This window comes from Paenibacillus plantarum (assembly GCF_013141695.1).
In the GTDB taxonomy this organism is placed as follows: Bacteria; Bacillota; Bacilli; order Paenibacillales; family NBRC-103111; genus Paenibacillus_E; species Paenibacillus_E plantarum.
On sequence record NZ_WHNY01000074.1, the window covers coordinates 115,343 to 173,013 of the forward strand.

Consider the following 57,671-nt stretch of genomic DNA (forward strand, 5'->3'; position numbering starts at 1 on the left):
AAAATTCTGACCACACCTGCAAGGATGTTAGACGGTTTACCGTTTGCAGGTCGTAGACCACTGTTCCATAAGCTTCTCCAGTTTGACTAGCCGAACTGACAACGCTTACAGAACCGTCCATCATTTTATTCGCAGCCAAAGGATCTGAAGCGACAAGATTGGAATCCGTTGCATAAAGCCCATCTTGCTGCCAGGTATATGAGGCTCCTGTATTCATGACAATTGTATTCGCAGGGAACAATTCACCCAGCCTATTACCGCTCAGCAACTTCGGTGAAACGGATTCAGCTGCTAGTGCGGGCATAGGACTCATTGAAGCAATACCCAAACCATGTATGAAAACGAGTATAGCAAAAAGGATGGAACTTATTTTTTTTAGACGTTTCATCACAGAACTCCCTTTCTCGAACGATTGGCCTGACCGACATGTCATTTGATCGAACCGTTATATCAACCCACGTTTTCACACGTCCTCTCTGGTCAATGATCACAACTGGATACTGAAATTAACTTAGTCAAATACGGACAAAATCACAATAGACACTTTTTATATGACGTGGCATTTCTTTCGATCCTGTTGAATCGACTATCATTTAGCAGATTGCTTATGATCACCTTAAAAGATGTAACCTGAAGCATGTTGAGGTCACTCCATTCAACATAAAAAAAAGCATTTCGAACAGAGAGAAACCCCTGCTACAAAATGCTTAATTACCTTAGTTCGGATGCTTATCGTTCGGCTTCAATGAAATCGACAGCTGTTGTGTCGCACGATCGGCAATATCGTCAACATATCTCGCCGTCACTTGGTCGGCTTCTTCCAATAATGTTATTTGAGGATGTAACCCATCCAAATCGCCAATGGATAAGGAGAAAAGAAATGCTGCTTTGTTCAAAGCCATAAAGTCTATCGTGCGTTTCTCGCCATGATGAATGATCAAGTCAAGCCCGTATATGTCTCCTTCTTTGCTTATTTCCCAATCCCAACCTGCCAATGAGCTGGACAACTCTTCCTCACATGGTGATCGCGTTTCTTCCGACTCCTCAAAGACGGCATACACACTTTCGAAACGCAATACCATTTCATCAATGATCACCAGCGCTTTGGCACCTTGCTTCTCTAGCCTTACGCGTTCCAAGCAACCGCCAAATTCCATGCGAATCCGGAAATCAGTCGCTGCTATGTTCCCTTGGATACGATCCAAATTGGGATGTGTATCCCCGCCATTCGTTAGGAAATTCACTCCGAGCAGTACTTGAGTGCTGCTTGCTGCCGTTTGGAGTACTGCTGAGCAATAATCATATCCGTCATGCAAACAACGCATTTGTAGATAGGTGCTATGTTCGCCATTATCGAAATACGCCACCATCCCTCTTGTTTGATTCCACATGATTTCATGACGAAACACGCCGATTGTATACGCTGGAGTAAGAAAAGTGTCTGCCCACTTCACAAAGCCAGTCTCCTCATTTCGATAATAAATCTGACTGAGATCACTTTTCATTTTCCGAGTAAATAGCTGCACATAAGGTTCCGGGCATTGAATTCCGTTGCCAAACCATTCTGAATCATATTCTAAATCCCATTGGTTTAAGAAAACAATTTGGTTGCTTGTAGCTATCTGCAAGAATGAAAGCGCTCTATTATTTAGCAAAGTACTATAGCTGCGACTGTGTGGACCTGCCCATTGCCTAGAGCTCGGATGATAGTGCTCCGCAACCATTCGCCATACCAAATCCAATAATTCAGTTGCGATGGACTTTGCGCGAGAATGGGTTGCATATGTATGAATTTTTGACAGCTCTACAATGGCAATAATGGAATACGCTGGACTGTTGAATTCTTGAAATGTCCCTAACTTAACTGTATAGCGCTGAAGCTTCTCCAATCGATCCAGCCCATAATCGGCAAGATCCTTCCGTTCATACAACTCACCCGCGATTAAAGTTACAAATGCTCCCATGATCGCAATATTCGTATAATGAGGACCCACGTCCCTTTTGATAATGGCGTCACAGGCACAACAAACCGCTTCATGGATTTGTCTCTTCAACGATTCAGGCAGTTTATGACCATGACGCAGCATCGCTAACAGCAGTTCTTTTCCGCAAAAGTCAGCCCAATTCCAATCAGGCGGAGCCATCTGTGCCAGTGGTTCTTCGTAAAACCAAGGCCAGATTCCGTACGTATCATGACTCCTCTCACGATCTTGTAAGGTTAACACACGACCTATAATATCGCAGGCTCTCTCCTCATATTCCGCTATTTCCGTATTTAACAAGCCAACCGCATAGAGCAGTGAATGATAAGTCGGATGAATTGTCGGGTGATCCTGAGCTGTTAATGAGGTATGATACCCTGGACTATGAAAGGGGCGGCGAAGCATACAGATCTGTGGATCATAATCACTTTCTTTCGCGCTAATGGCCTTTATTAATAACTCTTTATAATCAGAATTCTGCACATGTACGTTCATGTTGGGAAGTTCCTCCTTTAAAAGAATAACAATGGGAAGGTCAGCCTGCATGAGCAAGCAGCCTTCCCAAAGATTCATTTTTTCACTCGTATTATTTCAAAAACTCTTTGTTCTTCTCATACCATTCTTGGGCCAGCTTCTCCACATTTTCCCCGCCAAGTCGCTTCCATTCTTTGCGAACTTCTTCCATCGCAGTTTCTGGGGTTGAAGCATTGCCGCCTGTTACGGCTTTCACCTCAATTTGTGTTGCAATTGGATGGAATGTTGCGATTAATTGACTGACTTCTGGAAGATCCGGATTAAAGGCAATGTCTCTGCGATATTTATTTTTGAGGGCCACATTCAAAGATTGTGTCTTTATTTTCGCATATTCTTGGGATACAGCATCTTGCGCAGCCATGACCGGGAACCACTCAGGTACTAAGCTAAAATCAGATACGATTGCGTACTCATTCGCGTAAGATACTTCCTTACGGGATTTATCAGCATTAAGAACTTGAGGAATCTTCCCATCCAACAGTTTGTAATGAACGTTTTCCTCGCCGTACTTCAGTGACATATCCCCTTTTTCCATCATCCAATCTAGGAATTTAACAGCTGTTTCAATTTTATCTTCTTTCATCTTGCTGTTAAAAGCGACAAGAATATTCGCCGGCAGCTCCTGATACAACCCATTTTTCCCATATTTACTAGCTACCGGCTCTAACGGAACCATCTTCGCATCCGGCACATTTTTCTTTAGATCTAAAAATTCATTTTGCATATTCCAAGAACTCATATAAATACCTGATTTGCCCGTCGTCCACAATTGACGCGCTCGCTGGAAGTTGCTATCCGTAATATATTCTTTATCCAACAAACCTTGGTCGAATAACGATTTCTGATAAGCGATGGAATCCTTGTAGCGATCCAACGTTCTACCAAATTTCATTTTGCCGTCTTCCAAATACCATTGATTCTCATTCACCGAAAAGAGGGCTCTGATAATTTGCACAGCATTACCATTGAACGCAATCGGTACGGTATCTGCTTTACCATTGCCGTCAGGGTCCTCATCTTTGAATTTTTTAGCCACTTCAATCAATTCTTCCGTTGTCGTTGGTGCCTTTAATCCAAGTTTATCCAACCAATCCTGACGGATCCACATGGCATGGTTGGCAATACCATCAATACTTCTGCTGCTGGTAATTGCATACATTTTACCATTAATGGTCATTGCAGATTTCAGCTCAGGATGTTCTTGCAGATACTTTTTCAATGTCGTACTGTACTTCTCAATGTAGCTGTCAATGGGCTGAATGGCACCTTGGTTAGCTAATTGGGCAATATAGTTGCGATCATACTCCCAGATGAGATCTGGCGCACTGCCAGAAGCAACCAGGGTGCTTAACTTCTGTTGAGCCTGCGCTCGGGGAACTGGAACCCAATTCACTTTCGCAGGTGAATTTTCATTGATCCATTTCGTCCAGCGGTTATCCTCATAGCTGCCTTCTTCTGCGGCTACTGTACCTCTATCAAACGTGGAAATGCTGATTTCTTTCTTCGGTCCTACCGGTGTTGCCGCAGCTGGTGCACTGCCTTGTGGCACAGTCGAGCTGCTTTCGGTCGTACCCGTATTCGAACTACAGGCAGCAAGTACCGCCAAAGACAAGCTTGCAGCAAGAACTGGTTTCCAAACATGTTTCGACTTGTTCAATGAATTCATCCCCTTATAGTTTGGTATCTATACCAAGGGCTATTTGCCCCATGATATCAGCCTTTAACTGATCCAATCAAGACTCCTTTAACGAAATGTTTCTGAAGGAACGGATAGACAATCAGAATTGGCGTAACTGCGATGACGATGGCAGCCGCTTTGATGCCTTCTGGCGTCAGGACCACATTAGCCACGCCTTCACTTCCAGAAGCATTGTCGAGCAAACTCTGATCCACCTGCAGAATCATTTGGTAGAGCTTGAGCGTCAGCGTCTGCATGGTCGTTTTGGTCACATAAAGCAATACGTTGAAATACGAGTTCCACCAGCCCACAGCATAAAACAGGGAAAGAGCAGCTAAAATCGGCTTGCATAAAGGTACGATGATCTGAGCCAAAATCCGCCAATCACCTGCGCCGTCGATAGCCGCAGACTCCTCAAGTTCCTCTGGTAAGCCCTCCATGAACGTTTTCATCACGAACATGTTATACGTACTTATTAAAGAAGGCAGCCATAATGCCCAGTACGTATCCATAAGACCTAAGGATTTTACGAGTATAAAATTCGGAATTACACCCGAAACGAACAACATCGTAAATGTGATGAACATGAGGATGGATGTGCGTCCCATCAGTCTTCGTCTTGAAAGCGGATACGCGGCCAATATAGTAAGTGCCATATTAAGCACTGTTCCCACAACGGTTACCAGTACAGTGTTGCGCATGGCTACGAAAAGCTGCCCATCCTGGAAAAGCCGCTGGTAAGCTTCCGTATTGAATTCAATTGGCCATAAGGACACCTCCCCCGCTGTAATGGCTCTACTGCTGCTGAAAGAAGCTGCGATCTCATACCAAAAAGGGTACAAAGCAATTAATGAACAGAAAGCGAGCACCGTGTAATTCGCTGCTGTTCCCAAACGAGTCAATAAGGGTTGATTTCTATTGTAGGTTTTCATCGATTACCAAAGCCCCCGTTCTCCGAAAACTCGGGTTAATCGATTCACGCCAACGACTAGAATCAAACCAACCGCGGATTGGAATAAGCCTAATGCTGTCGTATAGCTATAGTTCATATTTTGTAAGCCCACACGATACACGTAGGTGCTGATGACATCCGCTACATCCAATACAGACATATTCTGGAGGACCAGCGTCTGCTCGAGACCCACATCCATCATGTGCCCCATCCGAAGGACGAGCAAAATAGCAATTGTGCTGCGAATTCCAGGTAACGTAATGTGCCATATCTGGCGCAGTTTCGATGCTCCATCCATCTTCGCTGCTTCATACTGCTGAGGATCAATGGATGCCATAGCTGCTAAGTATAAAATAGTGCCCCAACCCGCTTCACGCCAAATACCGGATAATGTGTATGCGATTGGCCACCAGCCGGAACTGGCCATGAAGTAGATGGGCTCGATGCCAAACACTTTCGTCAGCACCAAATTCACAACCCCTGTGCTCGGGGAAAGCATAGCTATAAAGATACCCCCTAGAACAACCCATGAGATAAAATGAGGTAAGTATAGCAGATTCTGCACAGTCCTTTTATACCACTCTTTGCGCACTTCATTGAGGAGAAGCGCAAGAAGAATAGGTACTGGGAATCCTAAAACAAGACTGTAGACATTGAGCAGCAAGGTATTCCTGAGCACTCTCCAAAAATCAATACTTTGGAATAAGCTAGTGAAGTGTTTAAATCCCACCCAGTTACTCCCAAAAATACCATCTGCAAATCGATAATCCTTAAAGGCGATAATTTCACCAACCATCGGAGCGTATTTAAATAACAGATAAAATCCGATCACAGGCAGTAGCATCAGATACAGATGTCGATCCCGTATCATTCGGTTTCTGAATGTGGATTGCTTTGGTTTGATCCATATTGGCTTCCGTTGGTTTCTACCTGTATGGAAACCGGTCGCTCTTTCCTCCATGTTGTGTTCACCCTTTCGAAATTGAGCCTGCTGTTGTGCTGGCAATTCGATCGTATCCTGCGGTGAAGAGATTGGAAATAGACATGTTTTGCCCAGTTGACCTTTCTTACAAAACATCCTGTCACCTTTCTTACACACAGTTCATTTTGTTAAGGTGACCATAGACATTCCCTGTTGCTATGCGGGTTCTCACTTGGTAAACAAATAGCAGCCTCCCCAGAATGGAGAGACTGCTGATTATTCGATCTAGTTCACAGAGGCAACACTTTCTTATTTCGAAGCTTTCCAAGCATCAATTTGCTTCTGCATTTCAGCTAGGATATTGTCTAGTCCGGCTTTTTTCAGCTTCGCATTCATCGCTGGCAGTGTCGTGTCTGGATCAGCAATCCCCGTGATCAATCCCGCATAGAATTCATCTACGACGGATGCGGTTTGTGCCAATTCACTTTTCACGTTACTTGGGTCAAATGAGAAGCCGAGAATTTTGGAAGGAATCGCTGCGGCATTCTTATCCGGACCTGCTGGGAACCATTTCGGCTGCGTTGCACTAGTTCGGAACGAATTGAACATGTTGCCATACTCCCAACCGGAATCCACCCAGTAGCCGGCATTGTCCATCTTTTTGATCAGACCATCTGAAACCTTCGTATAATGCTTACCTTCAATCCCATAGCTCATCAAATTGAATAGCTCCGCATTGGAATACATCAAGTTGTAGAACATCATCGCTCTTGCAGGATCTTTGGATGTGCGAGAGATCGCCGTCATGGTCGCGATAATGGAGCCTGTGCTCATATAGGGTTTAGAGAATTCGATGGCTGCTACATTTGCAGCATCCCCACCACCAAAGCGTTGCGCTTGGTTGGCTGCCGAGTCCGGATTAATGACCGTGAACGTGGAGGATACATATTTGCCTGCCAATTCATCCGAGTTCGTATCTTTAATCGTTGCTGCATCTTTACGAATAATGCCTTTGGAGTACCATTCGCGCATTTGTTTCAAAAAGGCCGTGAATTCCTTCGTCTCATACAAATTCACAACTTTGGAGGATGCATCGTCGATGCGAACTACACCCGGGTTCTTTTGTGAGAAATACTCAAGACCGATGGCACTGCCGTAGTTCCCCATAACATCCGTATCACCCTTCAGGCTGAATGGATATTTGTCTGGCTCCGACGCTTTCACTTTTTCGAAAAATGGCGTCAAATCGGCCAAAGTTTTGAACTGCTCGGCTTTATAGCCATATTTGTCTAAGGTCGTTTTGTTCATCAGTAAGCCTGGTGTACGAGCCAGAACTTGGGTATTAATAATCCCGTAAAGCTTGCCTTTCACTTTCGCCGCATCCCAAGCAGCTGGAGGAACCTGTTTCAAAATATCTTGACCATATTTGGGCAACAAGTCGGTGATGTCGAGGAATGCTCCTTTATTTACGTTTTGCAAATAGTCATTCGTCCAGTTGGATGTGAAAATCAGATCCGCTTTCTCGCCAGAAGCTGCAATCGCTTGCATTTTCTGATCGTACGTACCCCAATCGACCAATTGAATGTTCAATGTTGCGTTGATCTTTTCTTTGGTAATTTTGCTCATCGCATCTTGAACCAATTTCGCATCAGGGAATACGCTTTGCGGTAAATACCAAGTGATTTCATATGGCTTAAGCTCCGTTGCGGCTGGTACAGATGACGCTGTTGCCGCTGGAGATGCAGGTGCTGCGCTGCTGGCTGCTGGGGATGGTGAAGAGCTATTCGTGCTGGAACCGCAAGCGCTGAGCAGCATAGAAAGGGACACGCAGCTTACAATAACGGGAGATAGCGCTTTGATTGTTCTATTTTTCATATGATCGAACCCTCCTGATTTCATGGTCAACATGGTACAAATGAAGTCATGTATTATCATCCGATCCGGATTCGGATTGACAAACGAAATGAGCCTTACACTCAGTTAGCCTTTAACGGCACCAACTGTCAATCCTTTGATCAAGTATTTCTGAAAGAACGGGAAAGCGAACAACATCGGGCCTGCTGCCAGAATGGCAATCCCCATACGGGAAGATTCAGCTGGAATCGCACTCATATCAATGCTGATGCCGGCTTGCATATTTTTCGTCAAAAACTCGATATTAGACATGATTCGCTGCAAGTAGTATTGAAGCGGAATCAGATTCTCATTTTGAATGTACAGCATGGCAAGCCACCAGTCATTCCAATATGCCAAAGCATAGAACAATCCTACGGTCGCTAGTGCCGGCTTCGAAAGTGGAAGAACAATTCGTACGAAGGTGCTCAGTTCGGAAGATCCATCGATTTTGGCCGACTCAATAATTTCAAAAGGCAACCCATCCATAAAGCCCTTCATGAGCATCGTGAACCACGCGCTGACCCCATAGGGAAGAATTAAGGCCCAAATCGTATCTTGCAGGTGTAACACACTTGTCATAACGATATACGAAGGAACCAATCCGGCATTGAAGAGCAACGTGAAGAAGACGAAGTAGCCTGTGATTTTACTATACCGATAATCCTTCCGAGTCATGATATAAGCCAAGGAAGAAGTGAGTATCAAGCTTAACACGGTTCCTACGACTGTCACAAAAATCGTCACCATATAGGATTGAAGCAGTGCCTTTGGTGTTTGAAAAATATACGAATACGCAACAAACGTAATGCGCTCCGGGATCAGCTGGTAGCCGAATTTGGCGATGTCCCCATCGAACGAGAGTGAGACCGAAATAACGTACAGCATCGGATAGATGAACAGGATGGATAAAACCACAAAGAATAGAATGATCAGCCAGTTATTTTCTGACTTTTTCTTGATAGATGAACGCACCGCCACCCTCCTCCTTAGAACAACGCATGATCTTTACTAAATTTCCTGACGAGTAAGTTCGTCGATACGACTAGAATTAAGCCAACCACTGCCTGATACAAGCTAGCGGCGGACGCCATGCCTAGATCACCTACGACTCGCAACGAGCGAAACACATACGTATCTACGACATCTGTCGTCGGGTATAACATCCCTGCATCTCGGGGCACGAAGTAAAATAATCCGAAATCCGAGTAGAATATGCGGCCCACATTGAGCATGAACAGCATCGTAATCAGCGGCAAAATGAGCGGGATTGAGATCTTGCGAATTTGCTGTAAACGCGAAGCTCCGTCTATAGAAGCAGCCTCATAATAACTGTTGTCGATGGACAGCAAGCCAGTGAAGAAGATGATGGCGGTGTAGCCGACATTTTTCCATAAATAGGTGAGTGTTAAAATGAGGGGCCAATAGCCTGGCTTACTGTACCAGTCGATTGGGGCGACATGGAACTGATCCAATACCTTATTGATCACACCGAAGGATGGATTCAGCAAAATGTAGCTGACGAAACCAACGACAACCCACGAAAGGAAATAAGGAAAGAACAAGATCGTCTGGAACAGCTTCACCCATCTCCGGCCCAACTCTGCCAGTAATAATCCAATGACTAAAGCGCAGGACATGCCCACCACAATAAACAATCCATTTAATAGCAGCGTGTTTCGTGTAATCCTTAGTGCATCTTGTGAGTTGAAGAAAAACTTGAAGTTATGCAGCCCAACCCAATCGCTTCCCCAAATGCCTTTGGCGTAGTTGATATCTTTGAATGCGATCACGATACCGTACATAGGTAAGTAGTAAAAGATGAACACCACAATGATGGCCGGCAATCCGATCAAAAACAAACTTTTTGCCTTCCAGAAATGCTTCGATTCTTTGCGTATAGCTGAGAAGATTCCCAAGTATGCTGCCTCCTTCTGTCTGGGTTACCATGTGTCCTCTTTGCGATTTCATCATACGAAATTCGGTAAGAAATTGGATACTGCTCATTTTTGCTGGGGTTAAAATGTACTGTACGATTTGAACATCGGAGGGATTTTCACTGTACTTTTTTGTGATGAAAGTGGATAAAACCCTTATATAATGCGGGTATTCGCGGGAAGTAGGTGGCGTATGGGGAAAGGAAATGAGACGCACGACGGAGTACAATATCGGTCTTGAGAACGATCATAAATAACTGAGTATGCAATACACTGTTTATATGATCCACAATTCAAAGAACGGGGAGATAACGAATGACAACGAATTCGATTGAAGTAAGCGGCTTGCGCAAAAGCTTTGGCAAACAAACCGTATTGGATGGCATTGATTTACAGGTAACAAAGGGGTCCATATTTGCGTTGCTCGGGCCAAATGGAGCAGGAAAAACGACGCTGATAAACATTCTATCAACGTTATCTGAAGCGGATGCGGGTTATGCGCGAATCGAAGGGTATGATGTCATCGCTGACCGCAAGATCGTGCGGGGATCAATCTCGCTCACGGGGCAATTCGCAGCGGTGGATGAAATACTGACGGGACACGAGAATATCATCATGATGTGCCGGCTAGCTGGCTTATCTGCTGGCGAGTCCCGCATTCGTGCAGCGGAGCTACTGAAGCAATTCGAGCTGGAAGCCGCGGCTAGTAAGCGTGTGAAATCCTACTCTGGCGGCATGCGCCGCAGGCTGGATCTGGCGGTCAGCCTTGTCGTTAGTCGTCCCGTGCTCTTCCTTGACGAACCGACGACGGGCTTAGACACGGTCAGCCGTCGATCCCTGTGGGAGACGATTCTGCGGTTGAAGCAGCAAGGCATGACGATTCTGTTGACGACGCAATATTTGGAAGAGGCCGATCAGCTTGCAGACGAAATCGCCGTGCTGAATCACGGACGCATCGTCGCATCCGGCTCCGCGGAGTCCTTGAAAGCTCGTGTTGGCGGCGAAGTCATCGAGCTCCGTAATGCCTTGGATGAGGTCATCCTATCCATACCGACAAGCGGCACTGTTCAGGATGTTCGCCAAACGTTGAACGAAATCGCGGGCTCGTGCCCGTCCGGCACGCGCATCTTCATTCGCAAGCCAAGCATGGACGATGTCTTTCTTGCGCTGACGACAACTGATAACAAGGAGGCTTTCCTCGTATGAGCGATTTCCATTCTCTGAAGAACTTACAGCCGTTGAACTCGAACAACTCTATGAAGATGAATAACGTGCAACCTATGCCAAAGCCAGCTTCATTCGCAGCCACCAACGCCGTCTTCGTCGGACGCAGCATCCGTCACAGCTTGCGTAACATCGAGTCGCTCATGATGGCTATCATGCTACCCATTATGCTCATGCTGCTGTTTACCTATATATTCGGCGGTGCCCTTGATCCGAGCGGCAACTACGTGAACTATGTCGTCCCAGGCATCATCCTATTGTGCGCAGGCTTCGGTTCATCGAGCACAGCTGTTGATGTGGCAAGCGATATGACCAATGGCATTATCAACCGTTTCCGGACCATGCCGATCAGCAGCATCAGTGTCATTACGGGTCATGTCGCCGCAAGCCTTGCTCGAAACTTGCTTGCTACTTGCATGGTCATCGGCGTTGCGCTGCTTGTCGGTTTTCGTCCAAACGCGACATTCATCGAATGGCTTGGAGCCATTGGCCTCATCATCTTGTTCATTCTGACCTTTACCTGGCTATTCGCCGCGATTGGCCTCGTCACGGGCAGCCCTTCCGCTGCTAGCGGCTACGGCTTCGCGCTGCTGTTCCTCCCTTATCTGTCCAGCGCATTCGTCCCAACGAATACCATGCCGTCTTGGATACAGGGATTTGCGAACCATCAGCCCATTACACCGGTTATCGAAACGATCCGCGGGCTGCTAATGGGTACGCCGGTGCTGCATAACGGATGGTGGGCTATCGGCTGGTGTTCGGCCCTGCTGGTGATGTCCATTGGTTGGTGTCTCCTTGCGTTCCGTCGGAAGAGCGGGAAGTGAGTATGGCTAACACAAACTAGAAATAACGATATGCCATCATTCTATTTCGTGAAAAATGCGGTTTAGCCCGATATAACGTTATGGCATAACGCTATTCTCCTTTTAATAGCTCCTATTCTACTTAAACGTAGAAATAGCGTTATGCCATCATTCTATTTCCCTCAGATGTAGGCTCGTAGCCTGAATAACGTTATGGCATAACGCTATTCACAGGGATAGCCTTCAATTTCTACACATTATTTTTCCTTACAAAGGGATATCCCATTTCGATGAAGAATGAGTATGTAAATCTTTTGAAAATAAGGAGTTTGATACCTTTACATGGTTATTCAGTCTAAGGTTTTAGTCAAAACTACATTAGCGTTAGGCTTAATGCTGAGCTTCTCCATTACGGCTTCTATTCCACACACCCACGCCGAGGAAAACAATGTGGGTTGGAAGGATATCGCTGTTGGAGGGCGAGTTAGCCTGGGAGTCAAAAACGATGGCAGCGTCTGGGCATGGGGAGAAACGAACCGTGGTGGTGTTTTTGGCAATGGCGAAAAGGGTCCAAGTGCTACGAACACGAAATTTCCTACACAGGTGAAAGAATTGAATGATGTCATCTCCATCGCTGCCGGTTCCGAGCACGCACTCGCCGTTAAAAAGGATGGTACAGTGTGGGTATGGGGTGATAATTTAGGCGGGCAAGTCGGTGACGGTATGCAGACGACTCTTGAGACAGGTTCAGGCAAAATGGTTACAGATAATAACCGTGCTGTTCCACATCAGGTCGAAGGATTAACACATGTCGTTTCCGTTTGGGGAGCTTGGGGGAAAAGCTATGCAATTAAAGATGATGGAACACTATGGGCCTGGGGAGGTATCTACTATAAGAAACCTGATGGATCTACCGGTACCTACACGTACCCTGTCCAATTAAGATTTCAAAATGTAAGCAGTATTTCTACGGGATTTGGCGACAACCTGTTAGTTCTGGATAAAGACGGAACCGTATGGATGCTTGACCGAGGAGCCATCGTGAAGATTGACGGACTCAGTGATATTACAGCTATCGCAGCAGGTGGAGTCAACTCCTATGCCCTACAAAAGGATGGCAGCGTTTGGGCATTTGGGTCAAATGGTCTAGGTGTTATCGATGGCCAGAACCTCGCTACTAATAAGTCCGCTCCTCAGAAAATACAAGGCATCCAGGACATTATCGATATCCGTGCTACCGCTGGCGGTCCCCTTTATTTGAAGAAGGACGGTACTGTTTGGGCTAGCGGTAATAACCACGGTGGTCAATTAGGCATTGGTTCCTATGATAATAGCGAAGTCCCTGTACAAGTAAAAGACTTGATGAAAATCACTATAATAGGAGCACATGGGACTGGTTATCGCTCATTAGCACTTAGAGAAGATGGCACACTATGGTCGTGGGGCGGCGGTTATTCCGGGGACGGTACGGAGTGGTATCGGACTGAGCCTGTTTGGATAAAAAGTAAGGATGATGAAGCTTCACCTCAAACTAAGTTAATCTCTGTACGTCTAGATGGAACATTGCTCTCGTTCGAGCAGCAACCCACGATCATCAATGGAAGTACACTGGTTCCCTTGCGTAAAATATTCGAAACATTTGGAACCCATGTAACATGGGATGCTGGTACCTCAACGATTACAGCAACAAAGGGGAGCAACATCCTGACATTGGTCGTTGGAAACACAACAGGTACCTTGAATGGAAAATCGATTTCGCTTGACGCTCCTCCTACCATTATCAATGGCAGCACCCTAGTGCCTGTTCGTTTTATTGCTGAGTCCCTTGGTACCAAGGTGGATTGGGTTCCTGAAACACATACAGTAAACATCCTCACGAAATGAAAAAAGGCCATTCCTTCTTATAGGAGGATGGCCTTTTTTGGTGTACTAGCTTTGTATTAGTCAAACGTGATGAAATCGAAATCGATGTACCTGTCCTGTTGCAGTTTCATTTTCTCTTCCGCCTTTAACGCTATCACCATAACCTCTTCATCATCATTCTCCACTGCAGCAAACTGATATCCACTTGCTTTAATCATGTTATTTATTTCCTTGAGTAAACCATAGGTATTCATATAACTACCCGCATGCTCAGGATGAATGACTCGCTCTTGACCATTCAACTTAAAGCTAACAGTGATTGGCCCTTCTTCTGCGTCCCAAGTTTCCTTTATATCAGTCGGCTGAAATGCCCCACGCGATATTTTGCTCCACTGTCCTAACGTAGTTACGTAAGCCTCTTTTCCCTTACCGACATCTAAATCCCAATCCTCTACCCAAACACGGTCTTCGTCTGCTATTAAAAGTGAGAGTTCTGCTAAATCATTGTAATACTCGCTAGAATCGAAAGGATTCCAATCTGTAAACTTCTTTTGTAATTCCAGCATTTTGTTATCAAATTCTTGACTTGTCAGTCCCTTAACATTTTCAAAAAAGCCTAGATTCCGATAATAATGCGCTGCATCTAATAATCGTTCGGTGGGCTTAAGTGCGCCAAACTTTTCTTTGCTTAGCTGATAGGGTGTTTTTATTTCTTCTAAAGATTGTAAGATATTTTGATAGTCTTTGTTAATTTCCGAGTAAACGAGTTCTCCTGAAACGAGAATAACATTGAAAAAACTATACATCCCGTCGACTATTGTATGAGTAACTGTAAGATCTTCACCCTTCGTTCCGCTCTTTGAATAGGCAAATTGCCGTGCATTTAACCCATTCGTTTTCAAAGATTTTTCCTCGTAAAATTTAGTGATCTTCTGATCTTCCAACACTTTTTTTATACCCGCTTCATAATCATCTAGTGTCAGAGTCTCTTCGAATAGTGACTTTGATTCTGAAGAAGATAACAAAGCGTTATTACCGCTTCCCGCGTATAGTTGGTATTTTACGTTAGCTGGAGGCGTTAGACTCAACCAATTCCCACCTAATGTTGCTTTTAACTTCTTATCAGGGGTAACAATAGTTCGCGTAGATTGAAGATAAATCGTTTTCAAACTGCTTTCCCAAGTCACTACAAATTTGGACGCTTCTCCTACAAACCGGATGGGCACAAAAATACTTCCTTCGATATTTCTCGGCGCAACGGTTAACGTATTGGAATCGCCGTTTAAAGTAGCCTTTGGATTATCAACCTGCAGAGTAATCTTCGTTCCCTGCTTCTCCGCTTGAATAGTTCGTGTTGTCCCATCCCATTGAATAACGAAACCTAGCTTTTCAAAAAGAGGCCGGAACTGTACCAAAGTCGTTCCCGCATCTACCAATGGAGCAAGATCAAACAGAACACGCTCATCGTTCACTAATACGGAGATGCCAGACACCTTGTCGGATGAAGCAGAAGCCCGATTTACCGCAACCCCTGATTGTTCCAATTGCTCCAACAGCGCGTTAGACTTTTCATTAAGAGAATCTTTGGTTACATAGATTTGGCGTAGTTTATTCATTACACCGATCGATGAGATATCTGCAACTGGGTTATTGGAGACATCCAGCCATCCAAGCTTAAGTTTGCTAAGTGGTTGAATGTTCTTAATTTTATTGTTACTTGCCAGTAAGTCGGTCAGACCAGTCAGACGAGAAAAACACCCAATTTCCTCAATTTGATTATTAGAAATGACTAATTTTTGTAAGTCAGACAGATTCGCGATCGGACAAGCATTTTGAATTTGATTATTATTAATAGCAAGAAACGTTAACTTATACAAACTACCTAGCGGAGTGACATCAGTAATCTCTTGATTAGGCAAGTATAATTGTTCCAGATTACGTGCCATATTCAAACCTTTTAAACTCTTAATTTTCTCTTTCCCTTTCGGATATAGGGATGTTAGTTTTTGTAAATTTGTATAATCCAGTGCCGTACCCTCTTCTAATTTCAGCTCTGCCCGAATTTCTTTTTCGAGAACTGCATCCTCGATTTTAACCTCTGGCGAAGCAGCATATGTCTGAGTTGGGACCAAGCTGCCCCATGATAATATCCCAATTAATGCAATGGCAATAATTTTATATTTCACTGTTCATACCTCCATTTCAATTTACTTGAACAATCCATTTAAAGCGCTGATATCGGTTAATTCGTTATGATTAAAATCAATAGATACGAGATGTGTTAAGTTAGCAATCGGCGTTAAATCAGAAATTTCACGTCACTACAGTCGTCGATTCTGCATGGACTGTATTAGAACCTCCTTATGAATTGCTCAAGATCTTATCCTCCTATTTAAAATTTGCCTTAAAACCTCTCCCCATTATAGTAGAGCGAAACCCCATTAGTATACTAAATATTACAAATTATCCAATCTATTAAATGTAGACATATCAATAAGCCGTTCAGGCAGATAACGTTACGCCATCGCCTTATCTCGTAGAAAATGGCTGAATATACCCATTTAACGTTATGGCATAACGCTATTGTCCCTTTACTGGCTCATTTACTACTTCAAAGTAGAAATAGCGTTATGCCATCATTCTATCTTCCTTGAAAATGTGCTATTAATCGAAATAACGTTATCGCACAACGCTATTCGCAGGAACAGCCTTTACCCAAAAAAAACAGCGCTTCGGCTATGCCGAGGCGCTATTTTTTGTATTAGGTGCGTACTACACCAGAGGCCAAGTGGGTGATGGGGGCTATGGTGTTGGTGTTGGTGGTGGTTGTGTTGGTGATGCTGGTGGTGCTGGTTGTGGTGGTGATGCTGGTGATGCTGGTGCTGGTGATGCTGGTGCTGGTGATGCTGGTGTTGGTGGTGCTGGTGTTTAACTGGAAATTGTACAGCTATTTCAGAGCAATTCACCTGAAAAATCGTATTAGATGGAAAACATGTAGCTAATTATCCCCCGACTTCGCATATTGGCGAAATTTCCTGAAATTAGCTGTACAAAATCCACCTATTCTCCATTTGTATCAATTTTACGAAGAATTAACTACAGGAATGGAACTAGAATAAAAAGTAGACACCTCATTAAGAGATGAAGATAATAATCTTATCAGGAGGTGTTCATTTTGGGTGAACAGCGGCAAAGGTATAATGATGAATTTAAACAACAGACGGTAAAATTCATTCAAGAACAAACAAAGTCGGTCACACAGATCGCCGAGGAATTGAACATTCCAGCAGGAACCCTGCACCAATGGGTAGCGAAATATCGTCAGTTTGAAAGTGAATCCATTGCAACACCAGAAAGACTCCGCCAGTTAGAACAGCTTTTGATAGAGAAAGACCGTGAACTCGCAGCCAAAGATCGCCTCATTGCAGATGCCCAAGAAGAACTCGCGATCGTAAAAAAGGCCGTACACATCTTCAGCAAACCAAAGAACTAAGGTTCCAGTTCATTGAAAAGCATCGTTCCGAATTTTCAATGGAGAAGATGTGTCAGACGCTTGAGGTTTCCCGGAGCGGTTACTATAAATGGATACTTGGAAAAGAGGCAGTAAATAGCTACCAGAAGCGCAGAGATGCGCTCTTAGCGCGAATCACGTTCATTTTCCATGACCATTTTGGTAGGTATGGCAGCCCTAAAATCACAGAGACACTCGTGCGTGAAGGCTGGACGGTATCTGAACGATTAGTTGGTTCACTAATGAAAGCCAATGGGCTTCGTTCCTGCGTTTCCAAGAAGTTTCGAGTGAACACGACGGATTCAAATCACGATTCACCGATTGCGCCTAACTTGCTAAATCAAAATTTCCAAACAACCGCACCTAACAAAGTCTGGGGCACTGATATTACCTATATTCCGTGCCGTGAAGGCCGGTTGTATTTAGCTAGTGTTTTAGATCTTTACACGCGCAAAATTGTAGGTTGGCAGCTTGGAGACCGCATGACGAAAGAGTTAGTCCTGGCTGCACTAGACCAAGCTTATGTGACGCAGCAACCTCCAGAAGGGCTTGTGCACCACTCAGATCGTGGCTCACAATATGCCTCGGAAGATTACCGCGAAAGACTCGAAACCTACAAAATGAAAGCAAGTATGAGCCGAAAAGGTAACTGCTACGATAATGCCTGCATCGAATCCTTCCACAGTGTATTAAAGAAGGAGTTTGTTTACTGTACAAAATTTTGGACAAAGGCACAGGCTCAACAGGACATGTTCGAGTACATTGAACTCTTTTACAACCGTAAAAGAATCCATGGTTCTTTGGGTTATGTCTCGCCGGATCGATTTGAAGAACTGTACTACAAAAGCGTTAGTTAATTTCTCTTATTAGGTGTCTACTTTCTTGACAGAGGTCCAAAAATCCATCTATTCGCATAAATGAGTAACCTAACAGGCTTCCGGGTTGGGGTGGGGTGGCTCCAGGTTTGGAGGGTGGCTCCAGGGTCGGGGACTATTCCCCCTGCCCCACTCTTTTCTGCTGCAAATAACACTCAATCCCATCCAAGATCCGCTCAAGTCCGAAATCCAGATCATTGCCGATCGGATTCTCCGCCTCATCCGTGTAAGCTCCCGCCATCAAGATGGGATGCAGATGGGGGAAGCGATCCGGCTTAACCAGCTGTTTAAGCGCTGCCCCATAGTTCACACCACTAAACGTCTCCGGACTCGCGCCATCGCGGATCGCCTTATCCATATCCCGCGCGATCAGACCGCAGGCCCGCGAATAACTGCTTACAAGCAGCAGAAATGACATCTTCTCAAAATCATTCAGCGGAAAATCCCGCATGATTCGTAACATCCAGTCGATCACCTGAAGATTGTTTGGCGCGAGGGGAACGCTCGTAATAGGAATATCGCCGTACCACGCATGTTTGCGGAAGATATCTACGCATGCCCCGACGTATTCCCCCATTTCCTCGCGCCACGGCTTACCCGGCACCTCTGGTGGAATCGGAATGTCACACACCGCATCCTGCATCAGCACGAGCAAATCTTCCTTGCTGGTGATATAGCGATACAAAGACATCGTCGTGTACCCCAACGATTGGGCCACCCTGCTCATCGACACAGCCGCAAGTCCATCGCTGTCAGCAATGGCAATCGCCGCGTCAACGATTTTTTTGATGCTGAGCTCACCTTTGGGCCCTCTGCGGGACAGCTTAACGATGCCCCAGCTAAGAGTTACACCTGACGGTAAGCTCTGTATAATTTCATCATCGATCTCGTCACCGATCTCCATGTTGTTCCATCCTCCATTATCCTTGCACTCCGAAAATGTATACATCATATACAGTATATCACAATCGCATCTAGATTGATTAGTCGAGGCAAGCTAAGGCTACAATCTAAAAATTTACAATTCCGTAATATGCCATTTACATGCCCCTTACATAGTTTTGGTATAAGTAAGAAGTTAAGAGAAATGCGGATAATACCGAGGGGAGAATTACTACTAATGAAACGTAAATGGATCGTATTAACATCTTTACTGCTAGCTCTTCCTGTGGCTGTTTCTGGAACAGTAACTGCTCAGCAAGTGAACGGCGTAACCTCTGAAAATGTAACCTATTCGAGTAATGGACAAGTGATTCAACCATCAGCACCAGCTGTAAATTTGGACGGCAGTTTGTACATGCCAGTTCGCGCACTATCGGAAGCCATGGGTAAATATGTGGATTGGGACGAGTTCCGTAACAGTGTATCTTTAACGGACAAGCCTGTTTTGACTGGTAAATACGAGCTTAAGGCACCAAATCTTGCAGAAGGTATCAAAATGGGTGTTGGCTCATCCTTAACGCACATTCCAGGAGACCCTGATAATGTATTTTATACAACAGCTGATCGCGGGCCAAACGGTCAACCTACGATCAACGGTAAAACTGTGCGCACGTTCCCACTGCCAGACTATACACCAACGATTTATAAAATCGAAGTAAGTAAGGGCGAAATCAATATTTTAGATAAGTTCCCTTTGAAGCTGTCAGGTACTGACCCTGTGTCAGGTAAAGTTACGATTACGGGACTTCCCAATATTAAAGGTCGCGATGAAGAGCCTTATGATGCAAAAGGCGAAAAAGTGCTAGCTTACGACCCGTACGGCCTTGATATCGAAGGTTTAGCATACAATCCAAAGGATGATTCTTTCTGGATTTCTGATGAATATGGTCCATCCATTGTCCATGTGAAGCGTGACGGTACGATCATTGAGCGTATTGTGCCGAAAGGTTGGGCAAGCCAGGCGTCTGCTCCGCTGGTGCCTTCCCGTGAGACGTTGCCAGAAGTGTACAACAAACTTCGCCAGAATCGTGGAGCTGAAGCTGTTGGCATAACACCTGATGGCAAATATATGTTCATGGCTATGCAAAATGCACTTCGTAATCCTGATAAAGCCATGGACAATTCACGTCAGGTTCGGATTATTAAATTTGACCTCGCAACTCTTAACCCTGTAGGCGAGTTTGTATACATCCTTGAGGATGCGAAGCAATTTAAAGATCTTGTGCAAGGCGATATCGTTATTTCCGATATGGTTGTCGTGAACGAGAACACGCTTTTAATCGATGAGCGGGATAAATTCTCTGGCGATAAAGCACAGTTGAAGCGCATTTATGCCATTGACCTTTCAACAGCAACCAATGTTATTGGCAAGTACGACAGTGCGACAGCGGCAGGTAAAACACTTGAGCAAATGACGATTGCAGATCTGAAAGCCAATAACATTCTTCCTACGACGAAGCGTACCGTACTGGATGCAGTAGCATTCAAGTTCCCTTATGAGAAAATTGAGGGTGTTTCGCTCATCAATGGTGATACGCTTGCCATTACGAACGATAACGATTTCGGCATTGACAGTACAACACCAGAGAATGGTACACTTCTTTGGACATTTAAACTGCCATACACAATTAAATAAGGATTCGAAACGAACAGACCCGAAAGTCCAATTATGGACTTCCGGGTCTTCTTCTTTCATCGCATACGCTTTGCCATATACTCCCTTGGCGTCATCCCAAACTTTGCCTTGAATAGCTTATAGAAATAACTCTCATTCTCTACGCCTACGCGCTGCATGATCTCCTGAATGCTTAGCTTGGAGTTCTCCATCCATTCCACCGCTTTATGCAGCTTCACCTGATTAATATATTCCGGAATCGACATTCCGAGGTGAATCTTGGATATTTTGCTCAACTTGTAAGCAGGCAGTCTCATCATTTCAGAAATACTTGCAGCGGAGAGAGAAGAGTCGAAATAGTTGGAATCGATGATTTCCTTTATCGTGTCGGCGACAACTTGGTTGCCTTGGATGCCTTTTTCCTCACCTTCACTATGAATGGCGCGTACCGCTTCCAGCAGAAGTCCCTCGAATTGCTCAATCGTTTCCTCCTCATACAGCTCGCGACTCATCAGCCTAGGGGGAACAGCAATTGGCTCCTTACTCGTACGGTTCATCTCAAAAATCGTCTTCTTCAAATGGTGCACTACCTGCATACTGACCAGCATGATGCTGCCATAATCCAGTTTGCGAATATGAGCGAATACATCGCGCAGTCTTTCTTCTGTTTTGATCGCATGCCCCTTAGGCACTGCATCTGTAAATTTGCTCACCAATACCAACACTTGCTCTACATCCACACTCCCCGTATTCTCGTCAATACGTACCTGTGTAATCACAGATTTCGTTCCAAACACATATCGATAAGAACTGTTAGCCAAGGTCTCGTTATAGGCGGCGGCAATCGCTGTATATTCCGTAATGACGTTGCTGACCGTTGCCGAAAAAGAGATATGGTAGTGCTTCGCAATGTAGTTCTGCGCTTCCCGCAGCGCTTGTTCCACTTGTTCCACGGAATCCACTTGACCTTCAGCCGTGTTCAAAAGAATCGTGAATGAGTCGTCTTTCATATCCACAGTTTGGGCGACCATCCCCATTTGAGATATGGCATCCGTCGTGACATTGGCGATCGCGAAGCGCAGCAGCTCTCTTTCAGCCAAGCTTTTATGGCTTAGAAATTTCTTGTACTCATCGATCCGCAACACACAGATTAAAAACGGTTTATCTTTCGTTAGGGCATCATTCAACAACCTCAGTACATCTTCAAATTCAGCTGCATTCATACTGTAGCTATCTGACATCAGCTTTTTCAAAAAGTAAATCTTCATGATGCTCGTATTATTATTCTTCTCAAGGTTGTATTCATAGAGCTGTTCTCTCGACTTCCGATACACCTCGGTCAAATAGGAAAACTCGTCTTTCACTCCAGGCTTCAGGAAACCATCCCGTCCCGATCCACCGAGCGACGTCTGTTCCATCAGTCTTCTCACTGGTCGATATATGCCACGAGAGACAGATAACGTTAAGAGCAGCGCCCCGACAAAAACAGCTCCCGTAATGAACAAAATCGTATCCAACAGCTGCCTTAGATTCGCGTACACTTCTTTATACGGCTTCGCTTCCAACAGCGTCCATCCTGTATTTTCCAAATAGATATAAGAGACGATGAACTTCTCACCATTTACTTTGGATTCGTAAAATCCAGCCGGCTCTCCCGCATGCATCCGATCTTGGGAAACTGACGTTTCAAAGGCTTGCTTAATCGTAACGGCCGAGGCCTTGTCCGAGATCAAAGGGGTGGTATCGGTTTCAATAAATTGATTCTTGTTGTCTATAATGTATAAATCGCTTTGCGTTCGTGAGTCAAACTGGTTAATCGTTCGAATGTTATCGACGAGCCAGTCTAATTTTACGTTGAGAATGATGGCGCCGTCCATCACACCTTTTTCATCCACATTTTCAAACATGACATAACTCAGCACGGTATCGTAGGTAGGCTTAGCGTTGCTGCCACCGGTTTGCATTTTCCGCACAATCGCTTTCAATGGCGTAATATGAGGACTCTCTGCGAGAACCTTATCTAATTCAGCATCCTTATGGTACAGCTCACCAAATGTGGAGTAATACAGCTTCTTATGGTTGTTATAGACATAGACCGATTGAACGAATGGATAATTGGCAACGACGGTCGCATTCAGTTTATTAATCGTATTCATATGATCATACGTCTCTTCATCATTCAAATACATGAGTGCCTTCACATCATTATTGCCGTATGTAGAGAAGGTAAGCTTACTGATCATCGTGTCCAAATAATCGATATTGTACTTCATTTGTGACAAGAGCTTTTGGCTTCCTTCGTATTCGCTTTGAAACACATTTTTCTCCACATTCACGTAGATCAAGCTGGAAAATGAAAGTAAGATGAGCAAGATAATGCAGTTAATCCACAGAAAAATGCGCAGCAAATACTTCTTCTCCCGAACGACTCGCCAAAGTTTCATGCCAGTTCCCCCGTATCTATATCTATCTCTCTCTGCACGACTACATCTACCTTATTATAACGCTTTCAACAAAAACAGTCCCTACTGATTTGCATCATAGAGACTGTCTAATTTTATACGCCTAACTCATCCTATTTAAACACTTTCACCGACCACATATACTCCACCCACTCACCTAGCTTAAACACCACCATCTGCAGCTTTCCGTGCACTTTAACACGAATATATCACTACTGGGCATTAATACTCCCAGTATAATTGGCTCTTCGTCTTGCTCCGATAATACTCCCCCATTGTGCTCCGAGAGTCGAAATAAATGGAAAAACTACATCTAAATTTCAACAATTTCGCTCCAAATTTAGTTTAACTGGAAAACATACAGCTAATTTCTATCAATCTGACCAATATCCCACTAAAGAGTATATTTAACTACATAAAATCCATCTATTCTTCAAATTCCCACTAAATCGGCAAAATTAGCTACATGAAATACATTTATTACTGGGTGGAAGGTGTGAATGGGGACGGGGACGGGTTACGGGGGGATGAGAGAATTAGGGGGACCAAGGAAAGAGGACGTGCGCTGGCTACCACGGGTTGAAGGATGAAGACGAGGCGCGGGTTGCGGGTTGCGGGTTACGGGTTACGGGTTACGGGTTACGGGTTACGGGTTACGGGTTACGGGTTACGGGTTATGGGTTATGGGTTATGGGTTACGGGTTATGGGTTATGGGTTTCTGTTTTTTGTTTCCCGCTCCCCGCATCCCGTTGCCGGGCTTCCAACTCCCGGTTCCCAGTGAGTGGGTTCCCCACTCACCCCATCTTACTCTTGTACTGCGTAGGGGTAACCCCCGTATGACTCTTGAACAATTTACAAAAATAGCGATAGTCGGAGATGCCGACTGCGCCGGATACCTCGTATATTTTCATCGTGGTCCGCTCCAGCATCTCGCTTGCTTTCTCCATACGAACCCGGTTCACGTATTCCAAAAAGTTCTCGCCGATCTCCTGTTTGAACATCTGACCCGCGTAAGAGGGATGCATATGAACGAGCTTGGCAAGCTCTGCCAGCTGCAAATCCGCTTGGTAGTGCTCGCGAATGTAGCGGCACATCCATTGGATCTCTTTGCGTACAGTCACCGGAGGCTGGGCTTGCTGATTCCACCATTCGCAGATGGCATCAATGGTTGCCAACCACCACTCACAGTACGCGTTCCACGTCGTCAGACGATCGATGCCACTTAACCGGTTAACGACTGCGTCTGGCAGTCGCACAAGTTCAGGTTGCAGCATTTGTCTCGTCAGACGGAGCAGATCCCCCGGATGAACCGGTGGCACGCCGAGCGTGATCATCACGGATACTGCTTCCCGGAAGGCCTCCACATTCTCACGCTGCAGAGCCTTGACGACAGCCGCCGTCCACTCCCTCGTCTGCTGAGCATCGAGTCGTCGTAGTACGATCGATGGCTTCTCACCCTCAGAATAGAAATATGCAGCCAGTCCATCCCTGCCTTTGTGCATAAGGTCAGCTAGTTGTTTCCCTGTCCATTTTGGCTTCTCTAACTCTTCAACAGATCCGATGTGAACGAGGCTTTTCACAGGAGCAAAGCTACTTACCATCTCTTGCACTATTCTTGCTAGTTGGTTCAGATGAAAGGCAGGTACCTCACGCTTCGACCCGATAAGTAGAAGTAATTGGCTATGTTGCATAGGCAGGATAGCCAATCCGTTCCCATCGCCTAACACCTGTGCATCCAGTTTGGCTTCAAGTACTTCGGCTAGCTGGCATTGCAGCTGCACGAGCTCCTCAAGTGTTGCCTGGCCTTGCTCTAAACTCCCCGTCACACGCCAACCCATCATGATACCCGCCACATAACTCGCCGATTCCACACCTGCAATCCACTCACTTGGCACTGGAAGCTCATGCATACTTCCCTCGCCCTCCAGCAACCGCTCTGTCCATTGGCGTTTCCGCGCCCACTCTTTCTCCCGTTCGAGCTTAAGCTGCATCTCCAGCTTGTGATCAATATCCAGCTCTTGCTCCAAGTCCTCAGCCACCTTGCGGCATGCTTCAAGTATTTGCTCAGGGGTTTGCGCGAGCTTAATTAAGTAGTTATCCACACCTAACTCAATCGCCTGCCTCGCATACTCAAACTCACCGTAAGCCGTCAAAATAACAATTCGGACTCGCGGCCATCTTTTCCGCACATAGGCAGCTAACTCCAATCCATTCATATTCGGCATCGTAATATCCGTAAGCAGCAGATGGGGCACTTCCCGCTCGATCATGCTGATTGCTTCCTTGGCACTAGATGCTGCGCCCATGAACGTAAATCCCCCCTCTGACCAAGGAATACGCTGTGCAAAGCGCTCCCTCACCCATTTCTCGTCATCCACCATCAGTATTTTCAGCATGATCTTCTCGTCCCCTCTCCCCGACGCTATCCTTGCTCTTTCGGCTCTCCGGCCGGCAGATGAATCGTTACCGTTAACCCTTCATCCGGTTCATTCTCAAAATGCAGCCCATACTGATACCCGAATGTCATCCGCAATCGCTCTTGGACATTCCGCATGCCTAAATTGTTTAAACCTTTATTTGCATTGGCAGCACCTGTATCCTCTAGCAGCAGCTTCAGCTTATCCGGCGCAATCCCCGGACCAGTATCGGAGACCTCCAGCACTACACCAGCTCCCTCATGCTCTTTACCACAAACGATTATATGATTGACCCCTTCTTTACTGAGTCCATAAAAAATACTGTTCTCGACCAACGTAATTAGCGTTAGCTTAGGGATCGGTGTCATGTTGTATATCTCAGGTACGGCAATATCCACCTCAAAGACGTCTCCATACCTAAGATTCATAATCTGCACATAATTGTCCAATTGCGTTAATTCATCTGCGACCGTTACAACATCGCCAACTTTATCCGTCGAATATTGCAACAGGCCCATCAACGACCGGAGCATCTCGCACATTTCCTGTGTTTGTCCTGTCTCACCTAAGCAATAGATTGCATTGAGCGTATTATTCAGGAAATGAGGATGAATTTGCGACTGCAGTACCTTAAGTTCATGATGTCGTTTCTTCTCCTCAGAGACGCGTAATTCATTGAATAACGTTTGAATATTGTCCATCATGCCATTAAAGCTATTACCAATGTGCATAAACTCATCATTACGATTCAGTGTAATGCGAGCTTCCAGTTCACCACGCGCAGCAGCTTTTAATTGCCGTGTAATCGCCGTCACAGGTTTCCGAATATAGCTAGTTATCCATACAGATAGAATAAACGCAAGGATAATCGCGATGAATACCACAAATACAAACTGCTGCTTCAACGAATTAATTAACGGATAGGCTTGAGACTCCTCGATAACCGAGAATACGTACCAATCCCACTGATTCTGATTCGAGCTTAGTACCATATAGTTCCCAGTGGAAGTCTTCACGGTGTCGAAGGAATTCCTAGCAGATTGCGTGATCTTCTGTAAAGCATCCTTCATTTCCAAATGATTCACATACACTTTGGGATAGACCAGATTCGTATTGGTAGAGAGAAATTCCCCATCACTAGTAAATATATAAATGCGTCGTTCCGTGCCTTGCTCTGCTTGCAGCATTTTGGGTCCTATCAACGCACCTAGGTTAATATCCATCGCAACGAAACGACCACTATCAATGCGCTTAGACACGGTAATGACATAATGATCATTAATCAAATGCGGTGCACTCCACCAGAAACCTGTCGTACTCGTCTGATATTTAATTTCGGCAATACTTGGCCCATCGATATAGAACTGATAACCATAGGGAGCGCTTACTCGTACCTTATCCTCATCAATTACATAAATACTATGAAGCAGATCCATTTGGTACGATAAAATGGTTTCAATAAGCTTCGTGAAATCCGGCTCACCTACTTCATATAAAGCAGGAGTGGATAAGAAAATCAACTGACTCTGGATGTTATTCATTAACGTCTTAATATAGTTCTCCACTTGGACAACAGAGCTTTGCAGCGCTTTCTCATTATTCTGCTTAATGGGCTCAAACAATCGTTGGTAACCGAAAATCCCAATAATCAGGAATAGAACAATAACGGACATAAAGGTAAGAATGAAGAGCTTCGTACTGACGCTGGAAATCAAGTTTCTCCCTTTTAAGCCACGAATCATGCTAGTCTTCTCCTCCGCATAGTCCTCATCCTCTTACCACTCTCTAAGTATAAAAAATTCCCAGCTAATTAACTAGTAGCAGAGAACGAATTGGCCCATATCAAGATACTTAAAGCCCTCGATCAACGAGGGCTTTAAAAACTATGCCATTTCCCCTATATAAGTAACAACGACGCCAAGCACCTCGCGCGGTGAATGACTGTACAGATCATAGGCTTCCGCTATTCGCGCCAGTGGCAGACGATGCGTAATGAGTGGAGCAATATTAATCTTCCCTTGCGTCAACAATCGCATATATTCGGCCATATTGCGACCTTCTGTCCAACGTACATAACCAATGGGATAATCAATCCCTCTCTGCTCATAATCAACCATATATCGACCTGGCCCGCCTGCACGAGAGATGAGCAGTTGAGCTTCCTTCTGAAACATCTGTTCACGATTGAACGACATCGCTACATCGCCAACTATAATGATTTTGCCTCTGTCACGAATCCAACCAAGTGCTTTGTCGATCATCCCACTGAGACCACCACCGACACATAGAATGACAACATCCACACCAATGCCACCTGTCAGTTTCGTCATGTGACGAGTCATCTCATCCTCGTTGTTATACATATTGGGTGAACCGAATTCGATCAACTTTTCTGCACGTTCCCTCATTAGATCTAATCCGAACACTTGATATGCTGACGATTCAGCAACTTGGCAAATGATCTGCCCCAGTATACCTAATCCTACGACGAGAATAGATTCACCGAAGCGCAAATCCGCTTGTCGCAGCGCATGTATCGCAATCGCCCCAGGGCCAACATAAGCGGCTTCTTGATCGCTAACCTGATCCTGCAAAAGAATGACAAGATGCTTAGGTACTTTCAGGAGCTCGGCGTGACGGACAAAAGGGGAACCATAACAAGCAACGCGATCCCCCACTTGTACATGTGTCACACCTTCTCCGATTTCAACCACCTTGCCCATTGCACTATAGCCAAGTGTACTGGGTACGGTCGTCGTGTCTTTCAGCATGATTTCCGTGCCAGGACTAATCGCTGAGCAAATGGTTTTCACTATAACATAATTGTCCTCTATGGTTGGAGCCTCCTGATCTAGAAGTTCGATATGGCCCTTCACTGTATAGACAACTCTCATTGGATATTCCCTCTTTTTCTATCCCTTAATGGAGCCCAGCATCGTACCTTTTACAAAGTATTTTTGCAGGAATGGATAAATAATTAGCATTGGTAATGTAGCAACAACGACAACCGCCATCTTAATCGTTTCTGGCGGCAAAGCATCCAAGACTAAGGAATTCAGCGATAGCTCGGTACTAATATTCGGCGTTTGAATCATACTTCGAAGCACAACCTGCATCGGCATTAACGTTTTGTCTGAGATATAGAAAATCCCTTTGAAATACTCGTTCCAATGCGTAACCCCATAGAATAGTCCAATGGTCGCCATAATCGGAGCGGATAAGGGGAGAACGATTCGCCATAACGTTGCTAATTCGCCACAACCGTCTACTCTCGCCGCTTCTTCTACTTCAACGGGAAGATTCTCGAAGTACGTCTTCACGATCAGTAGATTGAAGGTTGATACCATGCCTGGCACGATGAGTGCCCAGACGGAATCATATAACCCTATACTGCGCACCACCATGTAAAGCGGAATAATACCACCGCTAAAGATCATCGTGAAGAAAATCGCCATGAGAATAAAATTGCGTCCTGGAACTGATTTCTTGGCTAGTGGATACGCAAGCAGCGTAGTCACAACAAGGTTCAGTGTCGTCCCCACAATCGTAATGAAAACTGTGATTTTCAAGGCTTGCGGGATACGAGCCGACTGGAACACTTCCTTATAGGCTTGCAAGGTCCAATGCTCTGGCCATATGACGAAGCCCCCATTTTTCAAAACCTCAATATAAGGAGTTAAGGATACAATGATGACATAGTACAAGGGGAATAACGTAACCAAAGCGGCTACGGTAAGTACCGTATAGATGCACGCGTCAATAACTTTATCTTTTTTCGTTTTATGAATGATGAATGACATCAGAGCTCCACTCCCCTTCAAGGATCACGCAAGACATTACCATATGCCTGATCCTCCCATTTTCTTAGCTACCTTATTCGCACTGAGTACCAATATCAATCCGACCAAGGATTTGAAAACACCCATCGCCGCCGCTACACCGAACTCCAACCGTTCAAAACCGTAGCGATAAACCCACGTATCGATGATGTCTCCTGTGTCATAGACACGTGCGTTCAAGAATATGAAAATCTGATCAAAGCCTGCATCCAAGATCCCACCAATTCGAATGATTAGCAGGAGTACAAATACATCTCGGATACCCGGCAATGTAATATGCCACAGCTGTCGTCCGCGTCCGGCACCATCGACCACGGCAGCCTCATAAAGTTCTTGATTAATAGTAGCAAGCGCAGCCATGTAAATAATGGCTCCGAATCCCGTATTTTTCCATATTTCAGTGATAATTAGTAGTGGCCTGAAGAAGTCTTTATTCGTTAATAAATCAATTTGTCCCCAACCCATATCACGCACAAACGTACTGATTAACCCTGAGCTCGGTGCAAGGAAAGAAAACACTAAGCCGTAAATGATGACCCATGACAAGAAGTAAGGACCATATGTAATCGTTTGTACCCATCTCTTGAACCAGCGAACTCTAACTTCATTTAACATAATTGCCAAGATCACGTCGGGTATCATGCTGCCAATAATTTTGAGAATACTAATTTCCAATGTATTTCTGAGGATTCTCATGAAATCAGGACTATCAAAGATCACTCTAAAATTATCGAAACCAACCCAAGGGCTTCCCCAAATGCCCTTCATAATGTTGTAGTTCTGGAAAGCAATTAGCGTGCCTGCCATTGGGGCATAATGAAATATGACATAATAGAGAAGGCCTGGTATCATCATGAGATAGAACCATCTACTGCGATACACACTTTTCCATTTACTTTCTCTCGTGCGTGGAGCTATCGTTATATCGTTCTTAGCAGCTATGGTTTCCGCCATCGCCATCTCCTCCTAGCTGTCTCTATCAGACCGAAGACAGAAGGAAACCCACGAACAACGCCGGGTTCCCTTCGATGCCTTCACTCTCCTATTTAAAATCGTTAAGCTTATTCTTCAATGCTGTATTCAAAGTTTTCGTGTACTCCGTGAATATATCTCTACCTTTGAATTTGGTCATGAGCTCTTCACGGTACTGCGGCCAGTTCTTGCCACTCTTATCTTCAAGAACACCTTTGATATGGTATTTACTCATCTCTTTACGGAAATCACCAATGTTAATGCCAGCTGGCGGAACCAAGCTAACCGGAGGCAATGCATCATGCTTAGGGTAAGACTCAACTGTCTTCAGAATAGCACGGTCGTGATCATTAATACGTGGATCTACTAGCTCGTATCCTAGTACCTTCGGCTCATCAGGTACAAAAGCATTGTACACATTTAACCAGTTGCCGGCTTTCGCAATATCAGCTTCGAAATTAGCAACATTCAACGTAATTTTCTTACCATCTTTCGTGTAATGTTTGCCTTCTTGACCATAATGTGTTAATAAGAAGCCTTCATCGCCTGTCAACCAGTTCAGAATTTCCATGGAACGTTTAATTTTATCAGGTGTTTTCTCAGCTGTTGTTTTACTGATCAAAATCGTGTCAACTGCAACGTTATTTTTCCAAATAATCGGCTGATCTAGCGGGAAGATCGGTACCCAATTCGCTTTAGGATCTAATGCTTTAGAACGATTCGCCACGCTTGTCGGATTGCTATCTAGGATGGTAGTCTTATCTCCAGAGAAGTACATACCTACTTTACCTTGTGACGCTTTATCCAATTGTGCACCCGGTTTATTCAAGAACCAGTCCGGATCTACAACGCCTTGATTAATCCAATCCACGACTTGATCAATGACTTTCTCCACTTTAAGATCCGTCCGGTTATCGATATACGTATTGTTCGCAATCATGAAGTCAGCTACAAGACCGTTATTCAACCATTGCGGGAAATCAAACGGCAAGTTAGCACCATTTCCTGCTGCTGAGAGACCAAACGTATCATTCTTACCATTACCGTCTGGATCATTCTTCGTGAAGGCTACCATGACTTTCGTTAATTCATCGTATGTCTTTGGCGCTTTCAATCCAAGCTTATCTAACCAATCCTGGCGAATATGCCAAGCTGCATACGTATTACGTGGGAATATATTCATACCACGGAAGAATTCACCTTGTTTAATCTGGTAGGCATTGACTTCATCCTCAGATACCCATTTGAAATAGTTCGGTACAGCTGCTTTCGTTAAGAATGGGGCAAGGTTACCAGTGATTCCATCCGAAATATACTTTTGGGACTCTGCACCACCAGAGATGAACATATCTGGCACATTGCCGCCCGCCATCGTTGCATTCAACTTGTCATAGTATTCTTTACCGTTCATCATATAATCTATCTTGAGATCAACATTAAACTTTTCTTCAATGGCCTTCTTAACAAAATCTTTGTCTGCGGCAGGCAAATTCACATTCGCAAGATTTCCGCTAGTGACGGACCAGTTCAACGTCAGCTTCTCAGGTTTAGCCGTAGCAGACGCATTGGTCGATCCTGTCGGCGTGCTTGTCTGTGTTGTCGTTTTACTATCCGAACATCCTGTAAGCGCAACCATTGTAGCGGCAAGACCAATAACTACTAATTTTTTCATTTCATTTACCCCTCCTATTTATACGTTCCGTAAACTCTGTTCTGCCTAACACTTATTTAAATGATAGCGTTTACTTGTTCTTAGTATAGAACCAACTACCTAGTGAAACTAGCAGACGCATTCAAGAAATAGTGGTTAAAATGCAGAACTTTGTTGGAAATTTTATACTACAATTTTAACCTTATGCTACATAATAAGAAACACCCTTACGCTGGCATCACTGCAAGTAAGGGTGTTTAAGGTTCATGTTATATTTGGAAAATGATTAGCGGATTCGTTGCTGTCTGACCAACAACTTCCTTATACACGCCACTGTAGGTCATGCTGAAGGTGTACGAGCCTGCGAGCAGCTCCTTGCTCACTTCGCCGCCTACTGCCGATCAGTGAAGAAAGGTCCAACAAGACATCATTGCTCGATTGCAACAAGAAGGTGACGCCCAGCTCCACTTCTTCAATGGCATGTCACTGCTTGGCGACGACTATAGTGATTGTACGGTTGACGGTGTTCATCCGACAGATCTTGGCTTCCAACGCATGGCGAAGTCACTTGATCCCGTGTTCCGAGCGTTGCTGAAGGAATACTTATGAGAAAAACTTCTATCGAAGTCCTTCGAGGAGGAGCGACCGCGTTTAAATGTTGTTTTTATCGCCAATAAGAATTTGTTCTTCCGAGTATCGGAAACTTATTAATTCTTATGTGGTAACAAAAAGACCTGACACGTCGGTAGTCCACATGTCAGGTCTCTTCCTTATGCTTAGATGCGAGTTGTTTCTCGTTCTATAAAAATAAGCGGAACTTCAAATTCTCGCTCCTCGCTGGCCTCTACGGTATGTCCAAACTTATGCAGCAATTTATGGATAGCCATTTGCGCCTGAAGCTCATAAGGAATGTCCCAGCTAGAGATACCAGGGTAACTTTGCATAGCCATATAGTCGTTATTAATACCGATCATTTGTAATCGGTTCGGGAAGTCGATCTTTTGCCTATTGGCAGCCGAAAGCAGCTTTAATGCAACATGATCGTCAAAGGCGACGATCCCCGTTCGCTGTGTTGGCCCCGCCACCACCTCTTGGAGAAATGCGTCCACGTCCAGTTCCTTCATTTCGACGATACGATGGGAAATCTCCACGGACAGTTGTTGTAAACCCAGATGAAATCCATTACGACGCTGTTCATCAATCACATTCGAGATCTTGCTGCCCGCGTAGATGAGTTCATCACAGCCACGATCCACAAGCAATTTCGTTGATTGTCTGCATGCCTCGGCAAAGCCTAAATTTACAGCACCAACGGCAATATCCTCGGGCCATCCCCAGCCATTAATGAGCACTAGCGGCGTTCCGCTGTTAACGATAGCGCGTGTGGAATCCTTTCCCATCGCTAAGCCATGACAGATGAGTCCATCCACTCTTCGCTGCAGTAACACTTCTAGATTTCTACGTTCAATCGTCGGATCGAATCCTCCTGAAGAAAAAACGGATAAATGATAGCCCGCATGGTGAGCTTCCAATTGTAAATACTCCGCTAACCGTCCGTAATAACTCGTCAATCCAGGAACAATGAGGCCGATTTCAAAAGTTTTGTTCCGACTTAACCCTGCTGCCATGGTATTGCGTCGATATCCTAATTGCTCGGCTGCCAGTTCGACTTTGCGAATCGTCTCCTTCGACGAACGGATTCCACCTCTATTCAGCACATTGGAGACCGTGGCAATCGATACCCCAGCTGCTGCTGCCACTTCTACAATTGTGACTTGTTTGGGTCTGCTCATATGTGTTTCAGCTCCATCGGTTAAACGTTTAACTAGCTCCTTTAGATTAAATTGATCTAATAAGCCTGTCAAGCGAAATCCAATGGAATCCCCGCACCTTTGCAAAAAAAATCGCTCCCAGGACATAAACTATGCCCTAGAAACGATTCCTATCCTCCGTTAATCCTAATTAATGTGGGTATACTGTCTCAAATTCATCGCCGCAAGGACCGCCACTCGGGTTAATCTCCAAGGAGACAGTTTCCCCATTGGCTCGATACAACGGTCGATAATGATTGCTAATATGCGTCGCAGAGGCATTGGCATAATGGCAGATGAACGCGCGGCGGAAGCGAGCCTTGGTCTTATTTCGATAAGAACCATGAATCAGATTGCCATTGAAAAAGAGGACATCCCCCCGGTCCATAATGACCGGCATAGCCTTCTCGTCCTTCGGCGGCTTCACGTAGTGGGTCGTAAAAGATTCCTTAGAATCTGCGATGTCGGGACATGAGATTTCGAGGGCATTCGTTTTCGGTACAACGAGTAATCCGCCATTTTCCTCATCAGCCGCGTCAATGGCTGTCCATGCTGCAATACAATTGCCTGGTTCCACCTGTAAATAAAAGTTATCCTGATGAAGCGCCTGCCCCCGGGAGCCAGGTGGTTTGTAATAAAACATACTTTGTGCAGCGAGTGCTTCTTCTTCATACAAATCTGCTAGAACTTCTAACACGGGCTGATGCAGCATGTACGTTTTCGCTGTCTCATTAAACCGATGCGGGTGCATGACACGCGGATAGCGTTTCAGAGGGTCGACGACCTCTGTCGATAGATCAGGTTCGAAATATCCTGGAACCGTCTGATTGCTGATCGCTTCGAAGGTTTCATCGATTCTAGCCAAATCCGCTTCTGAAAATAACCCCTTCACGATCACGTAACCCTCGGTTTCAAAATGCTGTTTTTGTTCCTTCGTCAATTTAATTAGTGATTGTGTCATCCTTATTCCCTCCAAGTGAACCTTTATTTCTTTGTCTTTAGCATATCGAAATAACCGGTTACATAGAAGTAATAATCTTGCTAATGATTCCTACAATCCTGCTATTTCATGTTATAATGAAATCTATCTTGAACAGGTAAAGAAGGGATTATCCAACATGATATTGGATGCAAATGGGTTGTTCGCCGGCCATTACATAGAATCAGATACGTATGTGACTAAACGTCCTCAAGGTCGGGATGATTGGTTGTTAATTTTCACACTAGAAGGAGCAGGCTTTGTTAACTACCAAGGTACAGAACATGTCTGTAAGAAGGGAGCCCTCGTTTTATTAGCACCTGGAACTCCCCAACACTATGGCACTTTGACAAACCACACCTGGCAATTCGTATGGGCACATTTCCCCTCTACACTTTCTGAAACCAACTTGCTTCCTCAGGAGAATCAGCTCCTCGTCATGATCGAGAACGAGTCCATCCAGGAGCGAATTCACCTAGCTTTCACCCGCATATTGGCAGATTCGCGGGAACGCGGCGAGTATTGGTTCGAGCTCTGTTGCAGCTCCTTGCGAGAAATCCTACTCATCATGGCGCAGAAAAACATACGCAAAATGGATCCCCGCATTGAAGAGGTTCTCCATCTACTCTCTGGGCAGATGCGCGAACAGATTCGGCTTGAAGATCTTGCGCAGACCGTCGGTCTCTCCCCGTCGAGATTATCTCACCTTTTCAAAGAGAGCACAGGCTACTCCATTATCGATACACTGAATCGCATGCGGATCCAACAAGCCGTTATGATGCTAGCCCATACGGGACGCAGTGCTTCGGACGTTTGTTACGATGTTGGTTTTCAAAATTATAATCATTTCACGAATCAGTTCCGTAAATGGCAGGGCATGACCCCGAGTATGTTTATGAAAAGTCCGCGTTAAAAATAATTTTATTTATTCCTATCAGATTACTATGAATTAATGTATAATGATCATAATAACTATCCATTGTGAACGGAGGATGAAGATGGCAACCCAACTTTGGCGTGGCGACTACGATTGTGTAGATGAAGTTCCCTTGCATCGCGTGCGGGGTAATCAACTAGGAATTCTACTAAGTATACTGGTCAGTGTTCTCAGTCAGCAGTTATGGATTCTCGTCCTTCCGTTAATTGTTCAGCTGATTAGTCGTACTTATGGCGTGAAATACAATGTATTTGTGCGGCTGTTCTCTCCACTTTTTCCGGTTAGCACACGAACGGAAAGCCGCGAGTTGCTTCGTTTCAACAACTTGTTAGCTATCCTATTTCTTATCGTAACCCTTACGGCTTTGCTTTTAAAAATTACGACACTTGCCTATATCGCACTAAGCATGCTTACCATAGCTGTCGTGCTCGCTTTATGTGGATTTTGCTTTGGATGCTTCATCTATTTTCAATGGAAGCAGTTTTGGGCACGAAGAAGAAATGCCTAAGCAGTCATGCTGAAGAGGCTGTTTCGGAAGTGGAAAAGGAGCTGGCGCGGCTGCGCCTAGCTCCTTTTTTTATGCATACAATCATGCTCGCTTCTCAGGTGTCGAAATATCCACATACACATCACCTTCAATGAGGAGTGGTTTATACCTTTCTAATTCCGGCAGCCCCATACCGACAGACGTTCCCACGATATCGAATTCGGCTCCGTGACAGGGACACCAGAAGAAGAGCTCCTTTTTCCGACTTCGTTGCGCTTCTGTTGCTGGCTCTACCGAACAGCCCAGGTGCGTACATGCCGGTGAAAGGATAACAAGCGCGCCGCGCTCATCCTTGGTCACATAGACGAAGCCCTGCTTAGGCGTCTTTACCCAGGCATCTTCGATCGTAGCGGTATAAAAAACCTTCTCATAGCCAGTTATCGCGTGTAGTTGCTCTACTGCGCCAACCTTTACGAAACTAGACGGAATCTTCCGTGTGTCTGGATTATCCAGCTTTTTCCCATGAACCGCTCCGTAATAAAACAACGCTGTATCCCCAAGCAACACGCCAGACACGCCTAGTACAACTTTGCTCGATGTGCTCAAAAAGGCTCTTCTTGTGATCTTTCGCGGTAAATGGGCAGTCATACGAAGGTCAACTCCTTCACGATGTGTGAAATCTGCTAATTGGATATCCCTAGTTCTAAAACTGCTTTAACTATATATAACATGGTTGGGTGCTAACCGATCAAGAAGCCCTTTATGGAGGTAAACATAATACATAGTGATAAAATCATAAAAATATAACCTATAAAGCCCTTTCGAGTTCTTTGAAACTCGATTAATCCCAACACTAAACTGAATACAGAAAGACATAACATTAAATATGGCATGACTTCAAAGTTTTGAGTCACTGTGCTATAAAGTGCGATACAAATAATAACCATCGCTAACGTCACTTTACTTATTTTTAAAAACATAGTCCTCCTGCTGTGCAACCTTGGTATACAAAACATGTCTACACAAAGCACTATCCAACCCCACCTTCGGGTGGTTGAACATTTTAATAAACTGCATGCCGATCTTGTTCATCACATTGCTCGAAGGCTTGTTGATCTCCGCTGTCCAACTGTACACTTTAGGAAAACCTAATTCCTTGAATCCATAGTGCAAACAGGCCTCGGCCCCCTCGGTCGCATAGCCTTTTCCCCAGGCTGCTTTTTTCAGCCGCCATCCAATCTCGATACATGGGGTAAAATCAGACTCCAAGTTGGCCCTGTGAAATCCAATAAACCCGATAAACTCTTGGTTTTCTTTTACTTCCACGGCATATAACCCAAATCCGCATTCTTGAAATTCTGATAAAATAGATCTATAGAACGTATCTGTTTCGTCTTTCGATAAAGTTTTAGGAAAATACGTCATCACCTCTTCATCCGCATTAAGCTGACGAAATGGTTCGAGATCAGTTTCTACCCAGTTGCGTAATCGTAATCTCGCTGTTTCCAAGTAAATCATTGTACACCTCCGATAGACGTTCTATTCGCTTCTAACTTTTCCTTATTTTAACATATGACAGCAGGTTTTGTCTGACTCTTCCCATTCCATCCTTGGAAAGCACAAAAAAAGCTGGATCTATGATCACAGCTTCTTCATTCTTGCGTTTATCCGAAAGGAGAAATTAAACATATTGCAGGCAATACTTCAACAATTTTCATTCCAATATGGATACATTTTATAATTCGAACATTATCCGGTAAACAGGTTTACTTCTAATTTCATTTTACGCAATAAAAGCTAGTATTGCCTAAATGAATGCCATTTATACATGGTAGGAAAAATTATTTCTTTTCCAGAATTGCAAAGTAATTTCCTTCGTCATCCGCGAAGTTAAACACTCTTCCCGTAGGCATTGTTACAAGGTCACCAACGGTAATGTCTTTCTCTTTGAATTCGGCATATAGGCTTTCAAGATCTTCAGAGAAAAACAATAGCGAAGGCGTGTCCAGGTTTAGTTGCGGCTGCATTTGGGCAATAAGCTCTTTATTGTGGAGTATGATACTCGTTTGGGCATCATCCTTTGGAGCAATTTCGAACCATTTCATTGGCCCATGATTTTCTTCCGAAACAAGGATGAACCCCAATTTTTCCGTCCAAAATTTCAATGATGCGTCTTGATCATTCACATACAGCATAATTTGACCGACTTTGCTGATCATTGTCCATTCTCCGTTTCAAATAGATTTGGTAAGCACATCTACCCATATGATTGTACAGAATATTACAATTCACTTCAACTAACCTGTCCCATTTAACCATTTGGCATAACAGTGCCTTGGCTTCCCATTGTACATTGGGCGGGTAAATTGAAGGACGAACCCTGCCGCTTCTAAATTATGTTTGCTCACCACATTGTCGGGATGAACAGTGGAATAGAGGTATCGGCTGCCGCATTCTCGGGCACGTTGTTCCCGTAATTCATGGAAATAGCGTTGCAATCCCCGGCCACGAACGGTTTCGTGGACAATCGTTGCATCGAGAATCGCTACGTATGATAAATCTGACTCAGGCACCCCGAACTCCCTGCCCAAATTGCTTTCACTCGAACCAGGGAACGCCAGAATGGAATAAGCCATAAGCTCCCCATTTAGAAAAGCACCGTAGGTTTCACCGTTTTCCTCGATATGCGTGTTTAAGTACTGTTCATCGCCCATCGCGAAATGTTCTTGTGAAGCGAGACGAGATACAACGTCAACCATAAGCGCATGAATAGCTGGAACATCCCTGTGCCCTAAACGGCGGATTTCCAAATTAGCTATGTTTTGAACCAACATTAAGAAAGCTCCTTCATCTATGATGTTAAATTATTTACCAGGCATAGGCCTTGCTATTAGAAAAATAAGCAGGATCATCCCCATATACCCGAAAAGTGGGTATAGATAGGTAAGAAGCGAAGTAAAACCAACCTGACTGATTAATAAACAGATCAGCAAAATAGCCAGAACTACCCAATTGTGTGGCAGTGGATATATGCGCCTAATATGTCGGGTGATGCCGAACACATTTCCAATTAACGTCGTAACAATTTCCCCGTAAATAACGACGATGAATAGGACATGGAAGAACCGTCCAAAACCTCGTATTATTTCAGCCATCGGAATTTCAAAATTCAAAATCTCCGGCATCCGCGAATGTATCGCAAAGTGACTGATCAATAGCATAACACCAAGCCCAATGCCACCCCATAGGCCGCCCCACTTCAGAATGCTCTCATCCTGCACCTCACTACCTAACGGCACCAAGACCGCTTGGGCAAAAGCAAAATTTAAGGCTACATACGTAAGTGGACTCATGATCCATTTCAAATGGGTGCTGGTTTCTAGTTCTTGCCAATTCGTCGCTTCCCCAATCCCATCTATGCCAACAACTCGGATGATCACAAGCACCATGAAAAAAAGCATCAACGGCATTACAAGTGAATTAACCGCTAGAATGCCATGCATTCCTTTGCTCATGACCAAGTAGCATAGCAACATGCTAATGATGACCCCAAATTGATAGGGCAGTCTCAACTGCTCCTCGAAAATAGAGCCAGTCCCCGACATCATCACAGCGGTCACACCGAATAGGATGATAAACGTCAAGGTATTCGCGACTTTGCCAAATAACTTGCCAAATAAATAATCGTTCAACTCCTGATAAGAAGACGCCTTAAGTCGATGCGCGAGGACCATCATTTTCGTCCCAATCCATATAAAAAAAGCCGTTGCAATCCCTATGCCAACTCCGCCATAGGCTCCGTAGATGGTGAAGAAATGCATAATGGACTGCCCCGAGGCAAATCCCGCCCCTACCACAGTCCCCATATACGTTGCAGCGATTTGTAAAATCATGAGCGTTTTTGGCTTCATAGCTCCCCCATAGTCAAGCGGTATCTTGTACATCTCCATTGTATGTAAGATAAGCTTGTATATGCCAGTTGACAGGAGCTATCTGTTGCTATTTAGAGCTTAGTGGTACTTCAAGGGCAGGGCTTATTTGTTTAAAAAAATAACTACGTGTCGCATAGGTGGTAAACCCTACTTTTTCGTACAACCTAATCGCCTTCAAATTAGCTGAATTGACACTTAGTGTTATCTCATTGGCTCCCGCATTTTTTAATCGAAGCAGATTTTCGATAAGTAAGGCATGCCCTATCCCTCTACCTTGATAGTCCTGTTTAACGGCGATGGTAGCGATGTCCCCTCTGTCGCCAACTAATTGCGAAGAAATGAAAGCGACCGGTTCATCCTCACCCGGATGAAATGCCAATATGTTTAAGTCAGAATGACTAGCACCTTCGAGCTCGTAGACCACACTTTCGACCGTTTTTTTACCTTGAAAAGCATCATTGTAAATGGAAGCCCAGGCATCTGCCTGCTGTAATGTCGGCGATTTAAAAGAATAGTTAGGAGTAACATAACAATTACGTATATGCACAAGGTCATCTTTTCGAAGCAGCAGTAACGTATGTTTCTTCTCCATACCATGTGAACGTGCTAATTCAAGCATTCCTGTCGTTCGTGAATCTACGCGAAGCACGAAATGAATCGTTCGATCCTCTTGACTGACAACTGCGTTCAAATGGTTAAGAATAAACTGGAATAGGATTGTTCCAATCCCCTTGCGGCGCCAAGGGATATCGACTGCTGAGAAGCTATCGACCTTCCTGCCATTCGTTGTCTCAACGAAACAAAGCGAGATATAGCCTACGATTTGATCATGAAGATTAGCGACAAATGTATGCTCACGGGTCCTTGCACCTGGCTCATCCAAAAACCGTTCAAATTCATGAATGTGCATACCATTTTGTAAATGCAGGGAATCACGATTAATAATAGCGACAATAGACTCCGCATCTGAATCTTGATATGGACGGATGGTTACCTCCTGTTCATACACAACAACATTCCTCCACTCACGAAGTAAACCAAATGGGCATACACTTTTCGAAGTTTTGATGATCCTCTAACACAACCCGAATTCGACCCAACATGGATTCAAGTTGCTCGGGAACCACCTGCAGCGTCCAAGTTACTGTCGGGAAAATAATCATAGCCGTGTACAACGCATACAAATGCCAGAACTCATCTGGAACAGTGCCATTAAAGTAACCTCGTATTTGCCCCCTGCAGAATGGGATACTAACCTCGCGGCTAAAGTAGGCGATTTTCAAAAAATCATGGTATGGGTCCCCCCAGTCGTAACGGTTAAAATCAATGACCCCCGCGTAGCTGCGATTGTGAATGAGTAGATTGCTCGTGTGAAAATCATCATGCTGAAAGCGATTGGGACGATTGACCATGTAGTGCGCATTCTGATTAATAAAGGAGATAATCTCATCCTCTTCGGCAAGCTTAACTCCGCAATTGCGATAAGTTTCATATTGACGCATATGTTTAGAGAATCTCTTTTCATACCAGTCTTCCTCTATGTGAGGAGCAGCTATGTCATGCATGATACGCAGCTCTTCCCCAGCTAGCAGGCCAATTTGGTATTGTTCATCATCCGACAAGGAAGGCAAAATATCAAAAGCATCCTCCCCTTCCACATAGCTCAGCAGCATGTAACAAATATCTAGTGACTCGATCGCACCGAATTGTAAGGGTTTCGAAGTTTTTACCCCGCGATCAAATACGTTAGCAATAACTTCAAATTCTGATCGTTTTTTTGGCAGTTGCTTCAGAGGTGCCGTGCGTAATACATATTGAGGCGTTTCGCTATTTTCATATATGAAATACTTGCTGTCAAAGGAGAATCCTTTCGTAATCCGTGAAATTTCGGTCACGTTCTCCAGGGATGGTAGATGTTTCTGAAGATCAGATAAGTTCATTGGAATGCTCCTTTGGCGCTCGGACGGTGTTGGTGGCGTTTGTAGGTTAGCAGAGGCTAATGCACTACACATTTGTATTAACTGGAAAATATACAGCTATTTATGTGCAATTACCCGAAAAATTCAATTTAACTGTAAAATATGTAGGTAAAACAGCCTCTTTTGTTCAGGTTGGGTAAAATGGTTAAAATTAACTGCAGGTTCTCCATCTATTCTGGATTTGGTTGAAAAATCCGAGAAATTAACTGTAGGAAATCCATTTATTCATCTGGCGTACAGGAGATTTACGAAACTTCCTACCTAACAAATCACCATGCTGGCTCGGCAATCTATACTTCTACTTCTACTTCTACTTCTACTTCTACTTCTACTTCTACTTCTACTTCTACTTCTACTTCTACTTCTACTTCTACTTCCTCTCCACTCCCCCAACTCTATTCGCAACCAGTTTCCTCCAAGTAAAATAAACGACTATGCCCAGTAGTATCAACCCTAACATTTCTACTATTCTCCACATTGGGTTTGAAAGAACTCCAAATGCGACTTTTTGTTGTAGATGTTCAACTGTATCATATGCGTCCACTATCTTCGGGAATATGAGAACATCACTTGTGCGAAATCACAGTCACTTTATTCCACTTGCCTTTAAAGTTCTTTTGTACGATTCGTTTTTCATATATTGCAGCAAGATGCTTATTCTCTAAGAAATAGGGGGTTGGCCTAATTATGATTTGAAGTACATCGTCAATTCCACATGGGGCAGTTAACCGTACATGATCCTGATTGTCTAACGTCAACCCCAAAGCTGTTGCTGTCTCAGGGAACTTGGACATTGCATCAGTAGAAGATGAATAGGGAGGATTGTCATTGACCACATGCATTCTTGCCTGGTTTTTAACGGACCAAGGAATGTTTGGTATGATTTGATTTAACTGTTCCTCGTATTGTTTTTCAGTATCCTCATTTACATTTGAAGCATCAAAATAGATGACATCTACATCGGAGAGTGGCGTTCGTTCTTCATAATCATGAAGGGTATCCCAGATTTTTGACCGAACGAAGCCTGCACACACCCACCAATCGGGAAGCTGTAGGGACCGAGCAGCCCTGAGGATGTCCATCATCCATTCATCCGCACGTATAAGAGCAATAATATCCTCTTTACTCTTTATCAACTCAAGACCCCCTTAACAGGAACGTATATTCCTATATTATAAAGAGTGAAAATGGAATTGTAAAGTTATCCCATTTTCATACCCGTTCGGTGGTTATGCAAAAAAAAACTACCAACAATATGCGAATATCGCGATACTGTCGGCAGCCTTTATTAACTTCTATTCTAGCTTCATGTAATAAAGATTTGTAACATCCTCTTTGATAATGGTATGTGCGCCTGGTGCAAGTGAAACACTGACAATGCCATTGGTCATTGCATAACTTGTTCCGTCTATCTTAACTTTGAGTCCATTTGCTGGATTAAACACTAATGTTAATGTTTTAGCTGATGTAGTGGTAAACCCCACACTGGTTGAGCTTTCTATTTTTAAACATTGCGTTAGTGTTAAACCATTATATACCACTGTTCCTTTACTCGTTGAAAGGTTCCCAACAATTGTGAAGAAGCTGCTTATTTTGCCGTCTGTGGTAAAGTTATGCACAATGGATGTACCCGGTGTAGACGTTGGTGCTGGTGTAGTTGTTGGTGTGGCTGTTGGTGCCGGTGTAGTTGTTGGTGTAGACGTTGGTGCTGGAGTACCCGTTGGAGGTGTTGAATTACCACCTACTGATACAAGTTGAGATGTGTAATTTAGTATTTTGGTCATCAGTGGTGAATTAAGGGTGGACGAGCTGTCATCAACGGAATCAACAAAATCCCATGTGAAGTCTCCCTTATTTAGGCGTCCAGCTTCTGCAGTAACCACTTGTTCAACCGTGCTGACAGCATCAATGTTCGCTACAGTTACTCCCGTATCTTTCAATGTATCAAAGTTATTATAAGCTGTTCCACCTACTAATGTTTTGTATGAACTGGGAACTGTTTCATTTCTAGATGAAGCTAAGTAGGCATCAAATGATGTTGCATTAGCTGGAGCTGTTCCTGCGTTGGAATTTGCATAAATGAGACTATTCGGATTATCAATCGTATTATTGTAGGCTTTAATCATGCCTCCTGCTTCACCGGAGAATGTGCCATTAGCAACACCATCTTTAATATCCGTGCCTTGTAAAGAAATCATCATTGGATTATGAGCATTTCTCCAATAATTTGATTCTACAAAGGCATTACTTGCTGTTGTAGCACCCGTACCATATTTGGAGACGCCATCAAAGAAGTTATTATAAATATGAATAGATCCTGTTCGTATACGTGGATGACGAGAGTCTGAATGATCAAACCAGTTATGATGGAATGTTGCAAAGAATTCTGCCGAATCATCAAAACCGACTAGAGCCGCTTTTCCCGAATCCCAATAGTGATTGTATGAGATTGTCAGATAGGTTGATCCTTTTTTCAGGTCAGTTGAACCATCGCCTTTGGCTTGGTCAGCATCTCCGCCTGCTTTTCCATATAAAATATCATTATTATGCACCCAAACATTCACATTACCTGTATCAAGTGAAACGCCATCGTCAGGAAATAACGCGATACCAAAGTTTCTTACTTCTACATTACCAACAGCTCTAAGTAAGAATCCCCATCCATACGCATAAGCATCTTGTCCGATACCTTCTAAGGTAATATTCATTTCCGCATAATTGGCGTTACCTTTTACTTGAAGAAATCCACTGCTGTTCAGTTGTCCACTCATGTTGGCATCTGTCACTTTTCCAATAAATCGGATGGCAAGTGGTGTCTTATCATACCCTTTTTGTCTTAGTGCCATAATAGCACCTAATCCAACGCCTGTTTGTTTCGTACCTGAGCTGCTAGTTATCACATCAAGAGATACTGTTTGTGCAGTCGCAGAAGTTATATAAATAACTTGAGCACCATTCTTAAGTGTTCCATTATCATTATAAGCGCCTGAACCTGTGCCGAATGGTGAGTCACTGGAAAAAGCAAAACCAGATCTGTCATGTGCCGATACGGAGAGCGTATTTGTAATCGTACTTTCTTTTGAACCGCCAGACAGTACGGCTTCTACTTTCATTACATAATTTCCAGCTGCAAGCCCTACAGCATCAGCTCGCCATTTGGATGGGTATTGTCGGATTAATTGTGTATCAATTTGTACATATTGAGAATCTGCGGCACTTGCAGGTTTAACATATACATTATAACCTTGAGCATTGCTTATAGGTGACCATTCTACATAGGCCGTCTCATTCCAGCCTCCACTGCCCGTGATCGTAACACCGATAGCGTGTACGGCTTTACTGGCCACTCCGCTTGCGATAATAGATAGCGCCAAAGCAAACAATAATACATAACTCGTTACCTTCGAAACACTTTTTTTCAATGTAATTCCTCCCACGTAGAATTGTTATAACGTATCAGAAACCGCTTACAAGTTTACGCATCCCCCCTCGCCTCACCCAAGCTCAGACTCAGCTTATCAGTTTGGAAAGAGGTTCCGAAACAATCATTTGCTCATATTTTCCATTTTTCTGAGCTAATGATTATTGGAAAGAAATATGATACTTCCTACAAATATTCAAAATACTGGGATCCGCGCCCCCTACATTTTAGATAACACAATAGAAACAATGATTCCTGCCACAGGAATCCAAAATAGATAGGATTTAAAAAGTCTAACTAACCGGTTGTTTTGCGTGTCTAACATTTTTTTGTGATCATGATTCATTTGTAAATCTGTTAAAGCACCTGTGGCATTGGAAACATTGTTATAACTAGACATGCCTCCACTTCCCACAAAAAATATGAGGACACTTATTACCAAAAAAATTAAAGAACCCATAAACAGATAATCAGATGCCTGTTGCATTGTCATCACACTCCTATTGGTCAATACGGTATTTCAATTATTCACAACATACCATATTTTTCCTTAAGTGACAAAGAAGACCCCAGCAACAGGCTGAAGGTCTCTGTAATCTTTCATCCATTTTATACTAATTGTGCAGTAGCAATAAGAAGCAATAAGATCTAAACGATCACTTGCCACCGCATCCTTCAGCGGCTTTCATTTTCGATCTTTATGATAATCTTCCCAAAGTGGGGCGATGTATTGTTCTAATGTTTTCACCACGTCATCTCTACGGCTCTCCTCGACATTGATAGTGTCATTTGCAATCTCATTTCTAATTCGTATGAGCACAAATAATGGAGGCAATGCTGCTTCACGAAGAGCTTTAATCATGATTTCTTCTTGTGGCGTAATCGTCATAACGTATCATACTTCCTTTCAGGCAGATTTCTACTCGAGATAATCTCAGTATAAACGTTAACATTAGTGTCAGAGTCAAGAGGGAACAGGTATGTTAAAGCATCAGTTGTGTTACACTGTTGGAAAATAGGGATAGAGGTGATTCATATGCGAAAAATCGCAGTCATTACGGGCGGAGGTCAGGGCATCGGACGAGCCATTGCACTTTCTTTTGCACAAAAAGGGTATGGCATATCCATAGCGGATATTCATCAAGATCGAGGATTAGAGACAATAGAGCTTCTACGCCCTTTTGCGGATAATGCACTCTTCATGAAGGTCGACGTCTCCAAGATTGAGGAGGTTGAGCAATGGATGGAACGTACGTCCTCCGTTTTGGGAAGCATCGATGTGTTGGTGAATAATGCAGGGATCATGCACAATACCGATGTATTGGAGCTTAGCGCTGAGCAGTTTCAGCGGGTCATTTCCGTAAATCTGGGAGGTACTTTTCACTGTTCACAGGCTGCAGCCCGCATCATGAAAGCACAAGACAGAGGCGGCGCCATCATTAATCTCTCGTCAACTAGAGCTGTTATGTCTGAGCCTAATACCGAGGCATATTCAGCCTCCAAGGGAGGCATCTCTGCACTGACCCATGCGATGGCCATCAGTTTAGGCGGCTACGGTATTCGTGTCAACGCGATATCTCCAGGGTGGATTGAAGTAAGGGATGAGGGCAGCTTTTCCCACACGGAAGTGGATAAAAGCCAGCATCCAGTAGGCCGAGTAGGCAGGCCTGAAGATGTTGCAGAGACTTGTCTTTATTTGGCTAGCGAGAAGGCTGGATTCATTACGGGCCAGAACTTGACGATAGATGGCGGTATGACCGTTAAAATGATGTACTTAGAGGAATAACTGCCTAATTGCCTATCTGCCTTCTAAATCGCTCCAAGACAGGGAATGGATAACAAATCGGATATAGGTAAACCTAATCCCATATAAAGGAAGGGGTGGGCAATTTGAAGGATGAGACAACTATTTCTCAAGAACAAGAAACTTCACAGATGGCAGAACCTGAATTTAATCACGATTACGATCTAATACGTGCCTATGCCGAACAAATGAATGGCGAGATCGAAGCTAGAGAAGATAGACTTGACTAACATTCTCCAGCTTGCTTCTCCAGGTACACGCGAATGGAAGGATCCATACACAGTCCGATGGAACGGCTGTATGCGGTTCGGGCTTCTTCGAACCTCTTCATCCGCTTGAGCAAATGGGCGCTCAGTGCCCAATAAGGTTGATAGCTCTTGACCGCTTCGGTCGGCATTTCTTCCAGCAGTGCCATCCCCACTTCGGCCCCACGCGCCTCAGCAACGGCTGCCGCCCGGCCGACGATTGCGCCGATCGTTGGAGCGATACCCACGAGCCCCTCGTACAGCAACGCGATTGCTTCCCATTCCGTTCGCCCAGTCCAGGCACGCTGGGCATGCACGGATTGAATAGCCGCTTCAAGCTGGAACCGTCCGATGCGGTTCCCTTGCGCGGCAACACGGAGGCAATGCTCCGCTTCCTCAATCATCGGGATTGACCAACGGGAATAATCCTGTTCGGTTATTGGAACATAGTCACCTGCCTCATTGCGCCGCACATGGCGGCGTGCTTCGCAGTGCAGCATAAGCGCCATCAACCCCAACGCTTCCGATTCCCCTGGCATAAACTGTAAGATCAATCTTCCCATGAAAATGGCTTCTTCGGCCAGTCCTTTCCGACGTGGATCTACGCCGACCACATCATCCCAGCCACTTCCATAAGCTGCATAGACAGCTTCAAGCACAGATTTAAGACGCTCTGGCCATTCGTCCTTTCCGGGCATGTCGAAAATAATAGCGTCGCTCTTCAGTTTCGCTTTCGCACGAGTAAGCCGCTGGCCCATCGTCGCAGGCTTAACAACGAAAGCAGAAGCAATGCGGGCTGCGTCAAGGCCAAGGACGGACTGGAGCATGAGCGGTGTACGCACGGCTGGATCAATTTCGGGATGGGCGCAAATAAACAGCATCTTGAGCCGTTCATCGGGAAAAGACGCTTCGAGTTCGGACCATTGCTGCGTAGTATTCGCCATCGCGATCAACGTCTGCTCAGCACCGGCATGCACACGGGCATGCCGGGTACCGTCGATCAGTCGGCGCTGCGCAGCAGTTAACAACCAGGCCTCCGGCTTATCTGGTACTCCGGTCACTGGCCATGATTCCAGCGCGGCCAGAAAAGCATCGGCAAGCGCATCCTCCGCTGCGGCTAGGTCACGCCAGCGCATAGCCAGAAAAGCAACCAGACGGCCGTAAGAATCACGGGCCGTCTGTTCAATCATTTGCTGAGCATGCATAGCGCTCATAGCGTAACCGGGTGCAAGTTAGGGCGGACTTCAACCGAGCTGCCAGGACAACGTGCCGCCCATTCCAATGCGGTATCCATATCCGGCACGTCGATAACCATTAAACCGCCAATATGCTCCTTAGTTTCGGTAATCGGCCCATCCTGAACCAACATTTCACCACCCCTGAGGGTAAGCGTAGTCGCGGTCTCCGGTGCCTGTAGACCTGCACCGTTTACAACAATGCCGGAATCGAGCATTGCTTTAACATAATGGGCCCAGCTTGCGGCATATGCCTCCTTGTGAATCGGATCGTTTCGTTTGGCGAAATCCTCTGTCGTTTCATACATAAGCAGTGTGTAGTTCATGGTTATTGCTCCTCTCAACATTCATAATGGGGTTGTTTCATGACTTCACTATAATGACGATCCAGATCGATGAATTTCTACATCATGCGAAAATATATTTGCACTATCACTAATCGTTTTCCTACTTATGTAAAAATAATACCACATATTAGGATAGTTCCGTAGGTGAGACTAGTGGCGAGAGCCAGCTTCTACAGTTGAAACACCTGATGCAATTTGCCTATGTGACAAGTCGTCTTATGATCCTTATGTATCACCTGAAAGTCGCATATGTCACAATTTGTTTACAATACATATATACACATGGTATTTACAGTAATGTATCAATAATTTATAATAGTCATAAATTGTCAATAGTTTCAACTGTAAAGGGCAAACTTATCGAAAGGTAAGGGCGCAAAGTTATGGGCCTAAAGCTTCGAAGCTATGGCTGCCAAACCGCCAGTTTGTGATAGTAAGCCTATCCCGAACACCTTGGGATAGGCTTTTTTATGCCTCTATCCCTACTGAAATTATCAAAAAATGTCGAAGAATGGGGGATATTCACAGATTATAGCGTTTTATGTCAATACAAATAGCATCTAAGGAGTGCAGTTAAATTGAAGACCAAGAACTATTTCGGTAAAAATCTTTTATTCTCGATGTTGAATTTGCTAGTCATCGGGGTCGTGCTTATTTCCATCAGCGCTTATTTTCAGAATCAAATTTTAACAGATACGTTGAGAACGCAGACCCATAATATGACATCCGTGTGGGCACAAGGTATAACCTATAAAGACGTCCAGGGAGCACTAAGTGATAAAAGCTATGAAGCAAGCGAGCAGCAACGATTAACCAAGCTATTTGATAGTTACACTGCCTTCAATGCCAATGTAGCGCAAGCTTACATATTTGGGGTTGAGTTAGCGGATGGGAATAAAACATCGTTGATTTCGTTCCCGAGTCACGTTGTTAAAGCTTTTAAAGAAGCAGGTTTGAACATCGGAGATATGTATGAGCAACCGAAAGGGATCGTCAACGGTTTGAAAGACATGTTGAAAACCAAAACCGAGACCTTCACTTCTTACTATAAAGATGATTACGGTACTTGGGTCAGCGTTCTTTACCCAATTATTGACGATAGTGGCAATGTTGCAGCTTACTTCGGCGTGGATGTGGACGCTAAAGTGATTCCCGATGCTCAAAAGTCGTTCCTCCTGAGTTCGATCATTTTACTCTTAATCGCCTTGGTGATTTGCAACGGAGCGCAATATTGGGTGGCAAGAAGAACGCTTATGCCGATCAACCAATTAATGCGTGGAATTGAACAAGCCTCTATCGGAAAGTTCAATTTCACATTGGAGGAAAACGGCGGTTTCGGCGAATTAAATCAAAAATTCAATATGATGCTTTCTAATATTCGTGACATATTATCAAGTATTAAACAAACAGCTTCCAGTGTATCCGACGCTTCCAACGAACTGTTCAGCATCACTGAAGACAATCGTCACAGCATTGAGCTGATCACAACAGAAATCAGAGACATGAATACGCATGTCGACCAGCAAAAGAATTCTACAGAAGAATGCGGACGATCAGTTGAAGAAATTGCAGCTTCTTTGCAAGTCATCGCTCAAAACGCGACCGAAGTTGCCAATGCTTCTCATGCTATGAAAAATCTATCCGAAGAAGGCAATATGGCCGCTCAGACGATATCGGATCAAATGGGTCGCATCAATACGAACTCGATTTCTACCGCAGGCACGATCAAGCTCCTTGAATCGAAATCGGAGGAGATAGGTAGTATTCTCAATCTCATTAAAGACCTAACTGCGCAAACCAATCTACTTGCTTTAAACGCAAGTATTGAGGCCGCTCGAGCTGGCGAACATGGCAGAGGTTTTGCAATTGTAGCCGCTGAGGTTCGTAAGCTTGCTGATCAATCGAAAAATTCGACAAGTCAGATTGAAACTCTTGTTGCCGACATTCAATCGGAAACTCACAACACATCTACATTCGTGACACAAGGTACAAATGAAACCCAAAAAGGGATGGAAATTGCCAGAAGCACCGGTGAATCCTTTACCAATATTCTCGACGCATCGCAGGTCGTATCTAATCAGGTTCTAGATATTTCATCCGCTACACAAGAAATGTCTGCTAGTACAGAGCAGGTGACTGCCATGATGGGTGAATTGGGTGGTATTTCGAGAAAAACAGCACAAAGTACAAACAAAATTATGGATTCGGTTCTGACTCAGGAATCTTCCTTACAAAGCATTTCAACTTTCGCTAGCAAGCTCTCCACGGTTGCAGAGGAATTGAGCGATATGGTAGGTAAATTTGAAATAGAGATGAAATAAATGGTTAGGAATTCCGGATTACACAACGTTTGTCGTTGTGTAATCCGTTCCAATAACATAGTTCAAACATAGAGGAGAGAGACTATGCTTAATTTCGTCACAGAAATACCGTCCATCTACAGCCAAATCAACAATACGTACGAAGCCTACCCAGCAACAGAAACGATATCATCCATCTTTCGGCGCGTAGCAACGAGGTATGCAAGTAAAGCAGCGATCTCTCACGGTAACAATGAAATTCTTTACGCAGATTTGTTCAAAAAGAGCGCTCAGGTTGCGAACGCATTGACCAATGCCGGCTGCCGTAAAGGTGATTTTGTCGGTATTTATATGGAGCGCAGTCCCGAAACCGTCATTTCCATTCTTGGGGTATTGCGAATGGGCGGTATTTATGTCCCCATTGACCCGGAACATCCTATCGAACGCAATCGGTATATTGTACAAAACGCTAGTTGCAAACAACTCATTATGAAGATGAGCCACATCGAAAGCGCTGCAGAGTTATGTCTTACGTTAGGTGTCGATACTCCCATTTCGATAGAGAATTGTTTGGAGAAAGACGAGACCAGTTTCGAGGATGCAAACATCACTCCGGATGATTTGGCGTATGTGATTTACACTTCCGGCTCCACCGGCAATCCGAAAGGTACGCTGATTGCTCACAGAGGCGTTGTGAATCTTTCGAATACGTTCACTAAACAATTGGAGATTTCGAGCGCAGACGTGCTCACTCAGTTTTCTACATTTAGTTTTGACGCCTCTATTTTAGATACGTTCAACTGCTTGCTCAATGGTGCAACGCTTGCTATTTTAACTAAGGAAGAGCAATTGACACCTGATCTTTTTTTGTCACTTCTTGAAAGCAAAAAAATTACTATCATTGGTTGTATTCCCACATCTGTATTTAATCGTCTATCCGACACAACAATTTCCAATTCCAAATCTATGTGGCAGACTGTAAGAAACATTACCGTAGGTGGGGAAGCACTGCTCTCCGACCATGTACGCAAGTTTCAGGACAAGTTTGGAAAGGATATCGTCATTTTTAACGCTTATGGACCAACTGAGTGCACCGTCGTTACAACGACCTTCAAGATAACGGACTATTGGAACAGCAATTCGATAACTGTCCCCATCGGCTCCCCTATCGGCAATTACAAGGTCTATGTGGTTAAAGCTGACGACACGCTTGCAGAAGTTGGCCAAGAAGGAGAGCTTCTCATAGAAACCTTTGCCCTCGCCAAAGGATATTTGAATCTTCCTGACAAAACGAATGAAGTTTTCATTACTAACCCATTCAGCAGCACTCCTAACTCCAAGGTTTATAAATCGGGCGATATCGTCAAAGTGCTGTCAGATGGTAATCTCGAATTTCAATATCGTAAAGACGGACAATTAAAACTACGTGGCTTCCGCATTGAAATTGGCGAAATTGAGAACGCTTTGTCCAAACACCCTTCCGTTCTCGATGCAGCCGTAGTTGCTATCCAGGATAACAATACAGTAAAACATCTTTCTTGCTTTTACTCCTCAAAATCCCGTGTATCCAGCGCTGAGTTGCGCGAGCATTTAAAATCGTACGTTCCCTATTATATGATTCCTAGCTTTTTTTATAGCCTGAAGGAAATACCGCTCTCGCCAACAGGCAAAGTAGACAGAAAAAAGCTGCTCGCCATGGATAACATCGATCTTGCGGAGACGAATATTCCTTATGAAGAGCCGGTTGGCGAATTAGAGTGTGCCATTGCATCCGTGTGGTCTGAAATTTTAGGGCTTGCGCGAGTCAGTCGCAACGAAAGTTTCTTCGAGATCGGCGGAGACTCTCTAGGGGTTATGGCGGTTTTATCGAGTCTAAAGCGGGATTACCTCAACTTGCGGATGAATACTTTGTATGAACATCCAACAGTGAAAGATTTGGCTGCCTATATTTCTACGTTATCCAGCGATATTGACGAAGATAAAGAAACGCCTGTCACCGAGTACAAAACACTTAGGGAGCTGCCGCTTCTTCCAAAGGTGGAGATTAATGGCCAAGACGGTTTAGGTTCGGACATCTTGCTAACTGGGGCAACAGGGTATTTGGGTTCACATCTGATATATGAGTTGTTAACAACCACTGAAGCCAACCTCCACCTGCTGGTTCGCCCCAAATTTGGCCAAAACGGAATTTCCCGAGTTTGGGAATCCTTGGACTCCTATTGGGGTCAAACGTTTTTTGCCAAGTATACGAACAGGATTTTCGTACTCGAGGGTGATTTGGTGAATGCTGACTTAGGCTTATGCGCCGAAGACCGCAGGTTTGTTTCTACTAAAATCACCTCTATCATCCATGCTGGTGCAGATGTCAGACATTTTGGCAGTACGGACGATTTTCATGCTACGAACGTGATTGGCACTCAAAACCTGCTGAAATTGGTATATGATAGAACGACTATCCCTTTCCATTTTATTTCTACCATAGGAATACCGGAAGATATAGCATCATCAGGATATTGGGAATCGGGATCGCAAAGTAATCAGGAGTTTTATAGCTTAAAATTGGATAATGTATATACAAACAGTAAACTTTTGGCAGAAAAATGCGTCACTGAAGCCATTTTGGCAGGGCTGCCATGTTCGATTTATCGAGCAGGTAATTTGTCATGCCACAGTGTGACGGGTCGTTTTCAAAAAAATATACATGAAAACTTTTTCTATCGTATGATCAAAGCCTTCCTGCTTCTAGGTAAAGCGCCTGTCGTAGACGCATATATGGATATCTCTCCGATCGACTTTGCAAGCAGCTTTATGGTTTCCTTAATGAAACAGCGTACATTCGGAGAAATCTATCACATTTGCAATCCGGTTCAAGTACATTATGATGCGTTCATTGAAGCGCTGAGTGAACTAGGATATTCAATTGACCTCTTACCGCCAAAAGAGTTCGAAAAGTGGGTCATCACAAGAGGCAACAACATCAATAAGGAAGCCGTTCAATTAGCCATTCCTTTATTGGAAGGTGACGGGGTTAGAACTTCACCATACCTTTATGGCTGCGAGAGCTCCATTCAGAAAGCCGGTTCCTTAACTCCCTTGCCAAGCTTGAGAGATTTGGTAGCCGCCTTGGTAGAGCATGCAGTCGATCGTGGATATTTCCCCAAGCCGTAGGAACTAACATCAAATTGTGGTTAGCCCCTCCTATTCCTAATTGAATGAAATCCAATCTATTTACCATGCAGACCCTCAGCAACGTGCTGAGGGTCTACGTTTATTTCATAAAAGGGGGAGCGACTTTTATTAGAAAGGTACTATCCTTGAATCCGTTATTTTTTACCATGTAACCTTCTTGCTACCTAATCGATCTAATATATACGTAACGTTACGAACATACTAAAATTTAAAGTCAAGAAAGCAGGTAAACCTTTGCATTTAGATCCTATTGTCATCAAAGCCAAAGCTGGGGACCCTGAAGCATTCATGCAGTTGATGCAAGAGATAGAATTACCTTTATATAGAACTGCAAGGTCCATCGTCAACAAAGACGAAGATTGTGCAGATGCCCTTCAGGAGACGATACTTAAAGCCTTTAAGTCCATCCATACACTCAGAGAGCCCGCTTTTTTCAAAACGTGGATCTTCCGAATTCTGATTAATGAATGCAACAAAATGGTCAAAAGCAGCTCAAGAGCCCTCCCTTCCGGAGAGCTTCCCGACGTCCCTTCCACTTCCAAGGATTATGAGAAAATCGAATTATGGGATGCCGTTCAACATCTTGAGGAGAACCTAAGGATTGTCATTCTCCTTCATTACCTACAGGACATGCCGATCAGTCAAATTTCCGACATTCTCGAAATTTCAACGGTAGCCGTGAAGACCCGGCTGCATCGTGCCCGCAAAAAGCTAAAGCATTCATCTCAAATCAATCGAGAAAAGGGAGTTGCGACATCTTGAACACTAACTTAGAAGAACAATTAAGGAACTGCCAAAGCCTACTTCCCGATCAGTTATCTGATATTGCCCGCTCCAAGCTGAATGAGACTTATCAAATCATCAGGGAAACCGATACTTCCATTTCCCCCATTCAGAGAAAGAGAGAGGTATCAAGAACTATTAATAAATGGTGGGTTTCCACTACAGCCGCTGCAATCCTTGGAGTTACACTCCTTGCTTCCGGCTTTGTATCGCCCGCAATGGCTGACGCACTCAAGCAAATTCCGGTTCTAGGACAAATCTATTCATTATGGGGCGAAAAAAACGGAGATCCCGGTCTTCAACAAGCCGAGAATTTCATTACAAACGTAAACCAAAGCGTGACCCATGGCAAGGTGACTATGAATATTCCAACGTTGTTATTTGACGGGACTCGAATTCTTATGAACGTAACCACTCCTGGAAACCGTCTAGCTTCAGAGCCCAATTCACCGCCTTCTGATGCCAATAAAGGGGCGTTAGATAAGTTTGAGGTCCTTTATAAAGGCCAACCTCTGAACTGGGGTTACGAATTCATGGACGGGGAGACTGCTTCCAGCCTAGTCGTTCAGGTTACCAGCGCTACTAGCACTAACCAGACTGTCCAGTTCCCTGATCAGTTTGACTTGACTGTAAATGTCACGTTAAAGGGTTACGATGTCCCGTTCCAATTCGTTCTGCCTGTTGCAAAATCAACGCCTGTTACCGTTCTAACTTCAGAGGAGATCAAGCATCATGATAACATTAACTTACAGAACAGTAAGCTGGAAATCACCCCAATCACAACGCAGTTATCCGTTGCGTACAAAACCAAACCGGGCCAGAGCATAGAAGAGATGCTCGCTTCTATCCCTTCGAAATATAAGGGTGCTAACGGGGGCATCATCGCTCTTCAGTATGACATTGTGGATGAACATGGCGTTCTACTGAAGCCCATCGGTGCTCACCCCATTAGCGAATCTTATACTATTCTCTTTGAACCCTTCAAGACTCTACCGCGTACCGTAACCATCAAACCGTACTTAGTCGTATCCGAAGGTCAAGCCCCAGCTGGGGTTATAGGACGGTGGGAAGACAAAAATATGGTCAAGGAATACATCCCTGAGCTAGAGACTGTACTTTCGGTGCAATAGTTTATCTGTAAATAGGATGAGTAACCACCATGCAATCCTCCCTTTACTTTTAAAAGCAAAAAAGAGACCCACAGCAACGGGCCGCGGGTCTAAAGGTTTATATTTTAAAAGGGGGTCGTCTTTTATTATAATCTCGAATGATTAATACCAGATGAAAATAAGATTTCAATCTTGTAACAAATATTTACTTTTTTATACGGATTCGAATTGGCTAGCGCCTTTTTAAGATGTCTTCTACTTTGGCTTTCATAGATTGAATCGTTGTTTTCCTATATTGAATACCTAGCCGGATGACCTTCAATTGCTGTCTTCGGGATAGCGTTCGGAAACGTGGTTCTTGCTTTAAAAATTTACGAATAATCGTCCAACTGTTGATTTCAAACCGGTTTGGTTTTAGGTAAGGAACTTCATAAGGCATTTGTTGTTTTCGAAATCGATTAACAAGATTGCCAAAGTTAGTTGAAATCTTGCTCTCATCTACGAGACACACAGCTCGATTTTTATTTGTGTGCTTTTTGAGAAAAGCGAAATGATGGTGTCCGTCTTGAATAATATAGCCACCATCTTTCTTGCTTTTTTGCACAATTAGCAATTGCATAAGGTCCTGTGCCACTTTTTTTAACTCCTTCTTACGTGGAGAGGTCTTCGTATCGGTACTTTCCTGCTTAATCTTACTTAGAGGTATATACTGCACTGTATATCTCAACGCTCCCCCTCCTCAACACCGCTGATTAATGTAATGTATTCCAACTTAGTACAGTGTATGTATGTTAGCGCATTGGAGGTTCTTGCTTTCATTGGGAAGTCTGATCCTATGACTATGAATGGCTAGGCCTTCTAGCTATTCACCCACACCGAGTCTTTTGGTTCCACATATATTGTGAGAACAGACCAATCGAATTGAGGGAGTGATAGCTATGCCCGGACTGCTAAGGACAGTCAACGGAACGACCACCCTTTTTGCAACAGCAAGCATAAAATCCAAGCAAGAAGGCATCTTAAGCGCGAATATCGAATTG

The 57,671-nt window shown here is 44.3% G+C and carries 49 protein-coding genes, 2 pseudogenes and 1 riboswitch (2 of these 52 running past the window's edge); of the genes and pseudogenes, 17 read left to right on the forward strand and 34 right to left on the reverse strand.

Annotated elements, in window-relative coordinates:
* From GC096_RS27440 to GC096_RS27475, 8 genes are all read right to left on the reverse strand, one after another.
* Positions 1-388, reverse strand: partial view of an S-layer homology domain-containing protein gene (locus GC096_RS27440; protein WP_171634651.1) — the start only. 5,039 nt of this gene lie to the left of the window's left edge; only the first 388 of its 5,427 coding nucleotides appear in the window; its start codon is at positions 386-388; the stop codon falls past the left edge of the window.
* A gap of 328 nt (positions 389-716) precedes the next feature.
* The gene (locus GC096_RS27445; protein ID WP_171634652.1) at positions 717-2,477 is read right to left on the reverse strand and encodes a DUF8769 domain-containing protein; all 1,761 of its coding nucleotides are present in this window, start codon (positions 2,475-2,477) and stop codon (positions 717-719) included.
* A 91-nt stretch (positions 2,478-2,568) separates the two neighbouring features.
* On the reverse strand, positions 2,569-4,173 hold the full coding sequence (locus GC096_RS27450; protein ID WP_246302996.1) for an extracellular solute-binding protein: 1,605 nt from the start codon (positions 4,171-4,173) through the stop codon (positions 2,569-2,571).
* 56 nt (positions 4,174-4,229) lie between these two features.
* A complete protein-coding gene (locus GC096_RS27455; RefSeq protein ID WP_171634655.1) occupies positions 4,230-5,126 on the reverse strand; it encodes a carbohydrate ABC transporter permease in 897 nt (298 codons plus the stop codon).
* Positions 5,127-5,129: 3 nt separating this feature from the next.
* Positions 5,130-6,017: an ABC transporter permease gene (locus tag GC096_RS27460; RefSeq protein WP_376769528.1), complete on the reverse strand. Its 888-nt coding sequence runs from the start codon at positions 6,015-6,017 to the stop codon at positions 5,130-5,132.
* A 360-nt stretch (positions 6,018-6,377) separates the two neighbouring features.
* Positions 6,378-7,943, reverse strand: coding sequence for a DUF3502 domain-containing protein (locus GC096_RS27465; protein ID WP_171634657.1), 1,566 nt, complete (start codon positions 7,941-7,943; stop codon positions 6,378-6,380).
* A 105-nt stretch (positions 7,944-8,048) separates the two neighbouring features.
* Complete coding sequence (locus GC096_RS27470; RefSeq protein WP_312886353.1) at positions 8,049-8,936, reverse strand: carbohydrate ABC transporter permease; 888 nt, start codon at positions 8,934-8,936, stop codon at positions 8,049-8,051.
* Positions 8,937-8,950: 14 nt separating this feature from the next.
* Positions 8,951-9,880 carry an ABC transporter permease gene (locus GC096_RS27475; RefSeq protein ID WP_246302998.1) on the reverse strand — a complete coding sequence of 310 codons (930 nt, stop codon included), beginning with the start codon at positions 9,878-9,880 and terminating at the stop codon, positions 8,951-8,953.
* A gap of 333 nt (positions 9,881-10,213) precedes the next feature.
* Between GC096_RS27475 and GC096_RS27480 the strand changes: the two genes are divergently transcribed.
* The 3 genes from GC096_RS27480 to GC096_RS27490 all read left to right on the forward strand — a co-directional run bounded on the left by GC096_RS27480 (position 10,214) and on the right by GC096_RS27490 (position 13,809).
* A complete protein-coding gene (locus GC096_RS27480) occupies positions 10,214-11,104 on the forward strand; it encodes an ATP-binding cassette domain-containing protein (protein WP_171634659.1) in 891 nt (296 codons plus the stop codon).
* A gap of 56 nt (positions 11,105-11,160) precedes the next feature.
* A complete protein-coding gene (locus tag GC096_RS27485) occupies positions 11,161-11,946 on the forward strand; it encodes an ABC transporter permease (protein WP_171634854.1) in 786 nt (261 codons plus the stop codon).
* Between the two features lie 321 nt (positions 11,947-12,267).
* The gene (locus GC096_RS27490) at positions 12,268-13,809 is read left to right on the forward strand and encodes a stalk domain-containing protein (protein ID WP_171634660.1); all 1,542 of its coding nucleotides are present in this window, start codon (positions 12,268-12,270) and stop codon (positions 13,807-13,809) included.
* Positions 13,810-13,865: 56 nt separating this feature from the next.
* On the opposite strand, the gene GC096_RS27495 is transcribed toward GC096_RS27490, so the two are convergent.
* Positions 13,866-15,974 (reverse strand): stalk domain-containing protein, encoded by a 2,109-nt coding sequence (locus GC096_RS27495; protein WP_171634662.1) that lies wholly within the window; start codon positions 15,972-15,974, stop codon positions 13,866-13,868.
* 618 nt (positions 15,975-16,592) lie between these two features.
* Here GC096_RS27495 and GC096_RS27500 point away from each other — a divergent pair.
* From GC096_RS27500 to GC096_RS27505, 3 genes are all read left to right on the forward strand, one after another.
* Positions 16,593-16,790 (forward strand): hypothetical protein, encoded by a 198-nt coding sequence (locus tag GC096_RS27500; RefSeq protein ID WP_171634663.1) that lies wholly within the window; start codon positions 16,593-16,595, stop codon positions 16,788-16,790.
* A gap of 164 nt (positions 16,791-16,954) precedes the next feature.
* Entirely contained in the window at positions 16,955-17,281 is a 327-nt protein-coding gene (locus GC096_RS38505) for a transposase (RefSeq protein WP_312886355.1), read from the forward strand.
* A gap of 11 nt (positions 17,282-17,292) precedes the next feature.
* Positions 17,293-18,156: an IS3 family transposase gene (locus GC096_RS27505; protein ID WP_312886357.1), complete on the forward strand. Its 864-nt coding sequence runs from the start codon at positions 17,293-17,295 to the stop codon at positions 18,154-18,156.
* Between the two features lie 133 nt (positions 18,157-18,289).
* Here the strand turns inward: GC096_RS27505 and GC096_RS27510 are convergent, their stop codons facing one another.
* Entirely contained in the window at positions 18,290-19,078 is a 789-nt protein-coding gene (locus tag GC096_RS27510; protein ID WP_171634665.1) for a TetR/AcrR family transcriptional regulator, read from the reverse strand.
* A 216-nt stretch (positions 19,079-19,294) separates the two neighbouring features.
* Between GC096_RS27510 and GC096_RS27515 the strand changes: the two genes are divergently transcribed.
* On the forward strand, positions 19,295-20,752 hold the full coding sequence (locus GC096_RS27515; protein ID WP_171634666.1) for an esterase-like activity of phytase family protein: 1,458 nt from the start codon (positions 19,295-19,297) through the stop codon (positions 20,750-20,752).
* Between the two features lie 56 nt (positions 20,753-20,808).
* Here the strand turns inward: GC096_RS27515 and GC096_RS27520 are convergent, their stop codons facing one another.
* The 7 genes from GC096_RS27520 to GC096_RS27550 all read right to left on the reverse strand — a co-directional run bounded on the left by GC096_RS27520 (position 20,809) and on the right by GC096_RS27550 (position 32,094).
* Positions 20,809-23,175, reverse strand: a complete 2,367-nt coding sequence (locus tag GC096_RS27520) for an AraC family transcriptional regulator (RefSeq protein ID WP_171634667.1) — start codon at positions 23,173-23,175, stop codon at positions 20,809-20,811.
* An 813-nt stretch (positions 23,176-23,988) separates the two neighbouring features.
* On the reverse strand, positions 23,989-25,590 hold the full coding sequence (locus GC096_RS27525; protein ID WP_171634669.1) for a response regulator transcription factor: 1,602 nt from the start codon (positions 25,588-25,590) through the stop codon (positions 23,989-23,991).
* 26 nt (positions 25,591-25,616) lie between these two features.
* Positions 25,617-27,353, reverse strand: a complete 1,737-nt coding sequence (locus GC096_RS27530) for a sensor histidine kinase (RefSeq protein ID WP_171634671.1) — start codon at positions 27,351-27,353, stop codon at positions 25,617-25,619.
* 141 nt (positions 27,354-27,494) lie between these two features.
* On the reverse strand, positions 27,495-28,505 hold the full coding sequence (locus tag GC096_RS27535) for a zinc-dependent alcohol dehydrogenase (RefSeq protein ID WP_171634673.1): 1,011 nt from the start codon (positions 28,503-28,505) through the stop codon (positions 27,495-27,497).
* Between the two features lie 18 nt (positions 28,506-28,523).
* Entirely contained in the window at positions 28,524-29,411 is an 888-nt protein-coding gene (locus tag GC096_RS27540; RefSeq protein ID WP_171634674.1) for a carbohydrate ABC transporter permease, read from the reverse strand.
* A 36-nt stretch (positions 29,412-29,447) separates the two neighbouring features.
* Positions 29,448-30,404, reverse strand: a complete 957-nt coding sequence (locus tag GC096_RS27545) for an ABC transporter permease (RefSeq protein WP_171634676.1) — start codon at positions 30,402-30,404, stop codon at positions 29,448-29,450.
* Positions 30,405-30,492: 88 nt separating this feature from the next.
* Positions 30,493-32,094 carry a type 2 periplasmic-binding domain-containing protein gene (locus tag GC096_RS27550; protein WP_171634678.1) on the reverse strand — a complete coding sequence of 534 codons (1,602 nt, stop codon included), beginning with the start codon at positions 32,092-32,094 and terminating at the stop codon, positions 30,493-30,495.
* Between the two features lie 402 nt (positions 32,095-32,496).
* Between GC096_RS27550 and GC096_RS27555 the strand changes: the two are divergent.
* Positions 32,497-32,682 (forward strand): annotated as a pseudogene (locus GC096_RS27555) (SGNH/GDSL hydrolase family protein); the annotation flags it as partial.
* A gap of 167 nt (positions 32,683-32,849) precedes the next feature.
* On the opposite strand, the gene GC096_RS27560 reads toward GC096_RS27555, so the two are convergent.
* Both GC096_RS27560 and GC096_RS27565 read right to left on the reverse strand, forming a co-directional pair.
* Positions 32,850-33,866, reverse strand: coding sequence for a LacI family DNA-binding transcriptional regulator (locus GC096_RS27560; protein WP_171634679.1), 1,017 nt, complete (start codon positions 33,864-33,866; stop codon positions 32,850-32,852).
* Between the two features lie 169 nt (positions 33,867-34,035).
* Positions 34,036-34,845: a phytanoyl-CoA dioxygenase family protein gene (locus GC096_RS27565; RefSeq protein ID WP_171634681.1), complete on the reverse strand. Its 810-nt coding sequence runs from the start codon at positions 34,843-34,845 to the stop codon at positions 34,036-34,038.
* A gap of 157 nt (positions 34,846-35,002) precedes the next feature.
* On the opposite strand from GC096_RS27565, the gene GC096_RS27570 reads away from it, so the two are divergent.
* Both GC096_RS27570 and GC096_RS27575 read left to right on the forward strand, forming a co-directional pair.
* A complete protein-coding gene (locus GC096_RS27570; protein WP_171634683.1) occupies positions 35,003-35,776 on the forward strand; it encodes a helix-turn-helix domain-containing protein in 774 nt (257 codons plus the stop codon).
* 85 nt (positions 35,777-35,861) lie between these two features.
* On the forward strand, positions 35,862-36,308 hold the full coding sequence (locus GC096_RS27575; protein WP_246303000.1) for a DUF4395 domain-containing protein: 447 nt from the start codon (positions 35,862-35,864) through the stop codon (positions 36,306-36,308).
* Between the two features lie 81 nt (positions 36,309-36,389).
* Here the strand turns inward: GC096_RS27575 and GC096_RS27580 are convergent, their stop codons facing one another.
* The 11 genes from GC096_RS27580 to GC096_RS27630 all read right to left on the reverse strand — a co-directional run bounded on the left by GC096_RS27580 (position 36,390) and on the right by GC096_RS27630 (position 46,508).
* The gene (locus GC096_RS27580) at positions 36,390-36,935 is read right to left on the reverse strand and encodes a Rieske 2Fe-2S domain-containing protein (protein ID WP_171634686.1); all 546 of its coding nucleotides are present in this window, start codon (positions 36,933-36,935) and stop codon (positions 36,390-36,392) included.
* A 312-nt stretch (positions 36,936-37,247) separates the two neighbouring features.
* The gene (locus tag GC096_RS27585; protein ID WP_171634688.1) at positions 37,248-37,805 is read right to left on the reverse strand and encodes a GNAT family N-acetyltransferase; all 558 of its coding nucleotides are present in this window, start codon (positions 37,803-37,805) and stop codon (positions 37,248-37,250) included.
* Between the two features lie 323 nt (positions 37,806-38,128).
* The gene (locus GC096_RS27590; protein WP_171634690.1) at positions 38,129-38,506 is read right to left on the reverse strand and encodes a VOC family protein; all 378 of its coding nucleotides are present in this window, start codon (positions 38,504-38,506) and stop codon (positions 38,129-38,131) included.
* Positions 38,507-38,584: 78 nt separating this feature from the next.
* Entirely contained in the window at positions 38,585-39,121 is a 537-nt protein-coding gene (locus GC096_RS27595) for a GNAT family N-acetyltransferase (protein ID WP_171634692.1), read from the reverse strand.
* A 30-nt stretch (positions 39,122-39,151) separates the two neighbouring features.
* Positions 39,152-40,198 (reverse strand): YkvI family membrane protein, encoded by a 1,047-nt coding sequence (locus GC096_RS27600; RefSeq protein ID WP_171634694.1) that lies wholly within the window; start codon positions 40,196-40,198, stop codon positions 39,152-39,154.
* 88 nt (positions 40,199-40,286) lie between these two features.
* The gene (locus tag GC096_RS27605; RefSeq protein ID WP_171634695.1) at positions 40,287-41,228 is read right to left on the reverse strand and encodes a GNAT family N-acetyltransferase; all 942 of its coding nucleotides are present in this window, start codon (positions 41,226-41,228) and stop codon (positions 40,287-40,289) included.
* A gap of 16 nt (positions 41,229-41,244) precedes the next feature.
* Positions 41,245-42,159 carry an aminoglycoside phosphotransferase family protein gene (locus GC096_RS27610; RefSeq protein WP_171634697.1) on the reverse strand — a complete coding sequence of 305 codons (915 nt, stop codon included), beginning with the start codon at positions 42,157-42,159 and terminating at the stop codon, positions 41,245-41,247.
* Positions 42,160-42,764: 605 nt separating this feature from the next.
* Positions 42,765-43,283, reverse strand: a complete 519-nt coding sequence (locus GC096_RS27615) for a nucleotidyltransferase family protein (protein WP_171634857.1) — start codon at positions 43,281-43,283, stop codon at positions 42,765-42,767.
* Positions 43,284-43,493: 210 nt separating this feature from the next.
* Entirely contained in the window at positions 43,494-45,620 is a 2,127-nt protein-coding gene (locus GC096_RS27620) for a pectate lyase family protein (protein ID WP_171634699.1), read from the reverse strand.
* Positions 45,621-45,839: 219 nt separating this feature from the next.
* Complete coding sequence (locus GC096_RS27625) at positions 45,840-46,106, reverse strand: hypothetical protein (RefSeq protein ID WP_171634700.1); 267 nt, start codon at positions 46,104-46,106, stop codon at positions 45,840-45,842.
* 198 nt (positions 46,107-46,304) lie between these two features.
* Positions 46,305-46,508, reverse strand: a complete 204-nt coding sequence (locus tag GC096_RS27630; protein ID WP_171634702.1) for a hypothetical protein — start codon at positions 46,506-46,508, stop codon at positions 46,305-46,307.
* A 147-nt stretch (positions 46,509-46,655) separates the two neighbouring features.
* On the opposite strand from GC096_RS27630, the gene GC096_RS27635 reads away from it, so the two are divergent.
* Together GC096_RS27635 and GC096_RS27640 are read left to right on the forward strand one after the other, a co-directional pair.
* A complete protein-coding gene (locus tag GC096_RS27635; RefSeq protein ID WP_171634703.1) occupies positions 46,656-47,405 on the forward strand; it encodes an SDR family NAD(P)-dependent oxidoreductase in 750 nt (249 codons plus the stop codon).
* A gap of 104 nt (positions 47,406-47,509) precedes the next feature.
* A complete protein-coding gene (locus GC096_RS27640; RefSeq protein WP_171634705.1) occupies positions 47,510-47,653 on the forward strand; it encodes a hypothetical protein in 144 nt (47 codons plus the stop codon).
* On the opposite strand, the gene GC096_RS27645 is transcribed toward GC096_RS27640, so the two are convergent.
* The 3 genes and pseudogenes from GC096_RS27645 to GC096_RS27650 form a co-directional block, all read right to left on the reverse strand.
* Complete coding sequence (locus tag GC096_RS27645) at positions 47,650-48,549, reverse strand: RNA polymerase sigma factor (protein WP_246303027.1); 900 nt, start codon at positions 48,547-48,549, stop codon at positions 47,650-47,652. The genes GC096_RS27640 and GC096_RS27645 overlap by 4 nt on opposite strands.
* Positions 48,550-48,660: 111 nt before the next feature.
* Positions 48,661-48,882: pseudogene (locus tag GC096_RS39165) on the reverse strand (sigma factor); the annotation flags it as partial.
* Positions 48,879-49,229, reverse strand: a complete 351-nt coding sequence (locus GC096_RS27650) for a YciI family protein (RefSeq protein WP_171634708.1) — start codon at positions 49,227-49,229, stop codon at positions 48,879-48,881. The pseudogene GC096_RS39165 and the gene GC096_RS27650, both read right to left, overlap by 4 nt.
* A 361-nt stretch (positions 49,230-49,590) precedes the next feature.
* Positions 49,591-49,675, forward strand: a riboswitch (cyclic di-GMP riboswitch).
* 153 nt (positions 49,676-49,828) lie between these two features.
* Between GC096_RS27650 and GC096_RS27655 the strand changes: the two genes are divergently transcribed.
* The 4 genes from GC096_RS27655 (at position 49,829) to GC096_RS27670 (ending at position 56,652) form a co-directional block, all read left to right on the forward strand.
* The gene (locus tag GC096_RS27655) at positions 49,829-51,571 is read left to right on the forward strand and encodes a methyl-accepting chemotaxis protein (RefSeq protein WP_171634710.1); all 1,743 of its coding nucleotides are present in this window, start codon (positions 49,829-49,831) and stop codon (positions 51,569-51,571) included.
* A gap of 84 nt (positions 51,572-51,655) precedes the next feature.
* Positions 51,656-54,718 (forward strand): amino acid adenylation domain-containing protein, encoded by a 3,063-nt coding sequence (locus GC096_RS27660; protein ID WP_171634712.1) that lies wholly within the window; start codon positions 51,656-51,658, stop codon positions 54,716-54,718.
* A gap of 255 nt (positions 54,719-54,973) precedes the next feature.
* Complete coding sequence (locus GC096_RS27665; protein WP_171634714.1) at positions 54,974-55,501, forward strand: sigma-70 family RNA polymerase sigma factor; 528 nt, start codon at positions 54,974-54,976, stop codon at positions 55,499-55,501.
* A complete protein-coding gene (locus GC096_RS27670; protein WP_171634715.1) occupies positions 55,498-56,652 on the forward strand; it encodes a DUF4179 domain-containing protein in 1,155 nt (384 codons plus the stop codon). Before GC096_RS27665 ends, GC096_RS27670 begins: the two co-directional genes overlap by 4 nt.
* A 211-nt stretch (positions 56,653-56,863) precedes the next feature.
* Here the strand turns inward: GC096_RS27670 and GC096_RS27675 are convergent, their stop codons facing one another.
* Positions 56,864-57,358, reverse strand: coding sequence for a hypothetical protein (locus tag GC096_RS27675; RefSeq protein WP_171634717.1), 495 nt, complete (start codon positions 57,356-57,358; stop codon positions 56,864-56,866).
* Between the two features lie 211 nt (positions 57,359-57,569).
* Between GC096_RS27675 and GC096_RS27680 the strand changes: the two genes are divergently transcribed.
* Positions 57,570-57,671 carry the 5' portion of a hypothetical protein gene (locus GC096_RS27680; protein ID WP_171634726.1) on the forward strand. 549 nt of this gene lie beyond the right edge of the window, so 102 of the gene's 651 nt are visible here — the first part of the coding sequence; it begins with the start codon at positions 57,570-57,572; the stop codon falls past the right edge of the window.

Excerpts from the sequence above, each read along its gene's own strand:
- GC096_RS27635 (WP_171634703.1), top strand. The coding sequence starts at position 46,656 with ATGCGAAAAATCGCAGTCATTACGGGCGGAGGTCAGGGCATCGGACGA.
- GC096_RS27615 (WP_171634857.1), bottom strand. The coding sequence starts at position 43,283 with ATGATGGACATCCTCAGGGCTGCTCGGTCCCTACAGCTTCCCGATTGG.
- GC096_RS27460 (WP_376769528.1), bottom strand. The coding sequence starts at position 6,017 with ATGATACGGGATCGACATCTGTATCTGATGCTACTGCCTGTGATCGGA.
- GC096_RS27565 (WP_171634681.1), bottom strand. The coding sequence starts at position 34,845 with ATGACACAATCACTAATTAAATTGACGAAGGAACAAAAACAGCATTTT.
- GC096_RS27535 (WP_171634673.1), bottom strand. The coding sequence starts at position 28,505 with ATGAGAGTTGTCTATACAGTGAAGGGCCATATCGAACTTCTAGATCAG.
- GC096_RS27445 (WP_171634652.1), bottom strand. The coding sequence starts at position 2,477 with ATGAACGTACATGTGCAGAATTCTGATTATAAAGAGTTATTAATAAAG.
- GC096_RS27540 (WP_171634674.1), bottom strand. The coding sequence starts at position 29,411 with ATGTCATTCATCATTCATAAAACGAAAAAAGATAAAGTTATTGACGCG.
- GC096_RS27595 (WP_171634692.1), bottom strand. The coding sequence starts at position 39,121 with ATGTTGGTTCAAAACATAGCTAATTTGGAAATCCGCCGTTTAGGGCAC.
- GC096_RS27480 (WP_171634659.1), top strand. The coding sequence starts at position 10,214 with ATGACAACGAATTCGATTGAAGTAAGCGGCTTGCGCAAAAGCTTTGGC.
- GC096_RS27465 (WP_171634657.1), bottom strand. The coding sequence starts at position 7,943 with ATGAAAAATAGAACAATCAAAGCGCTATCTCCCGTTATTGTAAGCTGC.
- GC096_RS27455 (WP_171634655.1), bottom strand. The coding sequence starts at position 5,126 with ATGAAAACCTACAATAGAAATCAACCCTTATTGACTCGTTTGGGAACA.
- GC096_RS27650 (WP_171634708.1), bottom strand. The coding sequence starts at position 49,229 with ATGAACTACACACTGCTTATGTATGAAACGACAGAGGATTTCGCCAAA.
- GC096_RS27530 (WP_171634671.1), bottom strand. The coding sequence starts at position 27,353 with ATGATTCGTGGCTTAAAAGGGAGAAACTTGATTTCCAGCGTCAGTACG.
- GC096_RS27610 (WP_171634697.1), bottom strand. The coding sequence starts at position 42,159 with ATGAACTTATCTGATCTTCAGAAACATCTACCATCCCTGGAGAACGTG.
- GC096_RS27510 (WP_171634665.1), bottom strand. The coding sequence starts at position 19,078 with ATGGAGATCGGTGACGAGATCGATGATGAAATTATACAGAGCTTACCG.
- GC096_RS27560 (WP_171634679.1), bottom strand. The coding sequence starts at position 33,866 with ATGAGCAGACCCAAACAAGTCACAATTGTAGAAGTGGCAGCAGCAGCT.
- GC096_RS27630 (WP_171634702.1), bottom strand. The coding sequence starts at position 46,508 with ATGACGATTACGCCACAAGAAGAAATCATGATTAAAGCTCTTCGTGAA.
- GC096_RS27545 (WP_171634676.1), bottom strand. The coding sequence starts at position 30,404 with ATGGCGGAAACCATAGCTGCTAAGAACGATATAACGATAGCTCCACGC.
- GC096_RS27490 (WP_171634660.1), top strand. The coding sequence starts at position 12,268 with ATGGTTATTCAGTCTAAGGTTTTAGTCAAAACTACATTAGCGTTAGGC.
- GC096_RS27570 (WP_171634683.1), top strand. The coding sequence starts at position 35,003 with ATGATATTGGATGCAAATGGGTTGTTCGCCGGCCATTACATAGAATCA.
- GC096_RS27500 (WP_171634663.1), top strand. The coding sequence starts at position 16,593 with ATGGTGTTGGTGTTGGTGGTGGTTGTGTTGGTGATGCTGGTGGTGCTG.
- GC096_RS27525 (WP_171634669.1), bottom strand. The coding sequence starts at position 25,590 with ATGCTGAAAATACTGATGGTGGATGACGAGAAATGGGTGAGGGAGCGC.
- GC096_RS27580 (WP_171634686.1), bottom strand. The coding sequence starts at position 36,935 with ATGACTGCCCATTTACCGCGAAAGATCACAAGAAGAGCCTTTTTGAGC.
- GC096_RS27550 (WP_171634678.1), bottom strand. The coding sequence starts at position 32,094 with ATGAAAAAATTAGTAGTTATTGGTCTTGCCGCTACAATGGTTGCGCTT.
- GC096_RS27625 (WP_171634700.1), bottom strand. The coding sequence starts at position 46,106 with ATGCAACAGGCATCTGATTATCTGTTTATGGGTTCTTTAATTTTTTTG.
- GC096_RS27585 (WP_171634688.1), bottom strand. The coding sequence starts at position 37,805 with ATGATTTACTTGGAAACAGCGAGATTACGATTACGCAACTGGGTAGAA.
- GC096_RS27645 (WP_246303027.1), bottom strand. The coding sequence starts at position 48,549 with ATGCTGTTTATTTGCGCCCATCCCGAAATTGATCCAGCCGTGCGTACA.
- GC096_RS27600 (WP_171634694.1), bottom strand. The coding sequence starts at position 40,198 with ATGAAGCCAAAAACGCTCATGATTTTACAAATCGCTGCAACGTATATG.
- GC096_RS27590 (WP_171634690.1), bottom strand. The coding sequence starts at position 38,506 with ATGATCAGCAAAGTCGGTCAAATTATGCTGTATGTGAATGATCAAGAC.
- GC096_RS27515 (WP_171634666.1), top strand. The coding sequence starts at position 19,295 with ATGAAACGTAAATGGATCGTATTAACATCTTTACTGCTAGCTCTTCCT.
- GC096_RS27575 (WP_246303000.1), top strand. The coding sequence starts at position 35,862 with ATGGCAACCCAACTTTGGCGTGGCGACTACGATTGTGTAGATGAAGTT.
- GC096_RS27485 (WP_171634854.1), top strand. The coding sequence starts at position 11,161 with ATGAATAACGTGCAACCTATGCCAAAGCCAGCTTCATTCGCAGCCACC.
- GC096_RS27660 (WP_171634712.1), top strand. The coding sequence starts at position 51,656 with ATGCTTAATTTCGTCACAGAAATACCGTCCATCTACAGCCAAATCAAC.
- GC096_RS27520 (WP_171634667.1), bottom strand. The coding sequence starts at position 23,175 with ATGAAACTTTGGCGAGTCGTTCGGGAGAAGAAGTATTTGCTGCGCATT.